This window comes from Pseudomonas sp. MF08875 (genome assembly GCF_059862525.1).
The window spans coordinates 1-57,671 of sequence record NZ_JCBCUW010000012.1 but is presented as its reverse complement, the minus strand read 5'-3'; the positions used below and the strand labels follow the sequence as shown (position 1 = coordinate 57,671).

46 protein-coding genes, 1 other RNA gene and 2 pseudogenes (1 of these 49 running past the window's edge) are annotated in these 57,671 nt (G+C 62.0%); 23 read left to right on the top strand and 26 right to left on the bottom strand.

All coding sequences use genetic code 11. From position 1 onward, the window contains the following. Positions 1-1,932, top strand: the 3' portion of a protein-coding gene (gene rlmKL, locus AC19YT_RS09200; RefSeq protein ID WP_095107584.1) for a bifunctional 23S rRNA (guanine(2069)-N(7))-methyltransferase RlmK/23S rRNA (guanine(2445)-N(2))-methyltransferase RlmL. 339 nt of this gene lie to the left of the window's left edge; only the last 1,932 of its 2,271 coding nucleotides appear in the window; the start codon falls outside the window, past its left edge; the stop codon is at positions 1,930-1,932. 137 nt (positions 1,933-2,069) lie between these two features. Further along, complete coding sequence (locus AC19YT_RS09195; RefSeq protein ID WP_500597502.1) at positions 2,070-4,454, top strand: sensor domain-containing diguanylate cyclase; 2,385 nt, start codon at positions 2,070-2,072, stop codon at positions 4,452-4,454. Positions 4,455-4,549: 95 nt separating this feature from the next. On the opposite strand, the gene dacB is transcribed toward AC19YT_RS09195, so the two are convergent. Beyond that, positions 4,550-6,007 (bottom strand): D-alanyl-D-alanine carboxypeptidase/D-alanyl-D-alanine endopeptidase, encoded by a 1,458-nt coding sequence (gene dacB, locus AC19YT_RS09190; protein WP_095107586.1) that lies wholly within the window; start codon positions 6,005-6,007, stop codon positions 4,550-4,552. Between the two features lie 235 nt (positions 6,008-6,242). Here dacB and AC19YT_RS09185 point away from each other — a divergent pair, with 235 nt between their 5' ends. Further along, positions 6,243-6,587, top strand: coding sequence for a YggL family protein (locus tag AC19YT_RS09185; protein WP_095107587.1), 345 nt, complete (start codon positions 6,243-6,245; stop codon positions 6,585-6,587). Between the two features lie 58 nt (positions 6,588-6,645). Here AC19YT_RS09185 and AC19YT_RS09180 read toward each other — a convergent pair whose 3' ends face one another. Beyond that, positions 6,646-7,836, bottom strand: coding sequence for a benzoate/H(+) symporter BenE family transporter (locus tag AC19YT_RS09180; RefSeq protein ID WP_500597501.1), 1,191 nt, complete (start codon positions 7,834-7,836; stop codon positions 6,646-6,648). Between the two features lie 231 nt (positions 7,837-8,067). Between AC19YT_RS09180 and AC19YT_RS09175 the strand changes: the two genes are divergently transcribed. Next, entirely contained in the window at positions 8,068-8,832 is a 765-nt protein-coding gene (locus AC19YT_RS09175) for a GntR family transcriptional regulator (protein ID WP_095107589.1), read from the top strand. A 140-nt stretch (positions 8,833-8,972) separates the two neighbouring features. On the opposite strand, the gene guaD is transcribed toward AC19YT_RS09175, so the two are convergent. The 4 genes and pseudogenes from guaD to xdhA form a co-directional block, all read right to left on the bottom strand. Beyond that, positions 8,973-10,277 (bottom strand): guanine deaminase, encoded by a 1,305-nt coding sequence (guaD, locus tag AC19YT_RS09170; protein ID WP_095107590.1) that lies wholly within the window; start codon positions 10,275-10,277, stop codon positions 8,973-8,975. Positions 10,278-10,284: 7 nt separating this feature from the next. Continuing rightward, on the bottom strand, positions 10,285-11,127 hold the full coding sequence (xdhC, locus tag AC19YT_RS09165) for a xanthine dehydrogenase accessory protein XdhC (RefSeq protein WP_500597497.1): 843 nt from the start codon (positions 11,125-11,127) through the stop codon (positions 10,285-10,287). 124 nt (positions 11,128-11,251) lie between these two features. Continuing rightward, on the bottom strand, positions 11,252-13,663 hold the full coding sequence (gene xdhB, locus AC19YT_RS09160; protein ID WP_500610134.1) for a xanthine dehydrogenase molybdopterin binding subunit: 2,412 nt from the start codon (positions 13,661-13,663) through the stop codon (positions 11,252-11,254). Further along, positions 13,656-15,110, bottom strand: a pseudogene (gene xdhA / locus AC19YT_RS09155) (xanthine dehydrogenase small subunit). Before xdhA ends, xdhB begins: the two are co-directional and overlap by 8 nt. Before the next feature lie 332 nt (positions 15,111-15,442). Between xdhA and AC19YT_RS09150 the strand changes: the two are divergent. The 6 genes from AC19YT_RS09150 (at position 15,443) to ffs (ending at position 24,647) form a co-directional block, all read left to right on the top strand. After that, complete coding sequence (locus tag AC19YT_RS09150; RefSeq protein WP_095107594.1) at positions 15,443-16,102, top strand: GntR family transcriptional regulator; 660 nt, start codon at positions 15,443-15,445, stop codon at positions 16,100-16,102. A 2-nt stretch (positions 16,103-16,104) separates the two neighbouring features. Continuing rightward, positions 16,105-19,593: a chromosome segregation protein SMC gene (gene smc, locus AC19YT_RS09145; protein ID WP_500597492.1), complete on the top strand. Its 3,489-nt coding sequence runs from the start codon at positions 16,105-16,107 to the stop codon at positions 19,591-19,593. Positions 19,594-19,897: 304 nt separating this feature from the next. Continuing rightward, the gene (gene zipA, locus AC19YT_RS09140) at positions 19,898-20,752 is read left to right on the top strand and encodes a cell division protein ZipA (RefSeq protein ID WP_095107596.1); all 855 of its coding nucleotides are present in this window, start codon (positions 19,898-19,900) and stop codon (positions 20,750-20,752) included. Positions 20,753-20,836: 84 nt separating this feature from the next. After that, complete coding sequence (gene ligA, locus AC19YT_RS09135) at positions 20,837-23,194, top strand: NAD-dependent DNA ligase LigA (protein WP_500610133.1); 2,358 nt, start codon at positions 20,837-20,839, stop codon at positions 23,192-23,194. 63 nt (positions 23,195-23,257) lie between these two features. Further along, positions 23,258-24,424 carry a zinc-binding metallopeptidase family protein gene (locus AC19YT_RS09130; RefSeq protein ID WP_095107598.1) on the top strand — a complete coding sequence of 389 codons (1,167 nt, stop codon included), beginning with the start codon at positions 23,258-23,260 and terminating at the stop codon, positions 24,422-24,424. A 126-nt stretch (positions 24,425-24,550) separates the two neighbouring features. Further along, positions 24,551-24,647: signal recognition particle sRNA small type (ffs, locus tag AC19YT_RS09125), an RNA gene on the top strand. A 216-nt stretch (positions 24,648-24,863) separates the two neighbouring features. On the opposite strand, the gene AC19YT_RS09120 is transcribed toward ffs, so the two are convergent. Next, complete coding sequence (locus AC19YT_RS09120; RefSeq protein WP_095107599.1) at positions 24,864-25,178, bottom strand: helix-turn-helix domain-containing protein; 315 nt, start codon at positions 25,176-25,178, stop codon at positions 24,864-24,866. 622 nt (positions 25,179-25,800) lie between these two features. On the opposite strand from AC19YT_RS09120, the gene AC19YT_RS09115 reads away from it, so the two are divergent. Further along, positions 25,801-27,501 carry a putative bifunctional diguanylate cyclase/phosphodiesterase gene (locus tag AC19YT_RS09115; RefSeq protein ID WP_500597488.1) on the top strand — a complete coding sequence of 567 codons (1,701 nt, stop codon included), beginning with the start codon at positions 25,801-25,803 and terminating at the stop codon, positions 27,499-27,501. Here the strand turns inward: AC19YT_RS09115 and AC19YT_RS09110 are convergent. Then, positions 27,498-28,265: a substrate-binding periplasmic protein gene (locus AC19YT_RS09110; protein WP_500597487.1), complete on the bottom strand. Its 768-nt coding sequence runs from the start codon at positions 28,263-28,265 to the stop codon at positions 27,498-27,500. The two genes, AC19YT_RS09115 and AC19YT_RS09110, sit on opposite strands and share 4 nt — an antisense overlap. A 145-nt stretch (positions 28,266-28,410) precedes the next feature. On the opposite strand from AC19YT_RS09110, the gene dnaX reads away from it, so the two are divergent. The 4 genes from dnaX to recR all read left to right on the top strand — a co-directional run bounded on the left by dnaX (position 28,411) and on the right by recR (position 32,743). Next, positions 28,411-30,477: a DNA polymerase III subunit gamma/tau gene (dnaX, locus tag AC19YT_RS09105; protein ID WP_095107602.1), complete on the top strand. Its 2,067-nt coding sequence runs from the start codon at positions 28,411-28,413 to the stop codon at positions 30,475-30,477. A gap of 64 nt (positions 30,478-30,541) precedes the next feature. Beyond that, positions 30,542-30,880, top strand: a complete 339-nt coding sequence (locus AC19YT_RS09100; protein ID WP_500610132.1) for a YbaB/EbfC family nucleoid-associated protein — start codon at positions 30,542-30,544, stop codon at positions 30,878-30,880. A 148-nt stretch (positions 30,881-31,028) separates the two neighbouring features. Next, complete coding sequence (gene curA / locus AC19YT_RS09095) at positions 31,029-32,063, top strand: NADPH-dependent curcumin/dihydrocurcumin reductase (protein WP_095107603.1); 1,035 nt, start codon at positions 31,029-31,031, stop codon at positions 32,061-32,063. Positions 32,064-32,140: 77 nt separating this feature from the next. After that, positions 32,141-32,743, top strand: coding sequence for a recombination mediator RecR (recR, locus tag AC19YT_RS09090; protein WP_095107604.1), 603 nt, complete (start codon positions 32,141-32,143; stop codon positions 32,741-32,743). A 35-nt stretch (positions 32,744-32,778) separates the two neighbouring features. Here recR and AC19YT_RS09085 read toward each other — a convergent pair whose 3' ends face one another. Together AC19YT_RS09085 and fnrA are read right to left on the bottom strand one after the other, a co-directional pair. Then, positions 32,779-33,327: an adenine phosphoribosyltransferase gene (locus tag AC19YT_RS09085; RefSeq protein ID WP_500597484.1), complete on the bottom strand. Its 549-nt coding sequence runs from the start codon at positions 33,325-33,327 to the stop codon at positions 32,779-32,781. 75 nt (positions 33,328-33,402) lie between these two features. Continuing rightward, positions 33,403-34,137, bottom strand: coding sequence for a Crp/Fnr family transcriptional regulator FnrA (gene fnrA, locus AC19YT_RS09080; RefSeq protein ID WP_095107606.1), 735 nt, complete (start codon positions 34,135-34,137; stop codon positions 33,403-33,405). Positions 34,138-34,310: 173 nt separating this feature from the next. Between fnrA and AC19YT_RS09075 the strand changes: the two genes are divergently transcribed. Next, on the top strand, positions 34,311-34,808 hold the full coding sequence (locus tag AC19YT_RS09075; RefSeq protein WP_176465054.1) for a pre-mRNA-splicing factor CWC21: 498 nt from the start codon (positions 34,311-34,313) through the stop codon (positions 34,806-34,808). Between the two features lie 86 nt (positions 34,809-34,894). On the opposite strand, the gene hemN is transcribed toward AC19YT_RS09075, so the two are convergent. The 14 genes from hemN to ccoN (AC19YT_RS09005) form a co-directional block, all read right to left on the bottom strand. Then, complete coding sequence (hemN, locus tag AC19YT_RS09070; RefSeq protein ID WP_095107607.1) at positions 34,895-36,277, bottom strand: oxygen-independent coproporphyrinogen III oxidase; 1,383 nt, start codon at positions 36,275-36,277, stop codon at positions 34,895-34,897. A gap of 132 nt (positions 36,278-36,409) precedes the next feature. Continuing rightward, positions 36,410-37,093: a sulfite exporter TauE/SafE family protein gene (locus AC19YT_RS09065; protein WP_500597480.1), complete on the bottom strand. Its 684-nt coding sequence runs from the start codon at positions 37,091-37,093 to the stop codon at positions 36,410-36,412. Next, complete coding sequence (ccoS, locus tag AC19YT_RS09060; RefSeq protein WP_500610131.1) at positions 37,086-37,316, bottom strand: cbb3-type cytochrome oxidase assembly protein CcoS; 231 nt, start codon at positions 37,314-37,316, stop codon at positions 37,086-37,088. Before ccoS ends, AC19YT_RS09065 begins: the two co-directional genes overlap by 8 nt. 24 nt (positions 37,317-37,340) lie before the next feature. Continuing rightward, positions 37,341-39,791, bottom strand: coding sequence for a heavy metal translocating P-type ATPase (locus AC19YT_RS09055; RefSeq protein ID WP_500610130.1), 2,451 nt, complete (start codon positions 39,789-39,791; stop codon positions 37,341-37,343). A gap of 111 nt (positions 39,792-39,902) precedes the next feature. Continuing rightward, positions 39,903-40,442, bottom strand: coding sequence for a FixH family protein (locus tag AC19YT_RS09050; protein ID WP_095107611.1), 540 nt, complete (start codon positions 40,440-40,442; stop codon positions 39,903-39,905). Positions 40,443-40,453: 11 nt separating this feature from the next. Next, the gene (gene ccoG, locus AC19YT_RS09045; RefSeq protein WP_095107612.1) at positions 40,454-41,869 is read right to left on the bottom strand and encodes a cytochrome c oxidase accessory protein CcoG; all 1,416 of its coding nucleotides are present in this window, start codon (positions 41,867-41,869) and stop codon (positions 40,454-40,456) included. A gap of 272 nt (positions 41,870-42,141) precedes the next feature. Then, entirely contained in the window at positions 42,142-43,119 is a 978-nt protein-coding gene (gene ccoP / locus AC19YT_RS09040; protein ID WP_095107613.1) for a cytochrome-c oxidase, cbb3-type subunit III, read from the bottom strand. Next, positions 43,116-43,301: a CcoQ/FixQ family Cbb3-type cytochrome c oxidase assembly chaperone gene (locus tag AC19YT_RS09035; protein WP_003175465.1), complete on the bottom strand. Its 186-nt coding sequence runs from the start codon at positions 43,299-43,301 to the stop codon at positions 43,116-43,118. Before AC19YT_RS09035 ends, ccoP (AC19YT_RS09040) begins: the two co-directional genes overlap by 4 nt. Positions 43,302-43,306: 5 nt before the next feature. Beyond that, the gene (gene ccoO, locus AC19YT_RS09030) at positions 43,307-43,915 is read right to left on the bottom strand and encodes a cytochrome-c oxidase, cbb3-type subunit II (RefSeq protein ID WP_025128825.1); all 609 of its coding nucleotides are present in this window, start codon (positions 43,913-43,915) and stop codon (positions 43,307-43,309) included. Further along, positions 43,915-45,357, bottom strand: a complete 1,443-nt coding sequence (gene ccoN / locus AC19YT_RS09025; protein WP_095107614.1) for a cytochrome-c oxidase, cbb3-type subunit I — start codon at positions 45,355-45,357, stop codon at positions 43,915-43,917. The genes ccoO (AC19YT_RS09030) and ccoN (AC19YT_RS09025) overlap by 1 nt, the downstream gene beginning before the upstream one ends. Before the next feature lie 482 nt (positions 45,358-45,839). After that, positions 45,840-46,793, bottom strand: a complete 954-nt coding sequence (ccoP, locus tag AC19YT_RS09020) for a cytochrome-c oxidase, cbb3-type subunit III (RefSeq protein ID WP_095107615.1) — start codon at positions 46,791-46,793, stop codon at positions 45,840-45,842. After that, positions 46,790-47,014 (bottom strand): cbb3-type cytochrome oxidase subunit 3, encoded by a 225-nt coding sequence (locus AC19YT_RS09015; RefSeq protein ID WP_095107616.1) that lies wholly within the window; start codon positions 47,012-47,014, stop codon positions 46,790-46,792. The genes ccoP (AC19YT_RS09020) and AC19YT_RS09015 overlap by 4 nt, the downstream gene beginning before the upstream one ends. Before the next feature lie 3 nt (positions 47,015-47,017). After that, positions 47,018-47,626 carry a cytochrome-c oxidase, cbb3-type subunit II gene (ccoO, locus tag AC19YT_RS09010; RefSeq protein WP_095107617.1) on the bottom strand — a complete coding sequence of 203 codons (609 nt, stop codon included), beginning with the start codon at positions 47,624-47,626 and terminating at the stop codon, positions 47,018-47,020. A gap of 10 nt (positions 47,627-47,636) precedes the next feature. Continuing rightward, positions 47,637-49,061, bottom strand: coding sequence for a cytochrome-c oxidase, cbb3-type subunit I (gene ccoN, locus AC19YT_RS09005; protein ID WP_095107618.1), 1,425 nt, complete (start codon positions 49,059-49,061; stop codon positions 47,637-47,639). A 101-nt stretch (positions 49,062-49,162) separates the two neighbouring features. Here ccoN (AC19YT_RS09005) and AC19YT_RS09000 point away from each other — a divergent pair, with 101 nt between their 5' ends. Continuing rightward, positions 49,163-49,870 carry an alpha/beta family hydrolase gene (locus tag AC19YT_RS09000; protein ID WP_500610129.1) on the top strand — a complete coding sequence of 236 codons (708 nt, stop codon included), beginning with the start codon at positions 49,163-49,165 and terminating at the stop codon, positions 49,868-49,870. Positions 49,871-50,003: 133 nt separating this feature from the next. Here the strand turns inward: AC19YT_RS09000 and AC19YT_RS08995 are convergent, their stop codons facing one another. Beyond that, on the bottom strand, positions 50,004-51,569 hold the full coding sequence (locus AC19YT_RS08995; RefSeq protein ID WP_095107620.1) for a methyl-accepting chemotaxis protein: 1,566 nt from the start codon (positions 51,567-51,569) through the stop codon (positions 50,004-50,006). A gap of 860 nt (positions 51,570-52,429) precedes the next feature. Between AC19YT_RS08995 and AC19YT_RS08990 the strand changes: the two genes are divergently transcribed. The 6 genes from AC19YT_RS08990 (at position 52,430) to AC19YT_RS08965 (ending at position 57,565) form a co-directional block, all read left to right on the top strand. Then, the gene (locus AC19YT_RS08990) at positions 52,430-53,521 is read left to right on the top strand and encodes a glycosyltransferase family 2 protein (RefSeq protein ID WP_500610128.1); all 1,092 of its coding nucleotides are present in this window, start codon (positions 52,430-52,432) and stop codon (positions 53,519-53,521) included. 4 nt (positions 53,522-53,525) lie between these two features. Continuing rightward, entirely contained in the window at positions 53,526-54,596 is a 1,071-nt protein-coding gene (gene rfbB / locus AC19YT_RS08985; protein WP_500610127.1) for a dTDP-glucose 4,6-dehydratase, read from the top strand. Next, the gene (rfbD, locus tag AC19YT_RS08980) at positions 54,593-55,504 is read left to right on the top strand and encodes a dTDP-4-dehydrorhamnose reductase (RefSeq protein WP_500610126.1); all 912 of its coding nucleotides are present in this window, start codon (positions 54,593-54,595) and stop codon (positions 55,502-55,504) included. Before rfbB ends, rfbD begins: the two co-directional genes overlap by 4 nt. Then, entirely contained in the window at positions 55,494-56,375 is an 882-nt protein-coding gene (gene rfbA / locus AC19YT_RS08975; protein ID WP_500610153.1) for a glucose-1-phosphate thymidylyltransferase RfbA, read from the top strand. The genes rfbD and rfbA overlap by 11 nt, the downstream gene beginning before the upstream one ends. Then, entirely contained in the window at positions 56,375-56,917 is a 543-nt protein-coding gene (gene rfbC / locus AC19YT_RS08970; protein ID WP_500610125.1) for a dTDP-4-dehydrorhamnose 3,5-epimerase, read from the top strand. The genes rfbA and rfbC overlap by 1 nt, the downstream gene beginning before the upstream one ends. Positions 56,918-56,983: 66 nt before the next feature. Beyond that, the gene (locus AC19YT_RS08965) at positions 56,984-57,565 is read left to right on the top strand and encodes a hypothetical protein (RefSeq protein WP_500610124.1); all 582 of its coding nucleotides are present in this window, start codon (positions 56,984-56,986) and stop codon (positions 57,563-57,565) included. Here the strand turns inward: AC19YT_RS08965 and AC19YT_RS08960 are convergent. Then, positions 57,555-57,671 (bottom strand): annotated as a pseudogene (locus AC19YT_RS08960) (IS30 family transposase); the annotation flags it as partial. The gene AC19YT_RS08965 and the pseudogene AC19YT_RS08960 overlap by 11 nt on opposite strands.

The following is a 57,671-nucleotide window of genomic DNA, read 5'->3' as shown; positions in this document are numbered from 1 at the left end:
AAGGTCAAGGACGCCATTGTCGACAAACTGCGTACCCCCACGGGCGAGCGGCCGTCCATCGACAAGCTCAACCCGGACCTGCGCATTCACCTGCGCCTGGACCGCGGCGAAGCGATCCTCTCCCTCGACCTGTCCGGCCACAGCCTGCACCAGCGCGGTTATCGCCTGCAGCAGGGCGCCGCGCCGCTCAAGGAAAACCTCGCTGCCGCGATCCTGATCCGTGCGGGCTGGCCGCGCATTGCCGCCGAGGGCGGCGCCCTGGCCGACCCGATGTGTGGTGTTGGTACCTTCCTGGTGGAAGCGGCGATGATCGCTGCCGACATGGCGCCCAACCTGCGCCGCGAGCAGTGGGGCTTTACCGCGTGGCTGGGGCATGTGCCGGCGCTGTGGAAAAAACTCCACGAAGAAGCCAGTGCCCGCGCGGCGGCCGGCCTGGCCAAGCCGCCGCTGTGGATTCGCGGCTACGAGGCCGACCCACGGCTGATCCAGCCGGGGCGCAACAACGTCGAACGCGCCGGTTTGAGCGAGTGGATCAAGATTTACCAGGGCGAAGTGGCCACCTTCGAGCCGCGCCCGGACCAAAACCAGAAAGGCCTGGTGATCTGCAACCCGCCCTACGGTGAGCGCCTGGGCGACGAGGCGAGCTTGCTCTACCTCTACCAGAACCTCGGCGAGCGTCTGCGCCAGGCCTGCCTGAACTGGGAAGCGGCGGTGTTCACCGGCGCCCCGGACCTGGGCAAGCGCATGGGCATCCGCAGCCACAAGCAGTACTCGTTCTGGAACGGCGCGCTGCCGTGCAAGCTGCTGCTGATAAAAGTGCTGCCCGACCAGTTCGTTACCGGCGAGCGCCGCACCCCCGAGCAACGCCAGGCCGAGCGCGAGCAAGCGGCCTACGATCAGGCCCCGGCCGAGCCGCAGGAGCGCCAGTACAACAAGAACGGCAACCCGATCAAACCCGCACCAGCCCCGGCGCCGGTGGTTGAGCAGGCGCGCCTGAGCGAGGGCGGGCAGATGTTCGCCAATCGCCTGCAGAAAAACCTCAAGCAACTGAGTAAGTGGGTCAAGCGCGAGGGTATCGACTGCTACCGCATCTACGACGCCGACATGCCCGAATACTCCATGGCCATCGACCTGTACCACGACTGGGTCCACGTCCAGGAGTACGTCGCGCCCAAGTCCATCGACCCGCAAAAAGCTTCGGCGCGCATGTTCGATGCCCTGGCCGCGATTCCCCAGGCGCTGAACATCGACAAGAGCCGCGTGGTGGTCAAACGCCGCGAGCGCCAGAGCGGCACCAAGCAGTACGAGCGCCAGAGCGCCCAGGGCCAGTTCACCGAGGTGATGGAGGGGGGCGTCAAGTTGCTCGTCAACCTCACCGACTACCTCGACACCGGGCTGTTCCTCGACCACCGGCCCATGCGCCTGCGCATCCAGAAAGAAGCCGCGGGCAAGCGCTTCCTCAACCTCTACTGCTACACCGCCACCGCCAGCGTGCACGCAGCCAAGGGCGGCGCGCGCAGCACCACCAGCGTTGACCTGTCCAAGACCTACCTGGACTGGGCGCGGCGTAACCTGTCGCTCAACGGTTTCTCCGACAAGAACCGCTTGGAGCAGGGCGATGTGATGGTGTGGCTGGAGGCCTGCCGCGATGAGTTCGACCTGATCTTCATCGACCCGCCGACCTTTTCCAACTCCAAGCGCATGGAAGGCATCTTCGACGTGCAGCGGGACCAGGTGCAGTTGATCGACCTGGCCATGGCACGCCTGGCGCCGGGCGGGGTGTTGTACTTCTCCAACAACTTCCGCAAGTTCGAGCTCGAAGACAACCTCACCCAGCGTTATGCCGTCGAGGAAATCACCGCGCAAACCCTCGACCCGGACTTTGCCCGTAACGGCAAGATCCACCGCGCCTGGAAAATCACTGCCCGTTGACCGCTGATTGGATCCATAGAGCCTTGTTTTTTAAAGGCTCTTGGTTCTTTTGGTGCTGGTCAAATTGATGGCAAATAGCTATAACTTCATCAAAGCCCCTGTGACGCCCCAACTCGCTGGCGTTGGAAGTTCTGCTTATGTCGTTGCATGGCCCCCAACCGAAAATACTCGGTTTCATTCGTGAAGACGCTTCGGCCCGCTGGGTCGCCGCCTTGGCCTTGTTTATAGGCCTGGTGCTGACCGGGCTGCTGGCCTGGGCCACCCTCAACCTTTATCAAACCCAGTCGCGCCAGCGCTTCCAATTGCTGGTGGGTGAGCGGTTCAGCCGCATCCAGGAACGCTTCGAGGACCAGGAGCAACGCCTGGACAGCCTGCGGCGGTTTTTCATCAACTCCGACTCGGTTACCCGCGAAGAATTCGACGGCTACGCCGGACCCTTATTGCGCCGTACCCAGGCATATTCCTGGGCGCCACGGATCCGCGCCGCCGAACGCGAGTTGTTCGAGCGGGCGGTGCAGGACCAGGGCCTGAAGGGTTTTGGCATCCGCGAGATCGACGCCCAGCGGCAACTGCAACCGGCCGCCGAGCGCGCCGAATACGTGCCGGTATTGTTCAGCCAAACCCAAAGCGTACTCGGCTCGCCCCTGGGCTTTGACTTGTTGTCCCAACCGCTGCGCCGTTCGGCCATGGAGCGGGCGCGCACTCTGGGCACCCAAGCGGTTTCCCAACCGATGCAGTTGGTCGGCGTCGAGCCGGCCTACGCCCGCGGTGTGCTGCTGGTGGCGCCGGTCAGCACCCGCACGGGCGGCGAGCCCTACGGCTTTGTGATGGCGGTGATTAGCATGCGCCAACTGGTGGCCGATGGTTTTCCCGAAGCCAGCTACGACAACCTGGCGGTGCGCATCCGCGATTTGTCGGTGGAGCCGGAACAGAGCCTGCTCTACACCAGCGACCTGCAACCGCCGGCCAGTGCATTGGTGGCCACCCGGGTGCTGCACCTGGCGGATCACGATTACCAAGTGCAGATCCACCCCAGCGCCGTGTTCCTCAAGGCCAACCATGCTTCGCTTATCAGCCTGGTGGTGCTCGGCGGTTTGTTGAGCCTGTTACTCAGCGTCCTGCTGTACGTGCTGGTCAACCGGCGCCAGTGCGCGTTACGCCTGGTAGAACAACGCACCCGTGAGCTGCGGGTGCGCGAGCAGGAACTGAGCGGTGCCCACAGCCAGTTGCGCAGCGTGCTCAATGCCGCGACCCAGGTGGCGATCATCGCCACCGACCTGCGCGGCATCATGACCACCTTCAACGCCGGCGCCGAGCGCATGCTCGGCTATCAAAGCAGCGACGTGCTGGGGCGCAAGACCCTGGAGAGCCTGCATGTGCGGGCCGAACTGTCGGCGCGGGCGCAGGTGTTGAGCCAGCGCTACGGCAAGCCGATCCCGCTGCACCAGGCGATGCTGGTGGAGGGCGGTGAGGCGGGCGGCCATGAGGCGGTGGAATGGACCTTGCTGCGCCATGATGGCAGCCCGCTGTCGGTGGACATGCTAGCCGGCCCCGTGCTCGACGAGCAGGGGCTGTGGGTCGGCCATGTGGCCATTTGCATTGACGTGACCGAACGCAAGCGTGTCCACGAAGCCCTGGCGGCCCAGGATCGCTTGCTGAAAAAACTCAGCGCCCATGTGCCCGGCGGCATCTACCAATTCATGATGGCGCCGGACGGCAAGTTCAGCGTGATCTACGCCAGTGACGGCATCCGCGACATCTACGAGCTTGATCCCGAGCAGTTACACGCTAACGCCGAGGCGATTTTCCAACGTATCTACGGCCCCGATGTGGAACGCATCCGCACGTCGGTGCGGTTTTCGGCGCACACCCTGCAACCCTGGCGCGAAGAGTACCGCGTGCAACTGCCTGAACGCGGCTTGCGCTGGGTGCGCGGCGAGGCCACGCCTGAAGAGTTACCGGGCGGCGGGGTGCTGTGGCACGGCTACATCTCGGATATTTCCGACCTCAAACGCGTCGAGGAAGAGCTGCGGGCGTTATCGGTGACCGACTCCCTGACCGGCATCTACAACCGGCGCTACTTCCAGGAACGGCTGAAAACCGAAATGGCCCGTGTGGAGCGGGGCATGGGCGCGCTGGCGGTCATCATGCTCGACATCGACCACTTCAAACGGGTCAACGACGTGCACGGCCACGCGGTGGGCGATGGGGTGCTGCAAGCGTTGTGTCAGCGCATCGGCCAGCGCCTGCGCCGCACCGATGTGTTCTGTCGCCTGGGTGGGGAAGAGTTCATGGTGCTGTGCCCCGATACCAGCGGCCCGCAGGCCTACGCCTTGGCACTGGAGCTGTGGCAGGGCCTGCGCAGTGCGCCGATTGGTGAGGTGGGGATTGTCACGGCCAGTTTCGGCATCGCCAGTTGGCGCCAGGGCGAAGGCGCCGACGCGCTGTTGCTGCGCGCTGACTCCGGGGTCTACGCCGCCAAACAGGCCGGGCGCGACCGGGTTGAACAAGAACTCCCCTGACGACTCACTGCCCTGGTGCAGCAAGCGGGCTCGCCCGCGCTAGGATGCGCGGCGCTCCTCCAGCAGTGCCGCGCCCCACCGATTTTTACGGCCGCTTATAGGGCGGAGGCGGTGGCGGCGAGTTTGGGTTGGCGGTACAGGTCCAACAGGACCTGGTCCAGCACCGAGGCCGCGCCCCAGGGTTTCGGGTCGTTGAGAATCGCCACCACGGCCCAGGTATTGCCGTTGTTATCGCGGCTGTAACCGGCGATGGCACGCACGGTGTTCAGGGTGCCGGTCTTGATGTGGGCTTCGCCGCTGACGGCGGTGCGTTTGAGGCGCTTGCGCATGGTGCCGTCCATGCCGGCAATTGGCATCGAACTGACGAACTCCGCCGAGTACGGGCTCCTCCATGCCGCTTGCAGCAAGGTCGCCATTTCCCGTGCACTGACACGCTCGGCCCGCGATAACCCCGAGCCGTTCTCCATCACCAGGTGCGGCGCGGTGATGCCTTTTTTCGCCAGCCACTGGCGCACCACACGTTGGGCGGCCTTGGCGTCGTCGCCGTCGGCCTCGTTGCGGTAGCGCGCGCCCAGGCTCAGGAACAACTGCTGGGCCATGGTGTTGTTGCTGTATTTGTTGATGTCGCGGATCACTTCGGCCAGGTCCGGGGAGAACGCCCGGGCCAGCACCTTGGCGTCCTTGGGCACTGCGCCGAGGCGGTCCTTGCCCTGGATGCTGCCGCCCAGTTCCTGCCAGATCGCGCGCACGGCGCCAGCGGTGTAGGTGGCGTGGTCGAGCAACGACAGGTAGGTCTGGGAGCTGCAACCATCGCTCAACTGGCCGTTGACCGTGACGGTCACCGTGCCGTTGGCCTGGGTGACCGGGTTGTAACGCACCTCGCCCGAGCATTGCTTGGTGTTGACAGCCTTGACCTGGTTGTCGACGCGGATACTGGCAATTGGCGGTTCAACCGAAACCAGCACCTTGCCGCCATCGTTGCGGGCCACGAAGCGCAGGGCCTTGAGGTTGACCAACAGGGAGTCGGGCTTGACCAAGAACGGCTTGTTCTCGTCGTTGCCGTCATCGTTGAACTGCGGCAATTGCGGCGGCACGAAGAAATTGCGGTCCAGCACCAGGTCGCCGGTGACTTGCTGCACGCCATTGGCCCGCAGGTCGCGCATCAGCAGCCAGAGTTTTTCCATGTTCAGCTTGGGGTCGCCGCCGCCCTTGAGGTACAGGTTGCCGTGCAGGATGCCGCCGCTCAGGGTGCCGTCGGTGTAGAACTCGGTTTTCCACTGGTAGTTGGGCCCGAGCATTTCCAGGGCCGCGTAGGTGGTCACCAGTTTCATGGTGGAGGCTGGGTTGACCGAGACATCGGCGTTGTACACGGTCGGCGTGCCCGGGCCGTTGAGCGGGATCATTACCAGCGACAGGGCGTTGTCCTGCAGTTTGCTGGTTTTGAGGGCTTGTTGAACCTTGGGTGACAGGCTGGTGTTGACGGGGGCTGCATGGGCGAGCGCCAGGGGCAGGAGGAAACTGGCAAGCAACAATGGACGAAAAGACTTAATCATCGGAAATAAAACCCTACAGCCGAGGGGAAAAAATAACGAGGGCGTGTAGACAAAATCCCTCAGTGGTTACGAAAGTGCCGGCATTATGCCCCAAGGTATAGCGCGTTGTGCCCTACGCGGCAGGGTCGCGGCGCTCTTTTTTTACCGATGGTCGGGCGCGGTCCCGAGAGAGGCGGGCAATCGTGGCCTTAAGCTGCTAAAGTGCCGCCCGTTATTACTTATGAGGATTGTTCCAATGGCGACTAACCGTTCCCAGCGTCTGCGCAAAAAACTGTGCGTTGATGAATTTCAAGAGCTGGGTTTCGAGCTGAACCTGGATTTCAAGGAAGATTTGGCCGAAGAGGCTATTGACGCTTTCCTCGATGCATTCCTCAAAGAAGCCATGGAAGCCAACGGCCTGGGCTATGTAGGCGGCGACGACTACGGTCTGGTGTGCCTGCAGAAGCGTGGTTCGGTCAGCGAAGAGCAACGCGCTGCCGTCGAAGCCTGGCTCAAGGCGCGCACCGAGCTCAACAGCGCTGAAGTCAGCCCGCTGCTGGACGTCTGGTACCCGGAAAAGCCGATCAACCCGGTAGCCTGATGTTCAAGAAAAACGGCGACCCCAGGGTCGCCGTTTTTTTATGGGTTGCAGAAAGTGTTCAGGCCTTGCGCCCATTGAGAATCACCAGCGTCAACACCCCCGCGACAATCCCCCAGAACGCCGAACCGACGGAAAACAGCGTCAACCCCGACGCGGTGACCATAAAGGTAATCAGCGCCGCTTCCCGCTCCTTGGTTTCGCTCATGGCGATGCTTAAGCCATTGATGATGGAGCCGAACAGCGCCAGCGCAGCAATCGACAGCACCAGCTCCTTGGGCAGCGCGGCGAAGAGCGCGGCCAGCGTTGCCCCGAACACCCCGGCAATGCCGTAGAACACGCCGCACCAGACCGCCGCCGTGTAGCGCTTGTTGTGGTCTTCATGGGCGTGGGGCCCGGTGCAGATCGCTGCGCTGATGGCCGCCAGGTTGATCCCGTGGGAGCCGAAAGGTGCCAACAGCAAGGACGCGACGCCGGTGGCGGTAATCAGCGGCGAGGCCGGGACGTTGTAGCCGTCGGCCCGCAGCACCGCGACGCCGGGCATGTTCTGTGAGGTCATGGCCACCACGAACAGCGGAATGCCGATGCTGATGGTTGCGGCCAGGGAGAAGTGCGGCGTGGTCCACACCGGCGTCGCCAATTCCAGCTGAAAACCGCTGAAGTCCAACAGCCCCATGAACCCCGACAGCGCGGTGCCCACCAGCAGCGCCGCCAGCACCGCGTACCGCGGCGACAAGCGCTTGACCACCAGGTAGGTGAAGAACATCCCCAGCACCAGGGCCGTGCGGTGTTGGGCGGCGACGAAAATCTCGCTGCCGATCTTGAACAGGATGCCCGCCAGCAAGGCCGCGGCCAGGGACGCCGGAATGCGCTTGACCAGGCGCTCGAAGCTGCCGGTCAGGCCGCAGATTGTTACCAGCACCGCACAGGTGATGTAGGCGCCGATGGCTTCGCCGTAACTCACCCCGCCCAGGCTGGTAATCAACAGCGCCGCGCCGGGGGTGGACCAGGCGATGGTGATGGGCGTGCGGTAACGCAGCGACAGGCCGATGGAGCACACGGCCATGCCGATGGAAATCGCCCAGATCCACGAGGAAATTTGCCCGCTGGTCAGGCCCGCCGCTTGGCCGGCCTGGAACATCAGCACCAGGGAACTGGTGTAGCCGGTCATCATCGCGATAAACCCGGCGACGATGGCCGAGGGGGAAGTGTCCGCCAGGGGGCGCAGCTTGGTGTGGGTGGCGTCAGTCATGGCGCGGTGTCCTTGTGCCGGGGAAAAAGTGCAGCGGGAAGGACGCAAGCCTAAACGTAAACGCCGATGGCTATTGCGATACAGCCGGGTTCGCAAACGACCGTACAGTCGTGTTGCCACTATCGGTTGTGTACAATGTGCGCTGTTTTTCAGCCGATACTTGCCAGCGACCCACCGTGGCGTATTACAGTCAACGTCCTTGCCCCCGCCGTTCTCCCGATCCGAGTGCCCATGAACGAACAGTTGCAGCCCCTCAAGAAACAACCGCGCGCAGGCAAAGCCGGGCGCAGCGGAACCCAGGACGACATCGTCTATGCGCATATCTTCGAGGCCATCCTCGAACAACGCCTGGCGCCCGGGACTAAGTTGAGCGAAGAGGCGCTGGGGGAGATTTTCGGGGTCAGCCGCACCATCATCCGTCGCGCCCTGTCGCGCCTGGCCCATGAAGGGGTGGTGCTGCTGCGGCCCAACCGTGGCGCGGTAGTGGCCAGCCCCAGTGTGGAAGAGGCGCGCCAGGTGTTCTTCGCCCGGCGCCTGGTGGAGCGGGCCATCACCGAGCTGGCGGTGCAGCACGCCACGGCCGAGGAACTGGCCGAGTTGCGCCAGATGGTCAACGACGAGCGTGACAGTTTCTCGCGGGGCGACCGGGGCGCGGGTATTCGCCTGTCGGGGGAGTTCCACCTGAAACTGGCCGAGGCGGCCAAGAACACGCCGCTTATCAGCTTCCAGCGCAGCCTGGTGTCGCAGACCTCGCTCATCATCGCCCAGTACGAAAGCGGCAACCGCTCGCACTGCTCCTATGACGAGCACACCCAATTGATTGACGCCATCGAGGCCCGGGACGAAACGCTGGCGGTGAGCCTGATGATGCATCACATGGATCACATCGACAGCAAGCTCAACCTCGACGAAGAAAGCGCCTCGGATGACCTGCATGCGGTGTTCTCGCACTTGCTGCAAACCAAGAAACCGGGGCGGCCGAGCGCCAAGCTGTAGATAGACCCAGGTGCGGCCATCGCGAGCAGGCTCGCTCCCACAGAGTTCGGTGAATTCCTTGTGGGGGTGATAGCGATCTCCCTGGCCACAAAAAATCCCCCGCCACTCAGCGTCGCGGGGGATTTTTTTGCCCGCAGAACCTAGCGCTGATGCACCAGTCTGCCCGCTGCATAGGTTTGCAGTACGGTGCGGTCATCTCCCAGGGTCATCAGCACGAACAGCGTTTCGGCGATGTTCTTCGACTGTTTGAGGCGGTAGCTGAGCAGCGGCGTGGCGTTGTAGTCGAGCACCAGGAAGTCGGCGTCGGTGCCCGGTTGCAGGGTGCCGATCTTGTCTTCCAGGCGCAGGGCCCGAGCGCCGCCCAGGGTGGCCAGGTACAGCGACTTGAATGGGCTCAGGCGCGCGCCCTGCAACTGCATGACCTTGTAAGCCTCGTTGAGGGTGTGCAGCAGGGAGAAACTGGTGCCGCCGCCCACGTCTGTGCCCAGGCCGACGTTGAGGTTGTGCTTCTCGGCCATGGGCAGGTTGAACAGGCCGCTGCCGAGGAAGAAGTTCGAGGTCGGGCAGAAGGCCACCGCCGAGCCGGTCTCGGCCAGGCGTGCGCATTCGTCGTCGCACAGGTGCACGCCGTGGGCGAACACCGAACGCTCGCCGAGTAACTGGTAATGGTCGTAGACGTCCAGGTAACCCTTGCGCTCGGGGAACAGTTCCTTGACCCACGCGATCTCTTGCAGGTTTTCGCTGATGTGGGTCTGCATGTAGAGGTCGGGGTACTCGCCCAGCAGTTTGCCGGCCAGGGTCAGTTGTTCCGGGGTGCTGGTGGGGGCGAAACGCGGGGTGACGGCGTAATGCAAGCGGCCCTTGCCGTGCCAGCGCTCGATCAGCGCCTTGCTGTCGGCGTAGCCCGACTCCGGGGTGTCGGTCAGGTAGTCCGGGGCGTTGCGGTCCATCATCACCTTGCCGGCGATCATGCGCAGGTCCAGTTGCTCGGCGGCTTCGAAGAACGAGTTCACCGATTGCGGGTGCACGCTGGCGAACACCAGGGCGGTGGTGGTGCCGTTGCGCAGCAGTTCCTTGATGAAAATATCCGCCACTTCATCGGCGTGGGCCTTGTCGGCGAACTGGCTCTCGCACGGGAAGGTGTAGGTGTTGAGCCAATCCAGCAGTTGTTCGCCGTAGGCGCCGACCATGCCGGTTTGCGGCAGGTGGATGTGGGTGTCGATCAGGCCGGGGGTAATCAGCGCGTCGGGGTAGTGCTGGATCGGCACCTCGGCGCTCAGGCCCGGCAACAGGTCGCTGGCCGCGCCGATGGCGCTGATTTGGCCGTTTTCGATCACCAGTAAGCCGTCCTCGAAGTACTCGTAGGAGGCCTCTACCCCCACCTGGGCGGGGTCGGCGATGCTGTGCAGGAGGGCGGCGCGGTAGGCTTTGCGGGTCGAAGGCATGGTCGTCTCAATGGCTGGCTTGGCTGCGGCGCGAGGCCGGCAGCAGTTTGGCGATGGGTTCGGCGCGCTCGGTGTGCTGGCCGAAACTGGCGTTATAGGTGGCGATGATTTCGCCGGCGATGGAGATGGCGATTTCCACAGGCAATTTGCCTTTGACTTCGCCGATGCCCATCGGGCAGCGCATGCGCTGCAAGGTGCTGGTGTCGAAACCGCGCTCACGCAGGCGATGCTCGAACTTGACCCGTTTGGTCTTGGAGCCGATCAGGCCGAAGTAGGTGAAATCGTTGCGCTTGAGCAGGGCGGCGGTGAGTTCCAGGTCCAACTGATGGTTGTGGGTCATGACGATGCAGTAGCTGCCGGCGGGCAGGTGGTCGATTTCGTCCAGCGGTTCTTCGGCGACGATTTTACGCACGCCGGCAGGGATCAGCGCGGGGAATTCCTGCTCGCGCGAATCGATCCAGCGTACCCGGCACGGCAGGCTCGCCAGCAGCGGCACCAGGGCGCGGCCGACATGGCCGGCGCCGAACACGGCGATTTGCGCTTGCACCTGGCCCATGGGCTCGAACAGCAACACGGTGACGCCGCCGCAGCACTGGCCCAGGCTGGCGCCGAGGCTGAAGCGCTCCAGGTGGGTGCCCTGCTTGCCGCTGGTGAGCATGTCGCGGGCGATGTGCAGGGCCTTGAATTCCAGGTGCCCGCCACCGATGGTGTCGAAGCTCTGGGTGGCACTGACGACCATTTTCGAGCCGGCATTGCGCGGCGTGGAGCCTAGTTCTTCGATGATGGTCACCAACACGCAGGGCTCGCCCTGGTGTTGCAGGTCGGCGAGGGCGCTGATCCAGTTGTACATGTTCACCTCGGCATCGTTGTTGTCTGTTGTGGCCTCATCGCGAGCAGGCCCGCTCCCACAGGATTTGCGTGGGCACCACAAAACACTGTGGGAGCGGGCCCGCCCGCGATGGCAGCCCCCGGTGCTAAAGCGAAGCCCGCTCACCTTCAGCCGCCACCGCCACCGCCACCGCTGGCGCTACCGGCAACCGGCGCATCTGCTCGCAGCCCCACAACACCCGCTCCGGGGTGGCCGGGGCGTCGATCTTCGGTTGCTGTTTGTAGTCGCCCAGGCTGGCCACGGCGTCCTTGATGGCGCACCAGGCCGCGATGCCGAGCATGAACGGCGGCTCGCCCACGGCTTTGGAGTGGAACACGGTGTCTTCCGGGTTTTTGCGGTTTTCCACCAGGTGCACGCGTAAATCCACAGGCATGTCGGCCACGGCCGGGATCTTGTAGCTGGCCGGGCCGCTGGTCATCAGCTTGCCCTTGGCGTTCCACACCAGCTCTTCCATGGTCAGCCAACCCATGCCCTGGATGAAGCCGCCCTCGACTTGGCCGATGTCGATAGCCGGGTTCAGCGAGGCGCCGACGTCGTGGAGGATGTCGGTGCGCAGCATTTTGTACTCGCCGGTCAGGGTGTCGACGATCACCTCGCAGCACGCCGCGCCGTAGGCGAAGTAGTAGAACGGCCGGCCGCGCGCCTGGCTGCGGTCGTAGTAGATCTTCGGGGTTTTGTAGAACCCGGTGCTCGACAACGACACCTGGGCGAAATACGCCTGCTGCACCAGGGCCTCGAAGCTCAGGATGTGGTCGCGCACCCGCACGTGGCCGTTGTGGAACTGCACGTCTTCTTCGCTGACCGCGTACTTGCGCGCGGCGAACTCCACCAGGCGTTGCTTGATGATTTGGGCGGCGTTCTGCGCGGCCTTGCCGTTGAGGTCGGCGCCGCTGGAGGCGGCGGTGGGCGAGGTGTTGGGCACCTTGTCGGTGTTGGTGGCGGTGATCTGCACCCGGTCGGTTTCCACCTGGAACACCTCGGCCACCACCTGCGCGACCTTGATGTTCAGGCCCTGGCCCATCTCAGTGCCGCCGTGGTTGAGGTGGATGCTGCCGTCGGTGTAGATGTGGATCAAGGCGCCGGCCTGGTTGAGGAAACTGGCGGTGAAGGAAATGCCGAACTTCACCGGCGTCAGCGCCAGGCCTTTTTTCAGGATCGGGCTGTGGGCGTTGTAGCGGCGGATGGTTTCGCGGCGCTCGGCGTACTGGCTGCTGTCTTCCAGTTGCGCGGTCATCTCCTCGAGCATGTTGTGCTCGACGGTTTGGTAGTAGTGGGTGACGTTGCGCTCGGTTTTGCCGTAGTAGTTGGCCTTGCGCACCGCCAATGGGTCGAGGCCCAGGTGCCGGGCGATGGCGTCCATCACTTCCTCGATGGCGACCATGCCCTGGGGGCCGCCGAAGCCGCGGTACGCGGTGTTGGAGGCGGTGTTGGTCTTGCAACGGTGGCCGTTGATGGTGGCGTCGCCCAGGTAGTAGGCGTTGTCGGCGTGGAACATGGCGCGGTCGACAATCGAGGCCGACAGGTCCGGCGAGCAACCGCAGTTGCCGGCCAGCTCCAGGGCTATACCGTGCAGGCGCCCGCGGCTGTCAAAGCCCACGTCGTACTCGATATAGAAGGGGTGGCGCTTGCCGGTCATGAGCATGTCTTCGACCCGTGGCAGGCGCATTTTTGTCGGTTGGCCGGTCAGGCGCGCGACCACCGCGCACAGGCACGCGGGGCTGGCGGCCTGGGTTTCCTTGCCGCCAAAGCCACCGCCCATGCGGCGCATATCGACGACGATGTGGTTCATCGGCACATCCAGCACCTCGGCCACCAGTTTCTGCACCTCGGTGGGGTTCTGGGTGGAGCAGTAGACGATCATGCCGCCGTCTTCGGTGGGCATCACCGAGGAAATCTGCGTCTCCAGGTAGAAGTGTTCCTGCCCGCCGATGTGCAGGTTGCCCTGGATGCGGTGCTCGGCGCCGGCCAGGGCCGTGGCCGAGTCGCCGCGTTGGTGGGTGTGGCTGTCGAGGACGAAATGGCGCTTGCGCAGGGCCTCGACTACGTCCAGCACTGGCTCCAGGTCTTCGTATTCGATGATCGCCGCCATGGCGGCGCGGCGTGCGGTGTCGAGGTTGTTGGCAGCCACCGCGAGTACCGGTTGGCCGACGAACTGCACGTCATCGATGGCCAGCAACGGATCGCCCGGCAACAGCGGGCCGATGTCCTTGAGGCCAGGAATGTCCTGGTGGGTGATGACGATGCGCACGCCCTCGATGGCGTAGCACGGCGCCGTGTCGATGCTCAGGATGCGCGCATGGGCGCGGTCCGACAGCCGTGCATAGAGGTGCAACTGGTTGGGGAATTCCAGGCGATCGTCGATGTACTGCGCTTCGCCGCTGACGTGCTTGGCCGCGCTGTCGTGCTTGACGCTGCGGCCTACGCCTGTGGTCAGGTCCTGGGCGAACAGCTCGGCCAGTTCGGCCTGGGTTTTTTCCACTGCGTGATGGTTAGACATAAGCGGTCACCCGGGTTTCGATGTGCGGTGTTTGCAGTTCGATGAAGTACTTGCGCAGTAGGTTTTGCGCGCTGAGCAGGCGGTACTCCTTGCTGGCGCGAAAATCCGAGAGCGGGGTGAAATCCTCGCCCAGGGCCGCACAGGCCTTCTCCACGGTAGCGGCGTTCCAGGTCGCGCCCCGCAGCGCCGCCTCGCAGGCCGTGGCCCGTTTCGGGGTGGCCGCCATGCCGCCGAAGGCGACGCGGGCCTCGGCCACCACACCCTGTTCGATGCGCAGGTTGAACGCGGCGCACACCGCCGAGATGTCGTCGTCCAGGCGCTTGGACACCTTGTAGGCGCGGAACGCCTGGGCGGCATTGGCCTTGGGCACGATGATCTTCTCGATGAACTCGCTGTCCTGGCGGGCGGTGACGCGGTAGTCGATGAAGTAATCCTCCAGCGCCAGGGTGCGCCGGGTGTTGCCCTTGCACAGAACGATCTGCGCGCCGAGGGCGATCAGCAGGGGCGGCGAGTCGCCGATGGGCGAGGCGTTGCCGATGTTGCCGCCCAGGGTGCCCTGGTTGCGGATTTGCAGCGAGGCAAAGCGTTGCAGCAGTTCGCCGAAGTCCGGGTACTGGGCCTTGAGAGCCGCGTAGCAGTCGGAGAGGGCGGTGGCGGCGCCGATTTCCAGGCGATCATCGAAGTCTTCGATGCGCTTGAGCTCGGCGATGTTGCCGACGTAGATCATTACCGCCAGGGTGCGGTGCAACTGCGTCACTTCCAGGGCCAGGTCGGTGCCGCCGGCCAGCAGGCGCGCTTGCGGGTAGGCGTCGTAGAGGTCGGCCAGGTCGGCAACGGTCAGGGGCACCAGGCAACGTTTGTCGCCGCAGTTGAGCTCGCCGGTTTCGGTGGGCGCGATGGCCTTGAGGCGGGCGATGGTCTGGGCTTCTTGCGCGTCGAACTGATCGGGCTGCCGGGCGCAACAGGCCTGCTCGGCGGCCGCGAGGATCGGCCGATACCCGGTGCAGCGGCACAGGTTGCCCGCCAGGGCTTCGTGGGCCTGGTGGCGGTCGGGCGCGCAGCTGTTTTTTTGCAGGGCGAACAGCGACATCACAAAGCCCGGCGTGCAGAAGCCGCACTGCGAGCCGTGGCAATCGACCATGGCTTGCTGGACGCTGTGCAACTGGCCCTGGTGCTTGAGGTCTTCGACGCTGATGAGCTGCTTGCCGTGCAGTGACGAGACGAACGTCAGGCACGAGTTGAGGCTGCGATAGCGGATCCGCTCGCGGCCATCGGCCTGGGTGTGCAGCTCGCCCACCACCACTGTTCACGCGCCGCAATCGCCGCTGGCGCAGCCTTCTTTGGTACCGGATTTGCCCAAGTGTTCGCGCAGGTAATCGAGCACGGTCAGGTTGGGGTCCAGGGCGTGCTCACGGCGGAGTTCCTGGTTGAGTAAAAACTGGATCACGGAAGGCCTCGCAGACTCGTTTTATTGTTGTTAACCGCTGGTTGGGCCGAATCTAGTCATGTCTGACTTTTCGGTCAATTCTTTTCTGACCTAATGGTCAGGAAATGCAGTTGCGCAACCTTGAAAGTATGGTCCAGATCCCCGTGGTTGCTGGCGCGCAACGGTTTTTCGCGGCTTCTGGGTATCGCCCAGGAGGTTGATGGCGGCCACGGTAGGTTTTCAGGTATACGCTGCGTATTTCATGCCAATTGCGCCGTGCGGGCCCTGCGCCATCAGCGGCAATTGCGCTACACTGCGCCGCTTGTACTGATCGAAGATTTCGAAGGAAAACCATGACGTTCAAGGCGCCGGACAGCCTCGCCGAGCAAATTGCTCACCACCTCGCCGAACGCATCATTCGCGGGGACCTCAAGCCGGGGGAGCGGATCCAGGAACAGAAGGTCACGCTGGCGCTTAATGTCAGCCGCGGTTCGGTCCGCGAAGCCCTGCTGATCTTGGAACGCCGCCACCTGATCGCCATCCTGCCGCGACGCGGCGCCCACGTGACCGAACTCACCGCCCACAAGCTGCAAAGCCTGTGTACGTTGATGAGCGAGCTGTACATCCTGTTGGGCAACGCCGTGGCCAGCGGTTGGCTGGTGCAGGCGGACCTGGCGCCGTTTTTGCAAATCCAGCAGCGCCTGACCGCCAGCTATGAGCGCCAGGACATCCGCACCTTTGTCGACGACAGTTTCAGCGTGATGCGCGCCGCCTATCCGTTCGCCAACAACCCGTACCTGCAAGAGACCGTGGAAAACCTGCAACCGGCCATGAGCCGCGCGTATTTCCTGGCCCTGGAGCAGCGCAAGTCGGAGATGAGCGAGTATCTGGAACTGTTCGAGCAACTGCTGGGCGCCGTCATGGCCCGTGACCTGCCGCACATCCGTATCGTGCTCTCGGCCTACGCCCAGCGCAGTTGCAACCTGATGCTCTCTGCGTTGGCGGATGCCTAAGCGTGCGGCTCAAGTGCATCAAGTTGGCGGGGTTCAAGTCGTTCGTCGACCCCACGACGGTGAACTTCCCCAGTAACATGGCCGCGGTCGTCGGGCCTAATGGCTGCGGCAAGTCGAACATCATCGATGCCGTGCGCTGGGTGATGGGCGAGAGTTCGGCGAAGAACCTGCGCGGCGAGTCGATGACCGACGTCATCTTCAACGGCTCCACCAGCCGCAAACCTGTGAGCCAGGCCAGCATCGAGCTGGTGTTCGACAACTCCGACGCCACCCTGGTGGGCGAGTACGCGGCCTACGCGGAAATCTCCATCCGCCGCAAAGTGACCCGCGACAGCCAGAACAGCTACTTCCTCAACGGCACCAAGTGCCGACGCCGCGACATCACCGATATCTTCCTCGGCACTGGCCTGGGGCCGCGCAGCTACTCGATCATCGAGCAGGGCATGATCTCCAAGCTGATCGAAGCCAAACCCGAGGATTTGCGCAATTTCATCGAAGAAGCGGCGGGCATCTCCAAATACAAGGAGCGGCGCCGCGAAACCGAAAACCGTATCCGCCGCACCCACGAAAACCTGGCGCGCCTGACCGACCTGCGCGAAGAGCTGGAACGCCAGCTCGAACGCCTGCACCGCCAGGCCCAGGCTGCCGAGAAGTACCAGGAATACAAGGGCGAGGAGCGCCAGCTCAAGGCGCAACTCTCGGCCCTGCGCTGGCAGGCGCTGAACGAGCAAGTGGGGCAGCGCGAGGCGATCATTGGTAACCAGGAAGTCAGCTTCGAGGCGCTGGTGGCCGAGCAGCGCAACGCGGACGCGAGCATCGAGCGCCTGCGCGACGGGCACCATGAACTGTCCGAGCGCTTCAACTTGGTGCAGGGCCGCTTCTATTCCGTAGGCGGCGACATTGCCCGCGTCGAGCAGAGCATCCAGCACGGCCAGCAACGCTTGCGCCAATTGCAGGACGATCTCAAGGAAGCCGAGCGCGCACGCCTGGAAACCGAGTCGCACCTGGGCCACGACCGCACCTTGCTGCTGACCCTGGGCGAAGAGCTGGGTTTGCTCACCCCGGAGCAGGAAGTCACCAGCGCCGCCGCCGAGGAGGCTGCCGCGGCCCTGGAAGAATCCGAAGCCACCATGCATGGCTGGCAAGAGCAATGGGACAGCTTCAACCTGCGCAGCGCCGAGCCGCAGCGCCAGGCCCAGGTTCAGCAATCGCGCATCCAGCAGTTGGAAACCAGCATGGAGCGCCTGGCCGACCGGCAGCGCCGCTTGAGCGAAGAACGCGCCTTGCTGGCGGCCGACCCGGAAGATGCAGCGATCCTCGAACTCAACGAACAACTGGCCGCCAGCGAAGCCACCCTCGAAGATTTGCAGGCCAGCGAAGAAGCCCAGGTCGAACGCCTGGAACAACTGCGCCAGGACTTGCAGCGCGCCAGCCAGAGCCAGCAGCAGGCCCAGGGCGAGTTGCAGCGCCTCAACGGCCGCTTGGCTTCCCTGGAAGCCTTGCAGCAAGCGGCGCTTGACCCAGGCACCGGCACCGCGCAGTGGTTGCGTGAGCAAGGGCTGGCCGAGCGCCCGCGCCTGGCCGAAGGCCTGAGCGTGGAAGCAGGCTGGGAGCTGGCGGTGGAAACCGTGCTCGGCGCCGACCTGCAAGCGGTGTTGGTGGACGATTTTGCCGGGGTCGACCTGGCGGGGTTCCAGCAGGGCGATTTGCGCCTGCTCAGCCCCGCCCGCGACGGCGTGCGGGTGCCGGGCAGCCTGCTGGACAAAGTCGAGGCACGGGCCGATCTGTCGCCGTGGCTGGGCCAGGTGCGGCCGGTGGAAAGCCTGGACCAGGCCCTGGCGCTGCGCGGCCAACTGGCGGCGGGCGAAAGCCTCATCAGCCGTGACGGTTATTGGGTCGGCCGGCACTTTTTGCGGGTGCGCCGCGCCAGCGAAGCCGAAAGCGGGGTGCTGGCCCGGGGCCAGGAAATCCAGCGTCTGGGGGAGGAACGCGAAGAACGCGAAGCCCTGGTCGAAAGCCTCGAGACCCAGTTGCAAACCCTGCGCGCCCAACAGCGCCAACAGGAAAACGGCCGCGAACACCTGCGCCGCTTGTTGCAGGACGAAGCACGCCAGCAAGGCGAATTGAAGGCCCAGCTCTCCGCCGGCAAGGCCAAAGCTGAGCAGTTGACCCTGCGCCGCAGCCGCCTCGACGAGGAACTGACGGAGTTGGGCGAACAGCGCGCCCTGGAGCACGAGCAGGTCGGCGAAGCGCGCTTGCAGTTGCAAGAGGCCCTCGACAGCATGGCCCTGGACACCGAGCAGCGCGAACTGCTGTTGGCCCAGCGCGACAGCCTGCGCGAGCGCCTTGACCGTGTGCGCCAGGAGTCCCGCAGCCATAAGGATCACGCCCATCAATTGGCGGTACGCCTGGGTTCGCTCAAGGCGCAGCACGACTCCACGCGCCAGGCCCTGGAACGCCTGGAGCTGCAATCAGAACGCCTGAGCGAGAAGCGCGAACAGCTGAGCCTCAACCTGGAAGAGGGCGAGGCGCCGCTGGAAGAATTGCGCCTCAAACTCGAAGAGTTGCTCGACAAACGCATGACCGTGGACGTCGAACTCAAGACCGCGCAAATTGCCCTGGAAGATGCCGACCGCGAGTTGCGCGACGCCGAGAAACGCCGCAGCCAGGCCGAGCAGCAGTCACAGTTGATCCGCAGCCAACTGGAACAGCAACGCATGGAGTGGCAGGCCTTGACCGTGCGGCGCGCGGCCCTGCAAGACCAGTTATTGGAAGATGGTTACGACCTCCATGGCGTATTGGCCACATTGGCCGCTCAAGCAAACGAGAAAGAGGCCGAAGAAGAGTTGGAACGCATCGCGGCGCGTATCCAGCGGCTGGGGGCGATCAACCTCGCGGCCATCGACGAATACCAGCAGCAATCGGAGCGCAAGCGTTATCTGGATGCCCAGAATGCCGACTTGGTGGAAGCCCTCGACACTTTGGAAAACGTGATCCGCAAGATCGACAAGGAAACCCGCAACCGCTTCAAGGACACGTTCGACCAGATCAATGGTGGGCTACAGGCACTCTTTCCAAAAGTTTTCGGTGGCGGCAGCGCTTATTTGGAACTGACGGGCGAAGATCTACTCGATACAGGGGTAACGATCATGGCGCGCCCACCGGGCAAGAAGAACAGCACCATTCATTTGCTCTCCGGCGGAGAGAAAGCCCTGACGGCCCTGGCGCTGGTATTTGCCATCTTCAAGTTGAACCCGGCGCCGTTCTGCATGCTCGACGAAGTTGACGCACCGCTGGATGACGCTAACGTTGGACGCTACGCCCGGTTGGTCAAAGAGATGTCGCAGACCGTGCAGTTCATCTACATCACCCACAACAAGATCGCCATGGAAATGGCCGATCAGTTGATGGGGGTGACCATGCATGAGCCAGGCTGTTCAAGGCTTGTGGCGGTGGACGTCGAAGAAGCGATGGCTATGGTGGAAAGTTAGGCGGCAAGTTGTAAGTGGCATGCTGCAAGCGGGTAGGTAGTTGGCTTGTGGTTTGTAGGGTTTAATCTACTGCTGCTGTAAGGGCTTTTACCGTCCAGCACGAAGATGGCTAAATGACACAATTTGCGTGTCAACATTGACAGACGGTGTAAAGTTCTCTTTGGTCGTGCTAGTTTAATGTCAATTTTTCGTATGCGTGGGCAAAACGCCTGTCAGAACATAGAGTTGGCGCCACGTTTTAAAGGGGTTTGCAGCTTGCTAAACCCTTTATTCATCAGCATTTTTCATAGAGGCACGGGATTACATGGAAATCGGTCTGCGCGAGTGGCTGATCGTCATCGGCATTGTTGTCATTGCCGGTATTCTTTTCGATGGCTGGCGCCGCATGCGCGGCGGCAAGGGCAAACTCAAGTTTCGCCTGGACCGCAACCTGTCCAATTTGCCCGATGACGACAGCGGCGGCGCTGAGCTGCTGGGGCCGCCCCGTGTGCTGGACAACCATAAAGAACCGCAACTGGATGAGCATGACTTGCCATCCGTCAGCATGCCGGCCCGCGAGCCCCGTGAAGCGGGCAGTAAACGTGGCAAGCGTGGCGGCGAGCCACAGCAGGGCGACTTGAACCTCAACCTGGACTTGGAAGAAGGCCCAGGTTTCAGTGCCCGCGACACCGATTTCTCCGAAGAGCCGCGGGTGGCCAAGGCTGCCGCGGAAAAAGATCAACCCCAGGCCGAAGAAGTCCTGGTCATCAGCGTGATCTGCCGCGACAGCGGCGGTTTCAAGGGCCCGGCCCTGTTGCAGAACATCCTGGAAAGCGGCCTGCGCTTTGGTGAGATGGATATTTTCCACCGCCACGAAAGCATGGCTGGCAACGGCGAAGTGCTGTTCTCCATGGCCAACGCGGTCAAGCCAGGGGTGTTCGACCTGGACGATATCGACCACTTCAGCACCCCGGCGGTGAGTTTCTTCCTTGGCCTGCCGGGCCCGCGTCACCCCAAACAGGCGTTCGACGTGATGGTCGCCGCCGCCCGCAAGCTGTCCCAGGAACTCAATGGTGAGCTCAAGGACGACCAGCGCAGCGTGTTGACCGCCCAGACCATCGAGCACTATCGCCAGCGCATCGTCGAGTTCGAGCGCCGCGCCCTGACCCAGAAGCGTTGAGTCGCCGGCGCCGGGTTGGCTGGCGCCGCATTGAATAAACACAGAGCAGCCTCGGCTGCTCTTTTGCATTTTGAGAAAACCCCCATGACCGCCGCTCAAACCCGCATCTTGGAACTCCGTGCCGAACTGGACGAGCACAACTACCGCTACCACGTCCTCGACGAACCGAGCATCCCGGATGCCGAATACGATCGCCTGTTCCACGAACTCAAGGCCCTGGAAGCCGCCCACCCGGACTTGGTCACCAGCGACTCGCCTACTCAACGTGTGGGCAGCACAGCGCTGTCGGCGTTCACCCAGGTGCGCCATGAAATGCCGATGCTCAGCCTGGGCAATGCCTTTGAAGAAGCCGACATGCGCGAGTTCGATCGGCGGGTGGTCGAGGGCCTCGACTTGCCGGCCGGCGACCTGTTTGGCGCGGGCGCCGAGGTGCAGTACAGCTGCGAACCCAAGCTCGATGGCCTGGCGGTCAGCCTGCTGTACCAGGACGGCGTGCTGGTGCGCGGCGCCACCCGCGGCGACGGCACCACGGGTGAGGACATCAGCGTCAACGTGCGCACCGTGCGCAATATTCCGCTCAAGCTCAAGGGTTCTGGCTGGCCGGCCACGCTGGAAGTGCGCGGCGAAGTCTATATGTCCAAGGCCGGTTTCGAACGCCTCAACGCCACGCAGCTTGAGGCCGGCGGCAAAACCTTCGCCAACCCGCGCAACGCCGCGGCGGGCAGCCTGCGCCAATTGGACTCGAAGATCACTGCCAGCCGCCCGCTGGAGTTCTGCTGCTATGGCTTGGGCCAGGTCTCGGCAGAGTTCGCCGACACCCACATCGGCAACCTGCAACAGCTCAAGGCCTGGGGCTTGCCCATCAGCCACGAGTTGAAACTGGCCAACGGCATCGCACAGTGCCTGGATTACTACCGCGACATCGGCGCGCGCCGCGATGCGCTGCCCTACGAAATCGATGGTGTGGTGTTCAAGGTCAACAGCCTGGCGGCGCAGCGTGAGCTGGGCTTTCGCGCGCGCGAGCCGCGTTGGGCGATTGCCCATAAATTCCCGGCGCTGGAAGAGCTCACCGAGCTGCTGGACGTGGAGTTCCAGGTCGGCCGCACCGGCGCCGTCACGCCGGTGGCGCGCTTGAAACCGGTGAAGGTGGCCGGGGTCACGGTGGCCAATGCGACATTGCACAACATGGACGAAGTGGCACGCTTGGGCCTGATGATCGGTGACACGGTGATTATCCGCCGCGCCGGCGATGTGATCCCGCAAGTGGTGCAAGTGGTCACCGAGCGCCGCCCGGCCGATGCCCGGCCGGTGCAGATCCCCGAGTGCTGCCCGGTGTGCGGCTCTCATGTTGAACGCACACAACTGGTTAAGCGCAGCAAGGGCCGTGAAACGTTCAGCGAGGGCGCGGTGTATCGCTGCGTCGGGCGGCTGGCCTGCGGTGCGCAGCTCAAGCAGGCGATTATCCATTTCGTCTCGCGCCGGGCCATGGACATCGAAGGCCTGGGGGAGAAAAGCGTCGAGCAGTTGGTGGACGAAGGCTTGGTCCGTTCGCCTGCGGACCTGTACATCCTACGTTTCGAGCAGATCGTGGGCCTGGAAGGCTTTGCCGAGCTGTCCAGCAACAACCTGCTGGCGGCGATCGCCGACAGCAAGCGCCCGGGCCTCGCGCGCTTCATCTATGCCCTGGGCATCCCCGATGTGGGCGAGGAGACCGCCAAGGTGCTGGCGCGCTCCCTGGCCTCCCTTGAGCGCGTTCAACAGGCCTTGCCGCAGGTGTTGACCTACTTGCCGGATGTTGGCCTGGAAGTGGCCCACGAAATCCACAGCTTTTTTGAGGACGCCCACAACCGCGCGGTGATCGAGCAACTGTTGGAGCGCGGCTTGCAGATCCAGGAGCAGGGTGAGTTGGCGGCCGAGTTCGCGGCCAGCGCCACCCTCGACGGCGTGATCGACAAGCTCAACATTCCTTCGGTGGGGCCGGGTGGGGCGAAGAAGCTCGCCGACAAGTTCGGCACCTTGCAAGGGGTGATCGACGCCGATTGGCTGGACATGCGCCAGGCCCTGCCCGAGAAGCAGGCCAAGGCTGTGCGTGCGTTTTTCGATGAGCCACACCACGTCGCCCTGGCCCTGAGCATCGAGGCTCAGCTCAAGGCGTTCGGCATGCACTGGGAGAGCGAGAAAAAACAGGTCGAAGGCTTGCCGCTGGCGGGGCAGACCTGGGTGCTGACCGGTTCGCTGGAGCTGATGAGCCGCGACGTGGCCAAGGTCAAACTGGAAAGCCTGGGGGCCAAGGTCGCCAGCTCGGTGTCGGCCAAGACCCATTGCGTGGTGGCCGGGCCGGGCGCGGGCTCGAAGTTGGCCAAGGCCAATGAGCTGGGGCTCAAGGTGTTGGATGAAGCGGCGTTCGTTGCCTTCTTGGGGCAGCACAACATCGCGGTGTAAGCGGCCCGTGGGAACGATCCATGCGGGGCGTTGATCTAGTGCAGACCACTGGAGGAAATCGCCATGTACCGCTTCTTCGAGCAGCTCGGCTCGCGCATCGCCGCCCCCTTTGCGAGCGGGCCATCGCGCAACAGTAAGGTTTGGGCGTGCCGCTGCGGCCAGGCGCTGTTTTTCCGTAACAGCCAGTGCCTGGCCTGTTCCGCGGCCCTAGGCTATCAACCCGTGCCGGGGCGGCTGACGTCGCTGCAACCGGCCGATTCGCCCGAAACCTGGTGGCTGGACGCCGATCCCCAGGCCGGCGCCTTTGTGCGCTGCGCCAATCTCGACACGCCGGCGGCCTGCAATTGGCTGGTGCCGGCCGGGGAGGGCCAGGGCTTGTGCGTGGCATGCCGATTGAATCGCACCATCCCCGATCTTTCCTTGGTAGAAAACCACGAGCACTGGCGCAAGGTAGAAATCGCCAAGCGCCGCCTCGTCGCGCAGTTGCTCGACCTGGGCTTGCCGGTCATCGCCAAGCGCGAGGACGAGGCGACGGGCCTGGCCTTCGATTTCGTCGGCACCGACCTGCAAGGGCGCAACCCCACCACCGGCCATGCCGACGGCCTGATCACCCTGGACATCAAGGAAGCCGACGACGCTCACCGCGAACGGGTGCGGGTGCAGATGGGCGAGCCCTACCGCACCTTGCTCGGGCATTTTCGCCATGAGGTGGGCCATTACTATTGGGATCGGTTAATCGCGGGCAGCCAGTGGCTGGGGCCGTTCCGCCGCGTATTCGGCGATGAGCGCGACAGCTATGCCCAAGCCCTGGAGCGGCATTACCAGGAAGGTGCACCGACGCACTGGCAGCAGGGGTTCGTCAGCGCCTACGCAACCATGCACCCGTGGGAGGACTGGGCGGAAACCTGGGCCCACTACCTGCACATGATGGATGCGGTCGATACGGCTCTGGGCTTTGGCATGAGCGCCCGGGAAATGGAGTTGGACTACCAACCGTTTCCCCTCGAAACCCTCTACGACCCGACGCATCCCGGCGGGCCGATGTTTTTGGCGTTCGTCAACGCCTGGATCGAATTGGCGGGCATGCTCAACGAGTTGTCGCGCAGCATGGGGCAGCCGGATTTCTACCCTTTTGTGCTGCCGGCGGCGGTGATTGCCAAACTGCATTTCGTGCACTTGGTGATTGCGCAGGCGGGCGGGCGGGCCGAGGCCGTGGTGCAAAGCCAGTAGGGCCGGGCGTATCGCACAAGTGCTTGAGTGCCCTGGTTTTTTTATCTGAAGGCGGTGGTTGTAACTTCTCGTCAGATCGGTACAATGGCGCGGCTCGCCTGCTGGCGAGCGTCGTTATGGTGACCCCATCGGTCCCCCCGCAACGATTACCCGTGAACCTGGTCAGAGCCGGAAGGCAGCAGCCACAGCGGGAACATTGTGTGCCGGGGTGTGGCTGGTGGGGTCGCCACCTTAACGCCAAGCCTTTTGCTTATCGGCCTTGAGCGTCTGCTGCTGGTAGTCCTGATTCCCCTCTCTGTCTTCTTTTGAATTTCGCTCACTGCGAGTGAGGTTTGTCTGTGTCCGCAATGTGCGCCTGCGCGCCCGACAAGTGGCGCGCAAATATTCAAGGCACAGTTACCGGGGGCGATAACCGCGCCTTGTTTTTTTCTACTGGGCACTAAGGCTTGGACAAGGCCTGGTCTACCGCTGCGATCAGCTTTCCCAGATCCTTCGGGGTGGCTTTGTGTATGACACCGAACAAGTAGGCTCGCTGTTCGTCTTCATCGCCCAGATCCGCGAAAAAGGCTTTCAGTTTTACCCCCAGCACATCGGCAAGCAAGAACAGGGCTTCAACGCTGGGTGTGTAGGTGCCGGTTTCGAAGCGGCTGATGGTTTTAGGATCAAAACCGGTTTTTTCACCTAGTTCAGCCTGAGTAAGCCCCGCTACCTTGCGGTAACGCCTGATGGCTGGACCCAAACTTGAAATTTGCATCGCTTAATTCCCATTTAGAATCAAGAACTTAACGATAAATCTTCGCATTAGACAACGCCATGATTCATCACCTTGCTTTGCAAAATGTGATGTATTTCGTAGAATCGGCACTCCGGGCTGACAATCGGTGAACTGCGTTGAGAGAACAGGTTTGACGAATAGGAATCATTGCTGCCGTGTTATTCATTTAAAACAGGCACTTGGCAGTGAGTGAAGGTATTGGCCAATTGTCATCGACCTGTTTTGCTCCAGATTTGCCTGATTGCGTCATTAACCCTAGTTGAACTTCATTCCTGTGCGGGAAATGCCCGCTAAAACATTAGGAACATTAGGCGCCTGGACCCTGGGGTGAACAACCGCTTTATCTTGCGTGTAACAGGCCCATCAACCCGCCCCGTGTCGATTCCGGGGTGGGTGTATTGAATGCTGTTTATGGAGCTTTAATGTGCGTTTAAGTTTGTCGGTCATTCTTGTTGAACAAACTTTCGCGGGCGTGCAGTGGCGTGTCGCCATGCCGGGCGCACCGGGTATGAACACGGCGTTACCCAGCACTCCTTATCATCTCTTCCGGGCGCCAGCTCTGGTCGAGCGGTCAAACCGCTAGCGACAACAGGCCTGACTCATGGATGAGCGATACCGTAGGGCTGTGGATGCAGCCGCCATCTTCTCCGAAACCGACCTTGCCGGGCGCATCACGCACGTCAACGATCAGTTCTGCCTGATTTCCGGCTATAGCCGCCAGGAACTGCTAGGGCAGGACCACCGCATGCTCAGCTCCGGCCTTCATCCGGCGGAGTTCTTCTGCACCATGTGGCGCACCATCGCCTTGGGCCATATCTGGAAAGGCGAAATCTGCAACCGCGCCAAGGACGGCAGCCTGTATTGGGTCGATAGCACCGTAGTGCCCTTGCTCGATGAGGTGACCGGGCGGGTGCAGCGTTATGTTTCGATCCGCTTCGATGTCAGCGAAAAACGCCAGCTCTTGCATTCCCTGCAGTGGCGCGTCGGCCATGACGTGCTGACCGGGTTGCCCAACCGCGCCTTTCTCTCGGACCTGCTCGACCAGGCCCTGGATTTCTCCCGGGTCGAGAATATTCCGCTGGCGGTGTGCATGCTCGACCTGGACGGCTTCAAGGCCGTCAACGATGGCTACGGCCACGCCAGTGGCGATTTGCTGCTGGTGGAAGTGGCCAAGCGCCTGCGCGGCATCATCCGCGGCGAAGATGTGGTGGCGCGGTTGGCAGGGGATGAGTTCGTCCTGATCCTGCGTTACGTGCGTGACCTGGTGGAGCTGCGCGCCGCCCTGCACCGCGTATTGGGGGCGCTGTCGGCGCCGTATTCGATACAGGGCAAGGACATCAACGTGTTCGCCAGTATTGGCGTGACCCTGTTCCCGGGCGACAACGAAGACGCCGAAACCCTGCTGCGCCATGCGGACCAGGCGATGTACGTGGCCAAGCAGAGTGGGCGCAACCGTTTTCATCTGTTCGATGTGTCCCGCGATCGCGAGGTCAAGGTCACCCACCAGACCGTCGAGCGCGTGCGCCAGGCTTTGGCGGCTGATGAGCTGTTTTTGCATTTCCAGCCGCGGGTCAACATGCGTGCGGGCGAGGTGGTGGGCTTCGAGGCGCTGCTGCGCTGGCGGCACCCGCAAAACGGCATGGTGCCCTCTCGGGATTTCCTGCCGCTGGTGCGCGAAACCGACCTGATCGTCGACATCGGCGAATGGGTGATGGAGCAGGTTTTGCAGCAGCTGCTGCAATGGCAAAGCGTGGGGCAGCGCTGGCCGGTCACCATCAATATCGCGGCGCGGCACTTCCAGCGCACGGATTTCGTTGAGCGCCTCAAGATCATCCTGGGGCGTCACCCGGGTGTGTCGCCGCAATTGCTGGACCTGGAAATCGTCGAATCCGTAGCCATCGAGAACATCCAACACGTCAGCACTTGCCTGGAAGAGTGCCAGGCCCTGGGTGTGCGCTTCTCCCTGGGGGATTTCGGCACCGGCCACTCGTCCCTGAGCTACCTCAAGCGGCTGAGCACTCACACCATCAAGATCGACAAATCCTTTGTGCGCGACATCCTCAATGACAAGGACGACCTGGCCCTGGCCACAGCGGTGATCGGCCTGGCGCGGGCGTTTGGCCGCGAGGTGGTTGCCGAAGGCCTGGAAACTCTGGAACACGGCCAATTGTTACTGGGGTTGGGCTGTGAAGTGGCCCAGGGCTATTTCATTTCAAGGCCGATGCCGGCGGCAGAAGTGTCGAGCTGGGTGGCGGGGTTCCGGGCCCCGGCGCAGTGGCAGGCGCTGGCGCAAGAGGCCTAGGGCTGGGCGAAGGCGTCCGGGTCCTGCTCCACGGAGCCGGTATAGAGCTGGATGATGGCGTCGATTTCCCCCGACATCTTCATCTTCAGCAAAGTGCGCAGGATGCGTTGTACCGGCAGTTTCGGATCGTTGCGCACGTAGCAACCCACGCTTTGTTCCTGGAGGATGGCCACACCTTGCAGGCGCTGCTCGGCGCTGAGCTTCTGGTTGAACCAATCCAGGCTCCACTGGTTACTTACCGCGTAGCGGTAGCGCCCGGCCAGCAGTTTTTCCAGGACCTGCTCCTGGCTGCGGGCGTCGTCGCGGTACAGGTGGCCGCTGTCGAACAGCGGCTGCAAACTGGGGTAGGTGTAATTGAGCACGGCCCCGATGTTTTGCGGCGCCAGGCTTTCGAGGGTCACCGGTGTGGCGTGGGCGTTGGTACTGACCAGCCAGTCACGCTGGAAGAGTAGCGGGATACTCCAGATGTAATCCCCCGACTGGTTCGGCAGCCACGACTGCGCGGCATAACAGCGCACATCGATATCGCCGTGCTCCATGGCGGTTTGTACCCGGGCGCGGGCCATGACGTGGAACTCGACGGGGTGCCCGACCTGGGTGGCCAGGCTCACCATCATGTCGTGGAGGATGCCCTGGGTCGGCTTGCCCTGGTCGATCTGCACCATCGGCATGGCCCAACTGTCGCTGATGGCGAACCGCAGGGGCGTTTGCGCGGCGATGCTGTCGCTACTTAGCAGCATCAGGGCGGCCCATATCCAATACATAAACACTCCGTGTTGAGCACGCTAAGGGCCGATTAAACCCCGCCCCGAAAGCAGCTTAGCCAGATTAGGCGAGCACGCCGGATGCAATTTCGCCCTTGCTCCGCTAGCATTGGCGGCTCCCGCTTCCCAGTTGCGACGGTTTTCGATGAGTTATCAGGTTCTTGCACGTAAATGGCGCCCGCGCTCGTTCCGCGAAATGGTCGGCCAGACCCATGTGCTCAAGGCTCTGATTAATGCCTTGGACAGCCAGCGGCTGCACCACGCCTACCTGTTCACTGGCACGCGCGGGGTGGGCAAGACTACCATTGCGCGGATAATTGCCAAGTGCTTGAACTGTGAAACCGGCATCACCTCCACCCCCTGTGGCACCTGCTCGGTGTGCCGGGAGATCGACGAGGGCCGGTTCGTTGACCTGATCGAGATCGACGCCGCCAGCCGCACCAAGGTCGAGGACACCCGCGAGTTGCTGGACAACGTGCAGTACGCCCCTAGCCGCGGGCGCTTCAAGGTCTACCTGATCGACGAAGTGCACATGCTCTCCAGCCACTCGTTCAACGCGCTGCTCAAAACCCTTGAAGAGCCGCCGCCCTACGTCAAGTTCATCCTTGCGACCACGGACCCTCAGAAACTTCCTGCAACAATTTTGTCCCGTTGCCTACAGTTCTCGCTGAAAAATATGACCCCCGAGCGCGTGGTCGAGCACTTGACCCATGTGCTCGGGGTGGAAAACGTGCCGTTCGAGGACGACGCCCTATGGCTGTTGGGCCGCGCCGCCGATGGCTCGATGCGCGACGCCATGAGCCTGACCGACCAAGCCATCGCCTTCGGTGAAGGCAAAGTGATGGCGGCGGACGTGCGGGCGATGCTCGGCACCCTCGATCACGGCCAGGTGTATGACGTGCTCCATGCGCTGCTCGATGGCGATGCCAAGGGCTTGCTCGAAGCCGTGCGCCACCTCGCGGAGCAGGGCCCAGATTGGAACGGCGTGCTCTCGGAAATTCTCAACGTGCTGCACCGCGTGGCCATCGCCCAGGCCTTGCCCGAAGGCGTTGATAACGGCCATGGCGACCGCGACCGTGTGTTGGCTTTGGCCCAGGCCTTGCCAGCCGAGGATGTGCAGTTTTACTACCAGATGGGCCTGATCGGGCGCCGTGACCTACCCCTGGCGCCAGACCCGCGCGGCGGCTTTGAAATGGTCCTGTTGCGCATGCTGGCCTTCCGCCCGGCGGACAGCCAGGACGCACCGAGGCAGCCGCTAAAGCCAGTGGGAATCAGCCAAGCCACAGTTGATTCCGCCAACGCAGTGGCAGCCACACCGCGTGTGGCTGCCGTCGTGGCCCCCACTCCGGTAGAGGTTGCGCCGGTTGCGTCGGCAGTTGTCGCCGCGCCTGAGTCGGTTGCGCCTGTGGTGCAGCCTGTGGTCGCAGCGGTTGCACCGGCCGAGGAAGTGGTCGACCTGCCCTGGAACGACCCGGTTGCACCCCAGGACGAGCAACAGCCCGCCAGCGAGCCGGTGCTGGAAACGGTCGCCGAACAACCCGACCTGACCCCCATGCCGGCCCTGACCCCCGACAGCGTGGTGCCGGACGCCCCCGAGTGGGCCGCCGCGCCTATCCCCGAGCCTTCCGTGGCCGAGGTGGATGCCGCCACGCCGGGCGCGGACCTGGACGACGAGCCGCCGCTGGACGAGGACTACATCGAGCCGGACATGGACTCGGCCTACAGCTACCTCGATGAGTTGGCCAGCGAACACACCGCCGAGCCGGCCGCCGAACCCGAGCCGTTGCCCGCCGCCGCGCCGGCCACCGGCCTGGCGCTGGAGTGGTTGCACCTGTTCCCGAAACTGCCGATTTCCGGCATGACCGGCAGCATCGCCGCCAACTGCACCTTGATGGCGGTGGAGGGCGACCACTGGTTGCTGCACCTGGACCCGGCCCACAGTGCGTTGTTCAACGCCACCCAGCAACGGCGCCTCAACGATGCGCTGAACCAGTATCACCAGCGCACGCTGACCATCAGCATTGAATTGATTAAGCCCGAGCAGGAAACCCCAGCCCAGGCAGCCTCACGCCGGCGCGGCGAGCGCCAGCGCGAGGCGCAGGAGTCGATCCATGGCGATCCGCTCATCCAGCAGATGATCCAGCAGTTTGGCGCGGTGGTCCGCCAGGATACTATCGAGCCCGTCGACGCCCCGGTGAGCCAGGGCTCATGAACTGAAGGGCATCCGGCCCCCTGGCCGGGTGCTGTGTTTATCCAAGTACTTTGAGGTGATTCCCATGATGAAAGGTGGCATGGCCGGCCTGATGAAGCAGGCGCAGCAGATGCAGGAAAAAATGGCCAAGATGCAGGAAGAACTGGCCAACGCCGAAGTGACCGGCAAGGCAGGTGGCGACATGGTTACCGTGGTGATGACCGGCCGCCATGACGTCAAGCGCGTCAGCATCGACCCGACGCTGCTTGAAGGCGTCAGCGAAGACGACCGCGAAGTGATTGAAGACCTGTTCGCCGCCGCGGTCAACGACGCAGTGCGCAAGATCGAAGCCAACAGCCAGGACAAAATGTCCGGCATGACCGCGGGCATGCAGTTGCCGCCGGGCATGAAATTGCCGTTCTGATTCGCCTCCGCGCATCCGATGAGCTACACAAAATGCCAGGCCTCGTGCCTGGCATTTTTATTGGCGCACCAGAAACATCGAACCGTCGGTCGCTAATAGCGGTCTGCTACCTGTACCGTCCCATCCCTTACCCAAAGGAGACGATTTCATGTCCCAGCCCTTGACCCTCAATCAGCGCGTAGTCCTGGCCTCGCGCCCGACTGGCGCGCCGGTGCCCGAGAACTTTCGCCTGGAGCGCGTGGCGTTGCCAGACTTGGCCGACGGCCAGGTACTGCTCAAGACCCTGTACCTGTCGCTGGACCCCTACATGCGCGGACGTATGAGCGACGCTCCGTCCTACGCGGCGCCGGTAGAAATCGACGAGGTGATGACCGGTGGCGCTGTCAGCCGGGTCGAGCGTTCGCTCAACCCGCGCTTCGAGGCGGGCGACTTGGTGGTGGGCGTCACAGGGTGGCAAAGCCATAGCATCTCAGACGGGCGCAACCTGATCCCGGTGCCCTCGGGCCTGCCCAGCCCTTCCATGGCCCTGGGTGTGTTGGGCATGCCCGGCATGACGGCCTACATGGGCCTTATGGATATCGGCCAGCCCAAGGCTGGGGAAACCCTGGTAGTGGCGGCCGCCTCCGGCGCGGTGGGCTCGGTGGTCGGCCAAGTGGCGAAAATCAAGGGTTTGCGCGTGGTGGGTGTGGCCGGCGGCGCGGACAAGTGCCGCTATGTGGTCGAGGAGTTGGGCTTTGATGCCTGCATTGACCACAAGCGCGAGGATTTCGCCGAGCAACTGGCCCAGGCCTGTTTCAAGGGCGTCGATATCTACTTCGAAAACGTCGGAGGCAAGGTCTTCGATGCAGTGGTGCCGCTGCTCAACCCGCGGGCGCGGATCCCGCTGTGTGGCTTGATCGCCCAATACAACGCCCACGTGGCGCCCACCGGGCCGGATCGCCTGCCGCTATTGCAGCGCACTCTGCTGACCAAGCGGGCGCGGATCCAGGGGTTTATCGTGTTTGACGACTATGGCGATCGCCAGCCGGAATTCATCAGTGCCATGGCGCCCTGGGTACGCGAGGGCAAGGTGAAGTTTCGCGAAGACGTGGTCGAAGGCCTGGAGCATGCGCCCGAGGCGTTCATCGGCCTGCTGGAGGGGCGTAACTTCGGCAAATTGGTGGTACGGGTGGCCCAGGGCTGACGGGCGGGCCGGCATTTGACGCTGGCCGGGGGCGCGGGTATAAACCGCGTCTCGTTGTTTTTGTCGGACTTTTTCCCATGAGCTTCAGCCCCCTGATTCGCCAACTGATCGACGCCCTGCGTACTTTGCCAGGCGTGGGTCAGAAAACCGCCCAGCGTATGGCACTGCAACTGCTTGAGCGCGATCGTAGCGGCGGCTCGCGCCTGGCCCAGGCCCTGAGCCAGGCCATGGAAGGGGTGGGCCACTGCCGCCTGTGCCGCACGCTGACCGAGGACGACCTTTGCCCGCAATGCGCCGACCCGCGTCGCGACGACACGCTGTTGTGCGTGGTGGAAGGGCCGATGGACGTGTACGCGGTAGAGCAGACCGGTTATCGCGGCCGCTATTTTGTGCTCAAGGGCCACTTGTCGCCGCTGGATGGGCTGGGCCCGGAAGCCATCGGCATTCCGCAACTGCTGGCGCGCATCGAAGAGCAGGGGAGCTTTAGCGAAGTGATCCTGGCCACCAACCCGACAGTAGAGGGGGAGGCGACGGCGCACTACATCGCCCAACTGCTCAACAATAAAGGCCTGATCGCCTCGCGCATCGCCCACGGGGTACCGTTGGGTGGCGAGTTGGAGTTGGTGGATGGCGGTACGCTGGCCCACTCGTTTGCCGGGCGCAAACCCATCGCTTTGTAGGCGGCAGGATTGCCCCGGGTAGGTAGCCGTAACCCTTACTTGTCGGTCAACGCAAACTGGGTCAGGCAGAACGTCGGGATGCCCATGTCTTGCAGGCGTTGGGAACCGCCCAGTTCCGGCAGGTCGATGATGGCGGCGGCTTCAAAAATCCGCGCGCCCATGCGCCGCACCAGGTTGGCGGCGGCGATCAGGGTGCCGCCGGTGGCGATCAGGTCATCGAACATCAGCACCGAGTCCCCCTCGCACAGGCTGTCGGCATGCACTTCCAGGAAGGCTTCGCCGTATTCGGTCTGGTAGCCCTCGGCCAGAACGTCGGCCGGCAACTTGCCCTGCTTGCGAAATAGCACCAGGGGTTTGTTCAACTGGTAGGCGATGATCGCGCCGATCAGAAACCCGCGGGCATCCATCGCACCGATATGGCTGAAATCGGCCTCAACGTAGCGGTGGGCGAAGCTGTCGGCCACCAGGCGCAGGGCCTTGGGCGACTGGAACAGCGGGGTGATGTCGCGAAAAATCACGCCCGGCTTGGGGAAGTCCACCACGGGGCGGATTAGGGATTTGATGTCGAAACTGTCGAAGGGCATCGTCGGGAGTCCAGGCAGGGCTACAAACGCGGCAGTATAACCGCGGCCACGCCTGATGGCGCGGCCGGGCAGGGGTTAGCCTTCGACCGAACCGCCCGCCAGGGCGCAGAGTTGGATCGGGTCGAGGATGTGTACTTCCTTGCCTTCGGCCGCCAGCAGTTCGTTTTGCTGGAAACGGGTAAACACCCGCGACACGGTTTCCACCGCCAGGCCCAGGTAGTTGCCGATTTCGTTGCGCGACATGCTCAGGCGGAACTGATTGGCCGAGAACCCACGCGCACGGAAACGCGCCGACAGGTTGACGAGGAAGGTGGCGATGCGCTCGTCGGCGGTCTTTTTCGACAGTAACAGCATCATTTGCTGGTCGTCGCGGATCTCGCGGCTCATCACGCGCATCAGTTGGCGGCGCAACTGGGGCAGTTGCAGGGCCAGTTCGTCGAGGCGCTCAAAGGGGATTTCACATACCGACGTGGTTTCCAAGGCCTGGGCCGACACCGGATGCTTTTCGGTGTCCATGCCCGACAAGCCGACCAGTTCGCTGGGCAGGTGGAACCCGGTGATCTGTTCTTCGCCGCTGTCGCTGAGGCTGAAGGTCTTCAAGGCGCCTGAGCGTACTGCAAAGACGGAATCGAAGGCGTCGCCCTGGCGAAATAGAAATTCGCCCTTTTTCAGTGGGCGGCCGCGTTTAACGATTTCGTCCAGCGCATCCATGTCTTCCAGATTCAGCGAAAGTGGCAGGCAGAGAGGAGCCAGGCTGCAATCCTTGCAATGAGCCTGGTTGTGAGCGCGCAGTTTAACTGGCTCGGACATTTCTTAAATCCTTGTGGGAAATCACACATAAGTCGCAAGGGTAACTCACGGGAGGACATTGAAGCCAGCCTATCGCGTAATGGCATGCGGCCATGTTTTGCCCGGGTGCTCTCAAGTTTTCCCGGTAGCGGCCGATCAAAAGCTATCGCCAGAACTGTCAAGGAGCTTGAATTATGTGGGTTATAGGGGGCGTCACTATCGGCGGAAATGGCTTTTCGCCGGTCGTCGGTTCCGCAGCTAATACCGTTGAGAAGGATGCGGGTGCGACGAAAGAGCAGGGCGCGGTGGCGGCGGTCGATGCCAGCAAGCCGGCCGAAGGGGTGTCGGTGACCTTTTCCGGGGCGGCGCTGAAGATGGCGGCTGAGGCCAAGAAAGCCGACCAGAGCAATAGCGATATCGAGGAGAGTGGCCTGGACAAGAACATCCAGGAAATCCTCAAGACCATTCGCGCGTTGAAGCAGCAGATCGCCGAGAAAATGGCCGAGATGCAGGCGGCAATGGCGGATAAGAGCCTGAGCCCGGAGCAGATGCAAGCCAAAGTCAGTGCGCTGCAATCGACGCTTTCGGCATTGAACGCCGGCCTGACTAGCGCTAATGCGTCTCTGCTCAAGGCAATAAAAGACGCCAGCCCGGAAGCAGCGATGAAGGCAGGCACCCTGGCGGCAAAATGACGCGCCGCGCCTGACTTCTTTTTTTGGGGGGGAGGTAAACCTGTTTGCTCCCCCTGGCTCAGGCTTTTGACTACCGGGTTAGTTCTTCAGATGACCCGCGAAAACCGCTGGCGATTCTGCTGTTCCAGGTACGCATCGAACACCATGCACACCGAGCGCACCAGCAGGCGACCGGCGGGCAATACCTGAATGCGTTCGTCGTTCAGTTCAATCAAACCGTCATCGGCCATGGCCTGCAATTGCGGCCAGAGCTGCACGAAGTAGCCTTTGAAGTCGATGTTGAAGGTTTGCTCGATCTCATAGAAGTCCAGGCTGAAACGACAGATCAACTGCTGGATCACCTCACGGCGCAAGCGGTCGTCCTGGTTGCAGATCAGCCCACGGCTGGTGGCCAGTTGGGCGCCGCCCAGGGCGTTTTGGTACTGGTTCAAGTCGCTGGCGTTCTGGCAGTACAGGTCGCCGATCTGGCTGATGGCCGACACGCCCAGGCCGATCAGGTCGCAATGGCCGTGGGTGGTGTAACCCTGGAAGTTGCGTTGCAGGGTCGATTCTTCCTGGGCGATGGCCAGTTCATCGTCGGGCAGGGCGAAGTGGTCCATGCCGATGTAGCGGTAACCGGCGGCGGTCAGTTGCTCGATGGTGCGTTCGAGCATGCGCAGTTTGTCGGCCGGGGCCGGCAGTTCGTCGCTGTTGATGCGCCGTTGCGGCATGAACCGCTCGGGCAAGTGGGCGTAGTTGAACACCGAGAGCCGGTCCGGTTGCAGGCGGATCACTTCTTCCACGGTGCGGGCGAAGTTCTCCGGGGTTTGCTTGGGTAGGCCGTAGATCAGGTCGATATTGATCGAGCGAAATTGCAGGGTGCGCGCCGCTTCGATCACCGCGCGGGTTTCTTCCAGGCTCTGCAAGCGGTTGACCGCCCGCTGCACCTCGGGGTCGAGGTCTTGCAGGCCGATGCTGACACGGTTGAAGCCTAGCTCGCGCAACAGGCCCATGGTCGACCAGTCGGCCTCGCGCGGGTCGATCTCGATGCCATAGTCACCGGAGTCGTCGTCCAGCAGGTTGAAGTGCTTGCGCAATTGCGCCATCAACTGGCGCAACTCGTCGTGGCTGAGAAAGGTCGGCGTGCCGCCGCCAAAGTGCAGTTGCTCGACGGTCTGGTTGGGGTCCAGGTGGCAGGCGATCAGTTGGATTTCCTGCTCCAGGCGTTGCAGGTAGGGCGCCGCGCGGCCACGGTCTTTGGTGATGACTTTGTTGCAGGCGCAGTAGTAGCAGATGTTGGCGCAGAACGGCACGTGGACATACAGCGACAGTGGGCGCACGGCTTTGCGGCTGTCGCGCAAGGCATGGAGCAGGTCGAAGGTGCCGACCTGGCTGCCGAACTGGACGGCGGTCGGATAAGAGGTGTACCGAGGCCCCGCCAAGTCGTAGCGGTGGATCAGGTCTGAGTCCCAACGAATGGCGTCGAGCATGCGGGCGTTCCCCCGGATAGGCTTGCAATGGCAGCGAGTCTAGGGGGTTCACATGATGGTCATCTTGATTTGTATCAACGCTGTCCGGGGGCCTGAGACGCTCGGTCGCATGGCCGCGCGGGCAGGAAAACGCTAGTGCCCCATCAGCCAATGCTGGTGCGGGCCGGGCAGTGTCCATAAGCCGAACAGGATCACCAGCAGGCCACCGGCCATGCGCACGCTGCGCTTGCGCAGCAGCGCCGTGACCCGCTCGGCGGCCAGCCCCGTGGCTAGCAATACGGGCCAGGTGCCGAGGCCGAAGGCGAGCATCAGCAAGGCGCTGTCCACGGCGTTGCCCTGGCTTGCCGCCCACAGGAGGGTGCTGTAGACCAGCCCGCACGGCAGCCAGCCCCACAGTGCGCCCAGCAACAAGGCGCGAGGCAGGCTGGATACCGGCAGCAAACGGTTGGCAAACGGCTGGATATGCCGCCACAGGCCGCGCCCGAGGCCTTCGATGCGGGTCAGGCCGCTCCACCAGCCCGCCAGGTACAGGCCCATGGCGATCAACAGCAACCCGGCGAGGACGCGCATGACCGTCGCCATCGGGCCGCTGGCCACGGCCCAGCCGGCCAGGCCTATCAGCAGGCCGGCGGTGGCGTAGCTGAGGATGCGCCCCAGGTTGTACGCCAGCAGCAGGCGAAAGCGTCGCGCCCGTTGTTCCTTGGGGATGGCCAGGGTGAGGGCGCCCATCAGGCCGCCGCACATGCCCAGGCAATGGCCGCCGCCGAGCAGGCCGAGGATCAGCGCGGAAACCAGCAGCGGTGCCAGTTCAAGCATGGGGGGCCTGGTCTTTGTCGGTAGGAGGGGTTGGGGTGTTCGGCGGGCCATCGGCCTGCTCGACGGCGGCCAGGTGCTTGGGGTCCTGGTCGTCGAACAGCACGCTGTGGGCCGGGCCGTCGAGGTCGTCGTACTGGCCGCTGTCCACGGCCCAGAAGAAGATGTAGACCGCGATGGCGACGATCAACAGCGCGGCCGGGATCATTACGTAAAGCGCTGGCATGGCTGGACTCCGTGCCCGCCCGGTTCAGGCCGGGAGTGGGCGGGTGGCTGAAGGGGCATTGGCGCCCGGCGCGCTCGGCATGCGAGTCAGGCGCAGGGCGTTGAGGACCACGATCAACGAACTGATGGACATGCCCACCGCCGCCCAGATCGGAGTAATCCAGCCCAGGGCGGCGAACGGCAACATGAGGCCATTGTACAGGCCGGCCCACAGCAGGTTCTCGATGATTATCCGGCGCGTGCGCCGCGCCAGGGTAAAGGCTTGCACCAGCGCGTCGAGGCGATTGGACAGAAGTACGGCGTCGGCGCTGGTTTTCGCCAGGTCGGTGGCCGAGCCCATGGCCACACTGATGTCAGCGGCGGCCAGCACCGGCACGTCGTTGACCCCATCACCCAGCATCAGCACCTTGCGGCCTTCTGCGTGGAGGCTTTGCAGCACCTTGAGTTTGTCGTCGGGGCGCAAGCCGCCGCGGGCTTCGTCGATGCCCAGTTCGGCGGCGACACTGGCCACCATCGGTGAGCTGTCGCCGGACAGCAGCAGGGTGCGCCAGCCCCGGGCCTTGCAGGCGGCCAGCAGGTCGGGCGCGTCAAGGCGCAAACGGTCATCCAGGACCAGCCAAGCCAGTGCGCCCTGGGTATCGCCGAGCAACAGCCATTGCCCGTGCTCGTCCGGCATGGCCGGCACCGCGCAGCCGCTGAGGGCGCAAACAAACCCCGGTTGGCCGATACGCAGGCGTTGCTCGCCGACCCGCCCTTCCAGGCCTAGGCCGGGGGTGCTGAGCACTTCCTCGGCGGCCAGGGGCGCACGGCCAAAGGCGCGGGCGATGGGGTGTTCGGAGCGGTTTTCCAGGGCGGCGGCCAGGGCCAGGCACTGGTCGCTGTCCAGCGCCCCGAGGGGGCGGATGGCGCGTAGGGTCAGGCGACCTTCGGTGAGGGTGCCGGTTTTGTCGAAAATCACCGTGTCGATCTGGTTCAGGCCTTCGAGTACATGGCCGCGGGTCAGTAGCAGGCCGAGCTTGTGCAGGGTGCCGGTGGCGGCGGTCAGCGCCGTCGGGGTGGCCAGGGACAAGGCGCACGGGCAGGTGGCCACCAGCATGGCCAGCACAATCCAGAAGGCCCGCGACGAATCCAACTCCCACCACAGCACGCCGATGGCGGCGGCGGCGATCAGGGAGAACAGCAAGAACCATTGGGCGGCGCGGTCGGCGATTTGCGCCAGGCGCGGTTTTTCGGCTTGGGCGCGGTCCAGCAGGCGCACGATGGCGGACAGGCGCGTGTCGTGGCCCAGAGCCAGTACTTCGACGGTCAGTGCGCCTTCGACGTTGAGGGTGCCAGCGGTGACCGCATCGCCTTGGCTGCGGGGTTGGGGCAGGTATTCGCCAGTGAGCAGGGATTCATCGACGCTGGATTGGCCGTCGAGAATCCGCCCGTCCGCCGGTAGAATCGCGCCGGGGTGTACCAGCACCTTGTCACCCAGGCGCAGTTCGCTGAGCAAGATGCGCTCGCTCTGGCCGTCATCGCTCAGGCGCAGGCATGAGGCAGGCAGCAGGTTGACCAGTTGCGCGGTGGCGGCGGCGGTGCGTTCGCGGGCGCGCCGCTCCAGGTAACGCCCGGCCAGCAGGAACAGGGCGAACATGCCCACCGCGTCGAAGTACAACTCGCCGACGCCGGTGATCGAGGTCCAGATCCCGGCCACGTAAGCGCCGCCAATGGCCAGGGACACGGACACGTCCATGGTCAGGTGGCGGGTGCGCAGGTCGCGCACGGCGCCCTTGAAGAACGGCGCGCAGCTGTAGAACACGATGGGCGTGGTCAGGAACAGCGCAACCCAGCGCAGGATGGTGTGCAACTCGGGGCTGAGGTCGATGTTGAATTCCGGCCAGGTGGCCATGGTTGCCATCATCGCCTGGAACCACAGCAGGCCCGCCAAGCCGAGCTGGCGCAAGGCCAGGCGATTTTCGCTGGCCAGTTGTTCGCTGGCGCGGTCGGCCTGGTAGGGGTGGGCGGCGTAGCCAATATGGCGCAACTCACTGAGGATTTGGCTCAGGGGCAGGTCGCTGTCGGCCCAGCGCACATGCAGGCGATGGTTGGACAGGTTCAGCCGCGCCTCGGCCACGGCGGGCAGGCCGCGCAGGTGTTTTTCGATCAGCCAGCCGCACGCAGCGCAACTGATGCCTTCCATCAGCAAGGTGGTTTCGGCTAGGTCGCCGTCATGGCGTACGAAGGGTTTTTGCACGTCGGCGCGGTCATACAGCGCCAGTTCGTCGACTAACTGCACCGGCAAGGCTTCGGGGTTGGCCGACGCCTCGCTGCGGTGCTGGTAATAGCTTTCCAGGCCCCCGGCGACAATCGCCTCAGCCACGGCTTGGCACCCGGGGCAGCACATCTCCCGCACCTGGCCGAGCACGACGGCGGTGAAACGGCTGCCGGGCGGGACGGGCAGGGCGCAGTGGTAGCAGGGCGTCGGGGAGGTCATGGCGGTGGGTCTGTGTCGTCTGGGGGGCCTTAGCGCGGGCAAGCCCGCTCCCACAGGCGACCTCGGTCAAATGTGGGAGCGGGCTTGCCCGCGATGCGCGAAGGGCGGGTGTTACTTCTTCAGATCTTCGGCGCCTTGCAGGGGTTCGTCGCCGAGCAGCAGGTCCTTGTCGTGGCTGACCTGTTCTTCCTCGAACATGCGCCAGGTCTTGCCGTCCTGCACGCCCAGCAGTTCAACGAAGCGGCGGCCTTCGACCTTGTCGGTCAACTGGCCGATGTAGCGGCCCGGCTCGTTGGCGGTTTGGGTCAGGGTGATCTTGCGGTCCTTCTCCGGTTGGGTCGGGGAGATCAGGTTCAGCTCCACGGTGGCCGGTGCGCTGTTGCCGCTCAGGCGCAGATCGACTTCGCCGGTGACGCCGTCCAGGTGCATGCTGGCGCGCAGTTCCAGGGTCTGGGCCAGCAGTTCGCGGTCCAGGGAGCGGTTGATGCCTTTGCCGGCCTCGTAGTAGTTGTCGTTGACCAGGTTGTCCGGGTTATTCACCGCGATGGTCACCATCGACAGCGTCAGGGTCACCGAGCAGGCGAGGATAGCGATGATGATCCACGGCCAAAGGTGCTTGTACCAGGGGCTTGTGGCGTTTGCTGCAGGCATGGCGACTTCTCTCAACGAATTTGTGGACCGATGAATCGGCTCTTGGCTTCAACGTGGACGCTGTCGTTATCGGCATCTTTGAGGATGAATTTCACCTCGTTGGTGCTCGATGGCAATTGCTCCGGTGCGCTGGACAGTTCAACCGGCTGGGTGAAGATCTCCCCAGCGGCGACTTTGATTTCCCGCTTGCCTTGCAGCTTGAGGTCGGGCAGACCTGTGGCGTCGAGCAGGTAGGTGTGATCGCGTTGGTCCTTGTTCATGATCTTGAGGCTGTAGACGTTTTCGATCCGCCCTTCGGCGTTCTCGCGGTACAGCACGCGGTCTTTGCTGACGTCGAAACCCACCAGCGAACGCATGAAGAAGGCTGCGACCAACAGGCTAATCATCGTCAGCAGCACCAGGGCATAGCCGATCAGGCGCGGGCGCAGTTTATGGGTTTTCTGCCCCGAAAGGTTGTGCTCGGTGGTGTAGCTGATGAGGCCACGCGGGTAGTTCATCTTGTCCATGATGCTGTCGCAGGCGTCGATACAGGCGGCGCAGCCGATGCACTCGATCTGCAGGCCGTCGCGGATGTCGATGCCGGTCGGGCAGACCTGCACGCACATGGTGCAGTCGATACAGTCACCCAGGCCCTGAGCCTTGTAGTCGGCGCCTTTCTTGCGCGGGCCACGGACTTCGCCGCGACGCGGGTCGTAGGAGACGATCAGGGTGTCTTTGTCGAACATCACACTCTGGAAGCGCGCATAGGGGCACATATAAATGCACACCTGCTCGCGCAGCCAGCCGGCGTTGCCGTAGGTGGCGAGGGTGAAGAAACCGACCCAGAAATACGACCAGCCATCGGCCTGGCCGGTGAAGAAGTCGATCACCAATTCGCGGATCGGCGAGAAATAGCCGACGAAGGTCAGGCCAGTGACGAAGCCGATACTCAGCCACAGCGTGTGTTTGCTGAGCTTGCGCACGAACTTGTTGGCGCTCATGGGCGCCTTGTCCAGCTTTATGCGTTGGTTGCGGTCGCCTTCGGTGACCTTTTCACACCACATGAAAATCCAGGTCCACACGCTTTGCGGGCAGGTGTAGCCGCACCACACGCGCCCGGCGTAGACCGTGATGAAGAACAGGCCAAAGGCACTGATGATGAGCAGGCCAGACAGGAGGATGAAGTCCTGGGGCCAGAAGGTCGCGCCAAAAATGAAGAATTTGCGTTCCGGCAGGTTCCACCAGACCGCCTGGTGGCCGCCCCAGTTGAGCCATACCGTGCCGAAATACAGCAGGAACAGACCGGCACCGCCCACCATCCGCAGGTTGCGGAACAGGCCGGTGAAGGCGCGGGTGTAGATTTTTTCCCGAGAGGCGTAGAGATCGACGCTGTTATTAGAGTTTTTGGCAGGCGGGGTAACGTCGTGTACTGGAATCTGATTGCTCATCATTGCATCCCACGGCAGTGGAAAATTGCCTCGGTCAGTGCATGCCAACCGCGGTCAGAAGGGTATTGCAGTGGCGCAATGATACGCCTGTAGCTCTAACGTGCGGGTGCGACCTTTGGTCGCGTTGGGCGGCTGGCTGAGATGGTGTAGCAAATGGTGCAAATCTTGATCCGGGTCAATTGACTTGTCGAGAGTGGATCGTTTTGCATTACCCGAAATGAAAACGGCCCAGCCAGTTGCCTGGCGGGGCCGTTTCGTTCTACGCCGTTGCCTTACTTGGCTTCGGCAGCCTTGTCCGCGTGGGACAGGCTGTACACATAGGCGGCGAGCAAGTGGACCTTGTCGTTACCTTGCAGGTCTGCCTGGGCAGGCATTTGGCCCTGGCGACCGTGGCGGATGGTCTGCTGCAGTTGAGCGAAGCTCGAACCGTAGATGAACGCAGCCGGGTGGGTCAGGTCAGGCGCGCCCATGGCGGGGGTGCCTTTGCCTTCGGGGCCGTGGCAGGCCACGCAGTTGGCGGCGAACAGCTTCTGGCCAGCGACAGGGTCGGCCTTGGCATTTTCCGGCAGCTTGCGGCCGTCGAGGTTGAGCAGCACGTAGGCAGCCACATCGCTGACGCCTTGTTCGCCGATCACTTCGGCCCAGGCCGGCATGATGGCGTGGCGGCCAGCCATGATGGTTTGCTTGATCTGCTCAGGCGTACCGCCCCAGCGCCAGTCGGCGTCGGTCAGGTTAGGGAAACCGTAGGCGCCCTTGGCATCGGAGCCGTGGCACACGGAGCAGTTGGATGCGAACAGACGCCCGCCCATTTTCAGGGCTTGCGGGTCTTTGGCCACTTCTTCAATGGGCATCGACGCAAATTTGGCGAAGATCGGCCCAAACTTGGCGTCCGACTTGGCCATTTCCTTTTCCCACTCGTGCACGCCGGTCCAGCCTGGCTGGCCGTTGGCGAACTCGGTTTTCTTGTCGTTATCCAGGTAGGCATAACCTGGCAACAGACCTTTCCAGTTGCCCAGGCCCGGGTACAGCACCAGGTAGCCCAGGGCGAAAACGATGGTGCCGACGAACAACATGAACCACCACTTTGGCAGTGGGTTGTCGTATTCCTCGATCCCGTCGAAGGAGTGGCCAACCGTCTCGTCCGTTTGTTCGGCGCGCTGGCCCTTGCGGGTCGACAGCAACAGCCAGGTCAGGGCGAAAATGGTACCCAGACTGAGGACTGTGACGTACAGACTCCAGAACGTAGTCATTCTTTGTTACTCCTAGAAGCTTGCTCGACGTGCTTGATGGCTTCGGGATCATCCGCGAAAGGCAGCAAGGTCGCGTCTTCAAACTCAGACTTGCGCTTGGGGCTGAACACCCACAAGGCCAGGCCGATAAAGGCAACCATCACGACGACGGTGCCCAGGCCACGAATCATCCCGATATCCATCTAAATCACCGTTTGCTTTTGATGATGGTGCCCAGGCCTTGCAGATAGGCCACCAGCGCGTCCATTTCGGTTTTGCCCTTCACGGCATCCTTGGCACCGGCGATGTCTTCGTCGGTGTAAGGCACGCCGAGGGTGCGCAAGACTTCCATTTTTTTCGCAGTGTCTTTGCCGTCGAGCTTGTTTTCCACGAGGAACGGGTAGGCCGGCATTTTCGACTCCGGCACTACGTTGCGCGGGTTGTACAAGTGCGCACGTTGCCAGTCATCGGAGTAACGGCCGCCGACGCGTGCCAGGTCCGGACCGGTACGCTTGGAACCCCACAGGAACGGGTGGTCCCAGACGCTTTCGCCGGCGACCGAGTAGTGGCCATAACGCTCGGTTTCAGCCCGGAACGGGCGGATCATCTGCGAGTGGCACTGCACGCAACCGTTGGCGATATAGATGTCGCGGCCTTCGAGTTCCAGCGCGCTGCGAGGCTTCATGCCCTCAACCGGCTTGTTGGTGACGTCCTGGAAGAACAGCGGGACGATCTGGGTCAGGCCGCCGATGCTGACGGCGATGACCATGAAGAAGGCCAGCAGGCCGATGTTCTTCTCGACTACTTCATGCTTCATCAGTGAGCTCCAACTACAGCGATCTGAGCGGCGGCTTCCGCTTCGGCCGGGGTCGAGGCGCGCACGGTGCGGTACACGTTGTACGCCATGAACAGCATGCCCGCGGCAAAGAACGCACCGCCCAGGGCGCGAACGATGAAGCCGGGGTGGCTGGCTTGCAGGGCTTCGACGAACGAGTAGGTGAGGGTGCCGTCATCGTTGATTGCACGCCACATCAGGCCCTGGGTGATGCCGTTGACCCACATCGAAGCGATGTAGAGCACGGTACCGATGGTCGCCAGCCAGAAGTGGGTGTTAATCAGGCCAGTGCTGTGCATTTGCGCACGGCCGAACACTTTCGGGATCAGGTGGTACAGGGCGCCGATGGAGATCATCGCCACCCAGCCCAAGGCTCCGGCGTGTACGTGGCCGATGGTCCAGTCGGTGTAGTGGGACAGCGAGTTGACGGTCTTGATGGCCATCATCGGGCCTTCAAAGGTCGACATGCCGTAGAACGCCAGGGACACCACCAGGAACCGCAGGATCGGGTCGGTGCGCAATTTATGCCAGGCGCCGGAGAGGGTCATCATGCCGTTAATCATGCCGCCCCAGCTTGGCGCCAGGAGGATGATCGACATCGCCATGCCCAGGGACTGCGCCCAATCCGGCAGTGCGGTGTAGTGCAGGTGGTGCGGGCCGGCCCAGATGTACAGGGTAATCAACGCCCAGAAGTGCACGATGGACAGGCGATAGGAGTAGATCGGACGCTCGGCCTGCTTGGGTACGAAGTAGTACATCATCCCCAGGAAGCCAGTGGTCAGGAAGAAGCCCACTGCGTTGTGGCCGTACCACCACTGGATCATCGCGTCGGTCGCACCGGCATAGGCCGAATAGGACTTGAACAGGGTGACCGGCAGGGACGCGTGGTTGACGATGTGCAGCATCGCCGTTACGACGATGAACGCACCGTAGAACCAGTTGCCCACGTAGATGTGCTTGGTCTTGCGCTTGGTGATGGTGCCGAAGAACACCAGGCCGTAGGTGACCCAGACGATCGCCAGCAGGATAGCCAGGGGCCATTCCAGTTCAGCGTATTCCTTGGTGGTGGTGTAACCCAGCGGCAAGGTAACGATGGCGCCGACGATCACAGCCTGCCAACCCCAGAAGGTGAAGGCCGCCAGTGAGTCGGAAATCAGTCGCGTTTGGCAGGTTCGCTGCACGACGTAATAGGAAGTGGCAAACAACGCACAACCACCGAAGGCGAAGATCACCAGGTTGGTGTGCAGCGGGCGTAGGCGTCCAAAGGTCGTCCATGGCAGGCCGAGGTTCAACTCCGGCCAGACCAGTTGCGAGGCGATGAAGACACCGAGCCCCATGCCAAGGATCCCCCAGACCACCGTCATGATGGCGAACTGGCGGACTACCTTATAGTTATAAGCAGTCGGACTGATTGCTGTGCTCATTCTAAGGTTCCACGGTTTGGGTGTTTTATTAGGGATAAAAATCGGCCGCAAGTATGTAGAAAGCGGGGGGTCATTGCAACGCGCCATGACCTGCGTCAATGCTTTCCGAAGCTGATTCTGCGCCCTTTCCATGCTCGGAGTAGGGACAAAATTGGCCCCTGACAAATTGTCGCAGTGAAGGAAATCGGCGCGGGCAACAGGCAGCGTGTAACCGGATTTGTAGGAAGCAGTTGAGTGCCTGACAAGCAGTGATGGGCGCGACAGCCGGTATCTACCAGCCTTTGCGGCTTATCAGCGATCAGATGCTGGGTACGGTTCGGCTACGATGGGCTTGTGGACGGGTGACGCCTGTCCTCGTGGAGGCAAGCTTAGACCCGAATCCGGGGATCGCAAAGCGCGACGTTTGGAGGGTGCGACACTTGGTCGCAAAGGGGTAGAGAACTGCCGCATCTTGAACGATGCGGCAGGCAAGCAGATGCGGATTATTCGCTTTTGCTTTCAGCCAACGCTTTTGCGGTGTCGGCATTGTGGGACAGGCTGTACACGTAGGCGGCCAGCAGTTGCACTTTGTCGTTACCCAAAAGCTCGGTCTGTGCAGGCATGTGGCCCTGACGACCGTGGCGGATGGTCTGTTGCAGTTGTGCCAGGCTGGAGCCGTAGATGAAACCGGCCGGTTGCGTCAGGTTCGGCGCACCCATCATCTCCATGCCAGTACCGGCCGGGCCGTGGCATGCCACGCACGTGGTGCTGTAGGCCTGTTGGCCAGCGGCCAGGTCGGCACCGCTGTCGGCAGGCAGGGGCAGGCCGGCCAGTTCGTGACGAACGTAAGCGGCTACGTTTTTCACGCCGTCTTCACCCAGTACTTCACCCCAGGCCGGCATGGCAGCCATGCGGCCGCCCATGATGGTGGCTTTGATGGTGTCGGCACTGCCGCCCCAACGCCAGTTGTTGTCGGCGAGGTTAGGGAAGCCGAAGGCGCCCTTGGCGTCGGAACCGTGGCAAACCGAGCAGTTGGAAGCGAACAGGCGACCGCCCATTTTCAACGCTTGCGGGTCTTTAGCCACTTCTTCCACGGACATAGACGAGAATTTGGCGTAGATCGGACCAAACTTGGCGTCCGCCTTGGCCATTTCCTTGTCCCATTCCTTGGTTTGGGTCCAGCCATCCTCGTAACCTGGCAGGACGCCTTTCCAGTTGCCCAGGCCCGGGTAGAGGATCAGGTAACCGACGGCGAACACCAGGGTGCCGGCGAACAGCAGGAACCACCATTGCGGCAGCGGGTTATCGTATTCCTCGATCCCGTCGAAGCTGTGGCCCATGGTCTGGTCGACACTGCCCTTGGTTTCGCCCTTGCGGGTGCCAAACAGCAGCCACGTCAGGCCGATCAGGCTGCCGATGGTCAGTACGCAGATCCACGCACTCCAGAAGGTAGTCATGGCCGAATGCTCCTTGTTGCAGGCTCTTGGGAGAGAGCTTCTTCAGGTTGATTCCCGGCGGTGCCGGGCAATGGTTCGTCGGCGAACGGCAGTAGCCGCGCCTGGGCGAACTCCGGATTGCGTTTGGCGTTGAAGACCCACAGCGCCAGGCCGATGAAGGCGATCATCACCACCAACGTGCCCAGGCCGCGGATCATTCCACTATCGAGTACAAAGCCCATGGCTCACCTCTTGTTCTTGATAGCGGTGCCGAGCACTTGCAGATAGGCGACCAGAGCATCCATCTCGGTCTTGCCTTTGAGCGAAGCGGTGGCGCCGGCAATGTCGGCATCGTTATACGGAACGCCGAGGGTGCGCATCGCCCGCAGTTTGGTTTCGGTGTGGCTGCTGTCCAGCGGCTGGGTCACCAACCATGGATAGGCCGGCATCTTCGACTCAGGCACCACGTTGCGCGGGTTGAACAAGTGCGCGCGGTGCCAGTCGTCGGAGTAGCGGGCGCCGACACGGGCCAAGTCCGGGCCGGTACGCTTGGAGCCCCACAGGTGCGGGTGATCCCAGACGCTTTCGCCGGCAACCGAGTAGTGGCCGTAGCGTTCGGTTTCGGCGCGGAACGGACGGATCATCTGGGTGTGGCAACCCACGCAACCTTCGCGGATGTAGATGTCGCGACCTTCCAGTTGCAACGCGGTATAGGGCTTCATGCCTTCAACCGGGGTGTTGGTCACGTCCTGGAAGAACAGCGGGACGATCTGGGTCAGACCGCCGATGCTCACAGCCAGCACCATCAGCAGCATCAGCAGGCCGACGTTTTTCTCGATTACTTCGTGTTTCATGTCGGACTCCTCAGGCCATCTGCGCGGCAGCGGCGACTTCAGCGGGCTTGGCGGACTGAACCGTGCGCCAGACGTTGTAAGCCATCAGCAACATGCCGGTGAAGAAGATCGCACCACCTGCCAGACGAACGATGAAGCCTGGGTGGCTGGCCACCAGGGTCTCGACGAAGGAGTAGGTCAGCGTGCCGTCTTCGTTGATCGCGCGCCACATCAGGCCCTGGGCGATGCCGTTGACCCACATCGAAGCGATGTAGAGCACGGTGCCGATGGTAGCCAGCCAGAAGTGTGCGTTGATGAGGCCCACGCTGTGCATGCCAGGGCGACCGAAGACTTTCGGGATCATGTGGTACAGGGCGCCGATGGAGATCATCGCAACCCAACCCAAGGCACCGGCGTGTACGTGGCCGATGGTCCAGTCGGTGTAGTGGGACAGCGAGTTGACGGTCTTGATGGCCATCATCGGGCCTTCAAAGGTCGACATGCCGTAGAACGCCAGGGATACCACCAGGAACCGCAGGATCGGGTCGCTGCGCAGCTTATGCCAGGCGCCGGAGAGGGTCATCATGCCGTTAATCATGCCGCCCCAGCTCGGTGCCAGCAGAACCAGCGACATCACCATGCCCAGGGACTGCGCCCAGTCTGGCAGTGCGGTGTAGTGCAGGTGGTGCGGGCCGGCCCAGATGTACAGGGTAATCAGTGCCCAGAAGTGCACGATCGACAGGCGATACGAATACACCGGACGCTCGGCTTGCTTGGGTACGAAGTAGTACATCATCCCCAGGAAGCCCGCAGTGAGGAAGAAGCCCACGGCGTTGTGGCCGTACCACCATTGCACCATCGCATCGGTCGCGCCGGCATAGGCGGAGTAGGACTTGGTCAGGCTGACCGGCAACTCGGCGTTGTTCACCAGGTGCAGGATGGCCACGGTGAGAATGAACGCACCGAAGAACCAGTTACCGACGTAGATGTGCTTGGTCTTGCGCTTGACCAGCGTGCCGAAGAACACGATGGCGTAGGCGACCCAGACGATGGTAATCAGGATATCGATTGGCCATTCCAGCTCGGCGTATTCCTTGCTGCTGGTGTAACCCAGTGGCAGCGAGATGGCGGCCAGCAGGATCACCAATTGCCAGCCCCAGAAGCAGAACGCGGCGATTTTTGGTGCAAACAGCTCGGTCTGGCAGGTGCGTTGCACCGAATAGAACGAGCTGGCAAACAGTGCGCAACCGCCAAAGGCGAAGATCACTGCGTTGGTGTGCAACGGACGCAGGCGGCCGAAGCTTGTCCACGGCAGGTCGAAGTTGAGTTCAGGCCAGACCAATTGAGCTGCGAGAAAAACCCCGAGCCCCATACCGACGATGCCCCATACCACCGTCATAATGGCGAATTGGCGGACCACCTTGTAGTTATAGGCGGTACTGATAGAAGTGTTCATGGTTCCCCATCCACGGTTCAACTGAAGCAAGGGCGACTGCGCAGGGCAGGGGTGCGCTCACTTCAGCTGGAGTTATAGGCAGACTAAAAAGCGAGGCAAGCATGGACAAAGAGCACAAGGCCAGTATTGACGGGGATCAATGGGCGCGGTGCCTGCGCGTTCACGGCTGGCTGTGGGACGCCGCTCAGCCGCAGGCGCACGCCGAGCCCAAGGGCGCCGGCGTAACCCTGATTTTGGCCCACGGTGCCGGCGCGCCCATGGACAGTGCTTTCATGAGCAACATGGCGGCACGCCTGGCTGCGCTAGGTATCAACGTGCTGCGCTTCGAGTTTCCCTACATGGCGCAGCGGCGCCTGGACGGTGGCAAGCGCCCACCCAATCCGGCCCCCAAGCTACTGGAATGCTGGCGTGAGGTGTACGCGCAGGTGCGGCGTCATGTCACTGGGCCCTTGGTGGTCGCAGGCAAGTCCATGGGCGGGCGCATGGCCAGTTTGCTGGCCGATGAGTTGGGGGCGGGCGCCCTGGTGTGCCTGGGTTATCCGTTCTACGCCGTGGGCAAGCCCGAGAAACCGCGGGTCGAGCACCTGGCAGGGCTGAAGACGCCCACCCTGATCGTCCAGGGCGAGCGCGACGCCCTGGGCAATCGCGAAACTGTGGAGGGTTATGCGCTGTCGCCGAGCATCGAGGTGATGTGGCTGGTGGCGGCGGACCATGACCTCAAGCCCTTGAAGGCTTCAGGCGTCACCCATGAACAGCACCTGAACGCGGCGGCGCAAAAAATCGCCGCCTTCGTTGCCGATATCACGTAGCGATGTAGCAAGCAGGCTCGCCCACGCTCGGCGGCCTAGCCGTGGTAATCGGTGTGGCGCCTGGCGCACCCCAGCACGGGCAAGCCCGCTTGCTACGGGCGTGCGGCGTGAGGTTGTTGCCGCTAGCGCAGCCTCAACGGTTAAAGCGCTCCACCAGCGAGTACTGGGTGGTCGCCGTCAAGGTCAGCGCTTCGCTCAACTGCGCCGAGTGCATCGCTTGTTCCGAGGTCTGATCGGCCAGTTGCGCAATGGTGCTGATATTGCGGCTGATCTCTTCGGCCACCGCCGTTTGCTCTTCGGTCGCAGCGGCGATCTGGGTGGTCATGTCGGTGATGTTGGCCACCGCCTCACTGATCCCCACCAGCGCGGCGTCGGACTCCATCACCTTGGCCACGCCTTCCTCGGCCTGACGATGCCCGGCGTCCATGGTCTGCACCGCCGTGCTGGCGGTCTGCTGCAACTTGGCGATCAAGCTGTGGATCTGCCCCGTGGACTCGCTGGTGCGCTGCGCCAGTTGCCGCACTTCATCGGCCACCACCGCAAAGCCTCGCCCCATTTCCCCGGCGCGGGCCGCTTCAATGGCAGCGTTGAGCGCCAGCAGGTTGGTCTGGTCAGCGATGCCCTTGATGACATCCACCACGCCACCGATCTCATCACTGTCCTTGGCCAGTTGGGTCACCGTGGCGCCGGTTTCACCCACGACCACCGACAGGCGCTGGATCGCTTCGCGGGTTTCGCTGGCGATATCGCGGCCACGGCTGGTCAGGCGATTGGCCTCCTGGGTGGCGTCGGCCGTGCGCTGCACATGGCTGGCGACTTCCTGAGTGGTCGCCGCCATCTGGTTCACGGCAGTGGCCACTTGCTCCGTCTCCACCCGCTGGCGCTCCAGGCCGCTGGAGCTGTTGTGGGCCAGCACATCGGATTGCCGCGCCTGCTCGTTGAGGTGCTCGGCGGTGTCCTGCAAGCGCGTCAGGCAGGTTTTCAGGCGCGCTTCCTGGCTTAGGATCGACATCTCCAGGCGCGCCTGGGCGCCACGGCTGTCGGTGTACATCTGCGCGATCAACGGGTCGGACGTGGTCTGCTCCGCCAGGCGCAACAAACGCTTGAGGCCACGCTGCTGCCAGGTCAGGCCCAGCAACCCCAACGGCACCGACAACCCCGCCGCCAGGGCAAAACCCCAGTGGGAATTGAACCAGATACCGATCAGAAAACTCAGCTGGCTAATAAGGATGAACGGTACCCAATCCTGCAACACCGGCAACCAGCGGTCGCTACGGGGAATGGCCGACTTGCCCTGGTTGATGCGTTGGTAGAGCGCTTCGGCACGGCGCACCTGCTCGGCGGTGGGCTTGACCCGCACCGACTCATAGCCGACCACCTGATTGCCTTCGAACACCGGTGTCACATAGGCGTTGACCCAATAGTGGTCACCGGTCTTGCAGCGATTCTTAACAATGCCCATCCATGGCAAGCCTTGTTTCAACGTACCCCACATATGCGCGAACACCGCCGCCGGAACGTCAGGGTGACGCACCAGGTTATGCGGCGCACGCAACAGCTCCTCACGGGAGAACCCACTGATTTCGACAAAAGCATCGTTGCAGTAAGTAATCACGCCTTTTGCGTCGGTGGTAGAAATCAACCGTTGCTGAGCCGGAAAGGTACGTTCGCGTTGTGTTATTGGTTGGTTATTACGCATGGCTTTTTTCTATCCGCAAGGCTTTGACAGGTTGTCGGCAGCGGTGGGGGAATGTTGAGCGCTATTTTTCAGCGCTATGTCCTAGCGCTCACACTGACAGGCAAGTGCCAGCGGCTAGCAAAGGTAGTGGCCTTTTGATATTTGCGATGTCAATGACACAAATTCTTACGAATGCGACGAGCAGCATAAGACTAGGGATTTTGTGCGTCGCGTGGATTAGAGCCCTGGAAAACCTTAAGTATTTGCGTTCAGAAGACTGACAAGTCCGATACTACCTAGACAAAATTCTTCTTAGCATGAAAGAATGTGCATTCGGATCTTGTAAGAAAAATCCCTTTATTCTCCCTTCTGCGTCAAGACGCACGGGCCTTGCGCTGGCGAAAGGTTTGTGCGGCTTCATCTCAAGCTTTGGCGCTGAGAGCGGGCGGTGACTACTGAGGGGGCACCTTGAAAGGAGTACAGCGTGTATTGCGTTCCAGTCATCACCTGTGAAGTATCAGGCACCCATCTCTGGTCCGTTTCCATCGCTCCCAGGCAAATTGTGGCCCCTTCCGAAACTGGCAAGCACCTCAGCGTCGCCGTTCGAGCGGTTTCTTTTTTAGGTCAACAAAAATCTGCTGCACGTCCCCACGAAGCGCTCCGCTATCTCCCTGTTCAGACACAGGGGCAGTATTCCTCTTTTGCAACCCGGGGCCGTCCTGCGCCGCTTTGGCGTGCCGTTGTGCGTCGAGGTTGGGCAAATAGCCTTCCAATGCTGCCAAGCCGCGTAAGAAAGATGAGTTTTTTTACCTAGTGCATGCCCGTCGACTCACTGGTTTTTCGTTAGCTCTATTTTGATAGCACGCTAACGGTTTGGTGAGTTGTTCTTCAACAATGTGCTGTGGTTTGAAAAAAACCAGGATTTAGAGAACTTTCTTATGGATGCTTCAACTGGTTCGCGAAGGGATGTTGTGACTCTGGTTGCTCCCAGTATTTTCGGCGGTCCTGCGTATGCAACAACTTCCTTGAGTGTTCGTCCCTGCGATGTATACACAGCGAAGATTGCAGTTTTAATGTGCACGTTCAATGGCGAGAGTTTTCTTGCCGATCAACTCCAGTCTTTTGAGCGGCAGACGCATTCTAACTGGACGCTGCTGGTGTCTGATGACAGCTCCCGAGACGGCACGCTGGCGCTTTTGGATGAGTATGCAAAACGTTGGGGAGAGAGCCGCCTTAAAGTATTCCCCGGCCCTCAGCGTGGTTTTGTAGCCAACTTTCTTTCGTTGACTTGTCGTAGTGACATTGATGCCGACTTTTTCGCCTGGTCAGATCAGGACGATATCTGGAGCGAAGATAAGCTCCAAGTCGCATTGCGTTGGTTGCAGTCCCTTCCCGCCCATATACCTGCCCTCTACTGCGGCCGGACCCAGTTGGTCTGCGAGGCCGGAGTGCCTTCGGGAATGTCTCCCAGGTTCGCCTTCCCGCCGCGTTTTGCCAATGCGCTGGTTCAAAGCATTGCCGGTGGCAATACCATGGTTTTCAATCGGGCCGCCCATAGCTTGATCTGTGAAGCCGGAGCCGATGTCGATGTTCCCTCTCACGATTGGTGGCTATACCAACTGATCTCGGGTGCAGGAGGTCTGGTTCATTACGATCCGATACCGCGATTACAGTACCGCCAGCACGATGAGAACCTTATCGGCAGCAACTCAAGTTGGTCTGCTCGTTTGCAGCGACTCCAGATGCTTTTTCAAGGGCGTTTTTGCGAGTGGAACGAGCAAAATATCCACGCCCTTGAAACCATGCGACATCGATTGACTCCGGAGCATCAAGAGACACTCGGTCTCTTCAAAACTGCCCGGGTTCAAAAGTTACCTCAAAGACTGTTGGGTTTCATGCGGGCGGGGTTGTATCGACAAACCCTGTTCGGAAACCTTGGGCTGATTTTCGCGACACTACTGAAAAAGATCTAATTCAATGACTATCTTAGTAACCGGCGGTGCAGGTTTTATTGGTGCGAACTTTGTTTTGGACTGGTTGGCCCAGGCAAACGAACCTGTAATCAACTTGGACAAGCTCACGTATGCGGGCAATCTCGAAAACCTTGCCAGTTTGGACGGTGATGTCCGTCATGTTTTTGTCCGCGGTGACATTGGCGACAGCGCACTGATCGCCCGCCTGCTTGCAGAGCACCAGCCACGGGCCATTTTGAATTTCGCCGCCGAGTCTCATGTCGACCGTTCCATTCATGGCCCTGAAGACTTCATTGAAACCAATATCGTAGGCACATTCCGTTTGCTCGAAGCGGTGCGAGCTTATTGGAAGGGGCTTGAAGGTGAAGCACAGCACGCTTTTCGCTTCCTGCATGTGTCAACCGACGAAGTTTATGGCTCGCTGACCAAGGACGAGCCTGCCTTTAACGAAAGTCATCAGTACGAACCCAACAGCCCGTACTCGGCGAGCAAGGCTGCGAGTGACCACTTGGTACGTGCCTATCACCACACCTACGGGTTACCGGTGTTGACCACCAATTGCTCGAACAACTACGGCCCTTATCATTTCCCGGAGAAACTGATTCCGCTGATGATCGTCAATGCCTTGGCTGGCAAGGGGCTGCCGGTCTACGGCGATGGCCAGCAGGTACGGGACTGGCTCTATGTGAAAGACCATTGCAGCGCAATTCGCCGCGTGCTTGAGGCCGGTAGCGTGGGTGAGGTTTACAACGTCGGCGGTTGGAACGAGAAACCCAACCTGGAGATCGTCCACACCGTTTGTGCGTTGCTCGACGAACTGCGCCCACGGGCGGACGGTCAGCCTTACAGTGAACAAATCACCTACGTTACCGATCGCCCGGGCCACGACCGTCGTTATGCCATTGATGCGCGCAAGTTAGAGCGCGAACTGGGTTGGAAACCTGAGCAAACCTTCGAGACGGGTATCCGCAAAACCGTTCAGTGGTATCTGGATAACCAGGATTGGGTCAGCAATATCCAGTCCGGTGCTTATCTGGAGTGGGTTGAAAAAAATTACGCCGAGCGTCCCGAGTGAGAATTCTTCTCCTGGGTAAAAACGGCCAAGTGGGGTGGGAGTTGCAGCGCAGCCTGGCCCCGCTGGGTCAGTTGATCGCATTGAGTTCCCAAAGCTTGGATTACTGCGGCGACTTGAACGATCTGCAGGGATTGGCGCAGACGGTCAGGGACGTAGCCCCCGACGTCATTGTCAACGCGGCAGCCTATGTGGCGGTGGACAAAGCCGAGGCCGAGCCTCAACTGGCACGCCAAACCAACGCCCTCGCGTTGCAAGTGCTGGCCCAAGAGGCAGCCCGACTGGGGGCGTTGCTGGTGCATTACTCCACGGACTACGTATTCCCTGGCGATGGCCATACCCCCTGGCAAGAGGACGACCCGGCGGCGCCATTGAATGTCTATGGCTCAAGCAAATATGAAGGTGAGCAGGCCATTCGGAGCTCGGGTTGCGCTCATCTGATTTTTCGTACCAGTTGGGTGTACGCGGCACGGGGCAACAACTTTGCCAAAACCATGCTCAAGCTGGCCCAGGAGCGCGACACCCTCAACGTAATTGATGACCAGTTTGGAGCCCCGACAGGTGCGGAGCTGCTGGCCGATGTGACTGCCCACGCCATCCGTGCCGTACAGCTCGATCCGCTGCTGGGTGGGCTTTACCACCTCGCCGCCACAGGGGAAACCACCTGGTGCCAATATGCGCGCTTTGTCCTTGAGCAGGCTGAGGCGGCGGGCATCCCCTTGCGCGTTCGTGCGGGGCAGGTCGCTGCGGTTGGCTCAGAGGCGTACTCGACCCCGGCAAAGCGGCCAAAAAATTCACGACTCAATACTCAGAAATTGCAAAAGGCCTTTGCATTGAACTTGCCTGATTGGCAGCTCGGCGTGGCACGGATGCTTACAGAAACACTAGAGAGAAAAAATGATCAAGCGTAAAGGCATCATCCTGGCCGGTGGTTCAGGCACTCGTCTACACCCAGCGACCTTGGCTATATCCAAGCAATTGCTGCCGGTATACGACAAACCGATGATCTATTACCCGTTGACCACGCTGATGCTGGCGGGGATTCGAGACATTCTGATTATTTCCACCCCGCAGGACACTCCCCGTTTCGAGCAACTGCTGGGCGATGGCAGCAGTTGGGGCCTGAACATCACGTACGCCGTGCAAGCCTCTCCTGATGGTTTGGCGCAGGCCTTTATCATCGGTGAAGAGTTCATCGGCAATGACCTGTGCGCCTTGGTGCTCGGCGACAACATTTATCACGGCCACCACTTTAATGAGTTGCTACAAAGCGCGATGGCGCGTGAGCAGGGCGCCACAGTCTTTGCCTACCATGTCCAGGATCCTGAGCGTTACGGCGTAGTTGAGTTTGATCGCCAAGGCAAAGCCATCAGCCTGGAAGAAAAACCACCGGCACCCAAGTCGAACTACGCGGTTACCGGTTTCTATTTTTACGATCAGCAAGTTGTCGAAATCGCTAAGAGCATCAAACCTTCGCCACGGGGGGAGCTGGAAATTACCGATGTCAATCGGGTGTACCTGGAGCAAGGTAGCCTGTCGGTTGAAATCATGGGGCGTGGCTACGCCTGGTTGGATACCGGCACTCATGACTCCCTGCTCGAAGCCAGCCACTTCATCGCCACCCTTGAACACCGTCAAGGTCTTAAAGTCGCGTGCCCTGAAGAAGTAGCGTTCCGGCAGAAGTGGATCAATGCCGAGCAGCTTGAAAAACTGGCAGCGCCACTGTCTAAAAATGGTTATGGCCAGTACCTCAAACGCCTGTTGCAAGAGACGATCTACTGATGAAAGCCACGCCTTTAGCTATTACTGATGTCGTGCTGTTTGAACCCAAGGTCTTTGGCGACGAACGCGGATTCTTCTACGAGAGCTTTAATCAGCGAGACTTCGAAGAAGCAGTGGGTCGTTCGGTTGTGTTTGTACAAGACAATCACTCTCGCTCGGTTAAAGGTGTATTGCGTGGTTTGCACTACCAGGTAAATCAGGCCCAAGGTAAGTTGGTGCGCGTTGTTCAAGGCGAAGTATTCGATGTTGCGGTGGATATTCGTCGTGATAGCGCCACGTTCGGCCACTGGGTAGGTGCTTATTTGTCTGCAGAAAACAAACATCAACTATGGGTGCCGGAAGGCTTCGCTCACGGTTTTTTGGTGTTATCTGATACCGCCGAGTTCTTGTACAAAACCACGGACTACTACGCCCCAGCCCACGAACGTTGCATTGGTTGGGATGATCCGCAGATCGGCATCCAATGGCCCGATATCGGCGAGCCAGCGCTGTCAGCCAAAGATCGTGCGGGCAAGCGCTTGGCCGAGGCTGATCTGTTCTAGCAGTGATGTAAGCATTTCGCGGGGCCAAGGCCCTGCGTTCAGCGACAAATGGGCAGAGCACTTTTTATGTCACAGACAGCAACCCTTGCTCCGGCAGATGCGTTCGCATTGGCAATGACACCCATGCGTGAGCGCCGCTGGGCCGACGCCGAGGCTCTATGGCGGGTGTTCCGAGAGCAATACAAAGGCCATCCGGCGCCTTGGTTTCAAGGCGCTACCAGCCTGCTGCGCCAAGCAAAATATGCGCAGGCGCAGGAGTTGCTCGAGTATTCCCGCCTCCACTTTGCGCAACATGCAGGGAGCTGGCTTATCAGCGCCGAATGTGCACGCTTGCAAGGCCATCTTTCCCAAGAGGCGGAGTTTCTTGCACAAGGGCGAGAGCTGCATGGCAGTCACTGGGAGCTGTTCATGCGTTCGGCCGATTTGGAGTTGCGCCTGGGGCAGCTCGCACAAGCCGAGGTATTCAATAGCCAAGCGCGAAGAATGGTGACCGGCCGAGTAGAACCCTGGGCTCAGTACGCTGAAATTGCCGAAAAAAAAGGGGATTGGGTGGAGGCTCAACAGCGGTGGGAGGAGGTGATCCATGAGCATCCGACATTTACCCACGGCTACAACCAAATAGCCTTGGCGCCTGAATTCAACACATAAGTGCAACGCTCACCCCTGTATGCACTTCGTACGGCGTCTTCCAGCCCAAGCGCTTGCGCGGGCGTAGATTGATCCTCGCTACTGTCCGATTGACGGCTTCGACGGT

Coding starts and splice junctions, on each gene's coding strand:
- AC19YT_RS09195 (WP_500597502.1), top strand. CDS start 2,070: ATGTCGTTGCATGGCCCCCAACCGAAAATACTCGGTTTCATTCGTGAA.
- dacB (WP_095107586.1), bottom strand. CDS start 6,007: ATGATTAAGTCTTTTCGTCCATTGTTGCTTGCCAGTTTCCTCCTGCCC.
- AC19YT_RS09185 (WP_095107587.1), top strand. CDS start 6,243: ATGGCGACTAACCGTTCCCAGCGTCTGCGCAAAAAACTGTGCGTTGAT.
- AC19YT_RS09180 (WP_500597501.1), bottom strand. CDS start 7,836: ATGACTGACGCCACCCACACCAAGCTGCGCCCCCTGGCGGACACTTCC.
- AC19YT_RS09175 (WP_095107589.1), top strand. CDS start 8,068: ATGAACGAACAGTTGCAGCCCCTCAAGAAACAACCGCGCGCAGGCAAA.
- guaD (WP_095107590.1), bottom strand. CDS start 10,277: ATGCCTTCGACCCGCAAAGCCTACCGCGCCGCCCTCCTGCACAGCATC.
- xdhC (WP_500597497.1), bottom strand. CDS start 11,127: ATGTACAACTGGATCAGCGCCCTCGCCGACCTGCAACACCAGGGCGAG.
- xdhB (WP_500610134.1), bottom strand. CDS start 13,663: ATGTCTAACCATCACGCAGTGGAAAAAACCCAGGCCGAACTGGCCGAG.
- AC19YT_RS09150 (WP_095107594.1), top strand. CDS start 15,443: ATGACGTTCAAGGCGCCGGACAGCCTCGCCGAGCAAATTGCTCACCAC.
- zipA (WP_095107596.1), top strand. CDS start 19,898: ATGGAAATCGGTCTGCGCGAGTGGCTGATCGTCATCGGCATTGTTGTC.
- ligA (WP_500610133.1), top strand. CDS start 20,837: ATGACCGCCGCTCAAACCCGCATCTTGGAACTCCGTGCCGAACTGGAC.
- AC19YT_RS09130 (WP_095107598.1), top strand. CDS start 23,258: ATGTACCGCTTCTTCGAGCAGCTCGGCTCGCGCATCGCCGCCCCCTTT.
- AC19YT_RS09120 (WP_095107599.1), bottom strand. CDS start 25,178: ATGCAAATTTCAAGTTTGGGTCCAGCCATCAGGCGTTACCGCAAGGTA.
- AC19YT_RS09115 (WP_500597488.1), top strand. CDS start 25,801: ATGGATGAGCGATACCGTAGGGCTGTGGATGCAGCCGCCATCTTCTCC.
- AC19YT_RS09110 (WP_500597487.1), bottom strand. CDS start 28,265: ATGTATTGGATATGGGCCGCCCTGATGCTGCTAAGTAGCGACAGCATC.
- dnaX (WP_095107602.1), top strand. CDS start 28,411: ATGAGTTATCAGGTTCTTGCACGTAAATGGCGCCCGCGCTCGTTCCGC.
- AC19YT_RS09100 (WP_500610132.1), top strand. CDS start 30,542: ATGATGAAAGGTGGCATGGCCGGCCTGATGAAGCAGGCGCAGCAGATG.
- curA (WP_095107603.1), top strand. CDS start 31,029: ATGTCCCAGCCCTTGACCCTCAATCAGCGCGTAGTCCTGGCCTCGCGC.
- recR (WP_095107604.1), top strand. CDS start 32,141: ATGAGCTTCAGCCCCCTGATTCGCCAACTGATCGACGCCCTGCGTACT.
- AC19YT_RS09085 (WP_500597484.1), bottom strand. CDS start 33,327: ATGCCCTTCGACAGTTTCGACATCAAATCCCTAATCCGCCCCGTGGTG.
- fnrA (WP_095107606.1), bottom strand. CDS start 34,137: ATGTCCGAGCCAGTTAAACTGCGCGCTCACAACCAGGCTCATTGCAAG.
- AC19YT_RS09075 (WP_176465054.1), top strand. CDS start 34,311: ATGTGGGTTATAGGGGGCGTCACTATCGGCGGAAATGGCTTTTCGCCG.
- hemN (WP_095107607.1), bottom strand. CDS start 36,277: ATGCTCGACGCCATTCGTTGGGACTCAGACCTGATCCACCGCTACGAC.
- AC19YT_RS09065 (WP_500597480.1), bottom strand. CDS start 37,093: ATGCTTGAACTGGCACCGCTGCTGGTTTCCGCGCTGATCCTCGGCCTG.
- ccoS (WP_500610131.1), bottom strand. CDS start 37,316: ATGCCAGCGCTTTACGTAATGATCCCGGCCGCGCTGTTGATCGTCGCC.
- AC19YT_RS09055 (WP_500610130.1), bottom strand. CDS start 39,791: ATGACCTCCCCGACGCCCTGCTACCACTGCGCCCTGCCCGTCCCGCCC.
- AC19YT_RS09050 (WP_095107611.1), bottom strand. CDS start 40,442: ATGCCTGCAGCAAACGCCACAAGCCCCTGGTACAAGCACCTTTGGCCG.
- ccoG (WP_095107612.1), bottom strand. CDS start 41,869: ATGAGCAATCAGATTCCAGTACACGACGTTACCCCGCCTGCCAAAAAC.
- ccoP (WP_095107613.1), bottom strand. CDS start 43,119: ATGACTACGTTCTGGAGTCTGTACGTCACAGTCCTCAGTCTGGGTACC.
- AC19YT_RS09035 (WP_003175465.1), bottom strand. CDS start 43,301: ATGGATATCGGGATGATTCGTGGCCTGGGCACCGTCGTCGTGATGGTT.
- ccoO (WP_025128825.1), bottom strand. CDS start 43,915: ATGAAGCATGAAGTAGTCGAGAAGAACATCGGCCTGCTGGCCTTCTTC.
- ccoN (WP_095107614.1), bottom strand. CDS start 45,357: ATGAGCACAGCAATCAGTCCGACTGCTTATAACTATAAGGTAGTCCGC.
- ccoP (WP_095107615.1), bottom strand. CDS start 46,793: ATGACTACCTTCTGGAGTGCGTGGATCTGCGTACTGACCATCGGCAGC.
- AC19YT_RS09015 (WP_095107616.1), bottom strand. CDS start 47,014: ATGGGCTTTGTACTCGATAGTGGAATGATCCGCGGCCTGGGCACGTTG.
- ccoO (WP_095107617.1), bottom strand. CDS start 47,626: ATGAAACACGAAGTAATCGAGAAAAACGTCGGCCTGCTGATGCTGCTG.
- ccoN (WP_095107618.1), bottom strand. CDS start 49,061: ATGAACACTTCTATCAGTACCGCCTATAACTACAAGGTGGTCCGCCAA.
- AC19YT_RS09000 (WP_500610129.1), top strand. CDS start 49,163: ATGGACAAAGAGCACAAGGCCAGTATTGACGGGGATCAATGGGCGCGG.
- AC19YT_RS08995 (WP_095107620.1), bottom strand. CDS start 51,569: ATGCGTAATAACCAACCAATAACACAACGCGAACGTACCTTTCCGGCT.
- rfbB (WP_500610127.1), top strand. CDS start 53,526: ATGACTATCTTAGTAACCGGCGGTGCAGGTTTTATTGGTGCGAACTTT.
- rfbC (WP_500610125.1), top strand. CDS start 56,375: ATGAAAGCCACGCCTTTAGCTATTACTGATGTCGTGCTGTTTGAACCC.
- AC19YT_RS08965 (WP_500610124.1), top strand. CDS start 56,984: ATGTCACAGACAGCAACCCTTGCTCCGGCAGATGCGTTCGCATTGGCA.